Origin of the sequence: Acinetobacter psychrotolerans, from assembly GCF_048552595.1 — a bacterium.
Classification (GTDB): Bacteria; Pseudomonadota; Gammaproteobacteria; order Pseudomonadales; family Moraxellaceae; genus Acinetobacter.
The window spans coordinates 57,672-115,342 of record NZ_JBIMDK010000010.1 but is presented as its reverse complement, the minus strand read 5'-3'; the positions used below and the strand labels follow the sequence as shown (position 1 = coordinate 115,342).

General features: G+C 35.6%; 51 protein-coding genes (2 of these 51 cut by a window edge). 19 read left to right on the top strand and 32 right to left on the bottom strand.

The features are described 5' to 3' along the window. The 6 genes from ACG94X_RS10685 to ACG94X_RS10660 all read right to left on the bottom strand — a co-directional run. The coding region annotated (locus ACG94X_RS10685) for a beta strand repeat-containing protein (RefSeq protein ID WP_419383710.1) crosses the window boundary (this coding region is incomplete at its 3' end): on the bottom strand, positions 1–1,207 show 1,207 of its 4,346 nt. Its footprint begins 3,139 nt before the window's first position. A 668-nt stretch (positions 1,208–1,875) separates the two neighbouring features. After that, on the bottom strand, positions 1,876–4,158 hold the full coding sequence (gene blp2 / locus ACG94X_RS10680) for an Ig-like repeat protein Blp2 (protein ID WP_419383709.1): 2,283 nt from the start codon (positions 4,156–4,158) through the stop codon (positions 1,876–1,878). Positions 4,159–4,457: 299 nt separating this feature from the next. Further along, positions 4,458–4,856 carry a GFA family protein gene (locus ACG94X_RS10675; RefSeq protein ID WP_419383708.1) on the bottom strand — a complete coding sequence of 133 codons (399 nt, stop codon included), beginning with the start codon at positions 4,854–4,856 and terminating at the stop codon, positions 4,458–4,460. 158 nt (positions 4,857–5,014) lie between these two features. Beyond that, a complete protein-coding gene (locus tag ACG94X_RS10670) occupies positions 5,015–5,791 on the bottom strand; it encodes a 1-acyl-sn-glycerol-3-phosphate acyltransferase (protein WP_419383707.1) in 777 nt (258 codons plus the stop codon). 173 nt (positions 5,792–5,964) lie between these two features. After that, positions 5,965–7,080 (bottom strand): beta-ketoacyl-ACP synthase III, encoded by a 1,116-nt coding sequence (locus tag ACG94X_RS10665; protein WP_419383706.1) that lies wholly within the window; start codon positions 7,078–7,080, stop codon positions 5,965–5,967. Positions 7,081–7,126: 46 nt separating this feature from the next. Then, entirely contained in the window at positions 7,127–11,155 is a 4,029-nt protein-coding gene (locus ACG94X_RS10660; protein WP_419383705.1) for a DUF3418 domain-containing protein, read from the bottom strand. A gap of 642 nt (positions 11,156–11,797) precedes the next feature. Here ACG94X_RS10660 and ahpC point away from each other — a divergent pair. Beyond that, positions 11,798–12,361 (top strand): alkyl hydroperoxide reductase subunit C, encoded by a 564-nt coding sequence (ahpC, locus tag ACG94X_RS10655; protein ID WP_419383704.1) that lies wholly within the window; start codon positions 11,798–11,800, stop codon positions 12,359–12,361. Positions 12,362–12,418: 57 nt separating this feature from the next. Here ahpC and ACG94X_RS10650 read toward each other — a convergent pair whose 3' ends face one another. Beyond that, positions 12,419–12,775, bottom strand: coding sequence for a VOC family protein (locus tag ACG94X_RS10650; RefSeq protein WP_419383703.1), 357 nt, complete (start codon positions 12,773–12,775; stop codon positions 12,419–12,421). Positions 12,776–13,014: 239 nt separating this feature from the next. On the opposite strand from ACG94X_RS10650, the gene ACG94X_RS10645 reads away from it, so the two are divergent. Beyond that, a complete protein-coding gene (locus ACG94X_RS10645; RefSeq protein WP_419383702.1) occupies positions 13,015–13,221 on the top strand; it encodes a KTSC domain-containing protein in 207 nt (68 codons plus the stop codon). 82 nt (positions 13,222–13,303) lie between these two features. On the opposite strand, the gene ACG94X_RS10640 is transcribed toward ACG94X_RS10645, so the two are convergent. The 4 genes from ACG94X_RS10640 to ACG94X_RS10625 all read right to left on the bottom strand — a co-directional run bounded on the left by ACG94X_RS10640 (position 13,304) and on the right by ACG94X_RS10625 (position 15,523). Continuing rightward, the gene (locus ACG94X_RS10640; RefSeq protein ID WP_419383701.1) at positions 13,304–13,915 is read right to left on the bottom strand and encodes an O-methyltransferase; all 612 of its coding nucleotides are present in this window, start codon (positions 13,913–13,915) and stop codon (positions 13,304–13,306) included. Between the two features lie 137 nt (positions 13,916–14,052). Then, a complete protein-coding gene (locus ACG94X_RS10635) occupies positions 14,053–14,268 on the bottom strand; it encodes a DUF1653 domain-containing protein (protein ID WP_419383700.1) in 216 nt (71 codons plus the stop codon). A 96-nt stretch (positions 14,269–14,364) separates the two neighbouring features. After that, positions 14,365–14,721: a roadblock/LC7 domain-containing protein gene (locus tag ACG94X_RS10630; RefSeq protein ID WP_419383699.1), complete on the bottom strand. Its 357-nt coding sequence runs from the start codon at positions 14,719–14,721 to the stop codon at positions 14,365–14,367. A gap of 391 nt (positions 14,722–15,112) precedes the next feature. After that, complete coding sequence (locus tag ACG94X_RS10625) at positions 15,113–15,523, bottom strand: roadblock/LC7 domain-containing protein (RefSeq protein ID WP_419383698.1); 411 nt, start codon at positions 15,521–15,523, stop codon at positions 15,113–15,115. A gap of 552 nt (positions 15,524–16,075) precedes the next feature. Between ACG94X_RS10625 and ACG94X_RS10620 the strand changes: the two genes are divergently transcribed. From ACG94X_RS10620 to ACG94X_RS10610, 3 genes are all read left to right on the top strand, one after another. After that, positions 16,076–16,420, top strand: a complete 345-nt coding sequence (locus ACG94X_RS10620; RefSeq protein WP_419383697.1) for a hypothetical protein — start codon at positions 16,076–16,078, stop codon at positions 16,418–16,420. A 104-nt stretch (positions 16,421–16,524) separates the two neighbouring features. Beyond that, entirely contained in the window at positions 16,525–17,226 is a 702-nt protein-coding gene (locus tag ACG94X_RS10615; RefSeq protein WP_419383696.1) for a VIT1/CCC1 transporter family protein, read from the top strand. 129 nt (positions 17,227–17,355) lie between these two features. Then, positions 17,356–18,399, top strand: a complete 1,044-nt coding sequence (locus ACG94X_RS10610) for an NAD(P)H-dependent flavin oxidoreductase (protein ID WP_419383695.1) — start codon at positions 17,356–17,358, stop codon at positions 18,397–18,399. Positions 18,400–18,493: 94 nt separating this feature from the next. On the opposite strand, the gene ACG94X_RS10605 is transcribed toward ACG94X_RS10610, so the two are convergent. Both ACG94X_RS10605 and dusB read right to left on the bottom strand, forming a co-directional pair. Then, entirely contained in the window at positions 18,494–19,006 is a 513-nt protein-coding gene (locus ACG94X_RS10605) for a DinB family protein (protein ID WP_419383694.1), read from the bottom strand. Between the two features lie 184 nt (positions 19,007–19,190). Continuing rightward, complete coding sequence (dusB, locus tag ACG94X_RS10600; RefSeq protein WP_419383693.1) at positions 19,191–20,213, bottom strand: tRNA dihydrouridine synthase DusB; 1,023 nt, start codon at positions 20,211–20,213, stop codon at positions 19,191–19,193. Positions 20,214–20,296: 83 nt separating this feature from the next. On the opposite strand from dusB, the gene ACG94X_RS10595 reads away from it, so the two are divergent. After that, positions 20,297–21,505, top strand: coding sequence for a DUF1615 family protein (locus ACG94X_RS10595; protein ID WP_419383692.1), 1,209 nt, complete (start codon positions 20,297–20,299; stop codon positions 21,503–21,505). Further along, positions 21,472–22,119 (top strand): HAD-IB family hydrolase, encoded by a 648-nt coding sequence (locus ACG94X_RS10590; protein WP_419383691.1) that lies wholly within the window; start codon positions 21,472–21,474, stop codon positions 22,117–22,119. The genes ACG94X_RS10595 and ACG94X_RS10590 overlap by 34 nt, the downstream gene beginning before the upstream one ends. 367 nt (positions 22,120–22,486) lie before the next feature. Here the strand turns inward: ACG94X_RS10590 and proB are convergent, their stop codons facing one another. The 3 genes from proB to ACG94X_RS10575 all read right to left on the bottom strand — a co-directional run bounded on the left by proB (position 22,487) and on the right by ACG94X_RS10575 (position 26,691). Beyond that, on the bottom strand, positions 22,487–23,620 hold the full coding sequence (proB, locus tag ACG94X_RS10585) for a glutamate 5-kinase (RefSeq protein ID WP_419383690.1): 1,134 nt from the start codon (positions 23,618–23,620) through the stop codon (positions 22,487–22,489). Between the two features lie 44 nt (positions 23,621–23,664). Continuing rightward, a complete protein-coding gene (cgtA, locus tag ACG94X_RS10580; protein ID WP_419383689.1) occupies positions 23,665–24,885 on the bottom strand; it encodes an Obg family GTPase CgtA in 1,221 nt (406 codons plus the stop codon). 444 nt (positions 24,886–25,329) lie between these two features. Beyond that, entirely contained in the window at positions 25,330–26,691 is a 1,362-nt protein-coding gene (locus tag ACG94X_RS10575; RefSeq protein WP_419383688.1) for a dicarboxylate/amino acid:cation symporter, read from the bottom strand. Between the two features lie 429 nt (positions 26,692–27,120). On the opposite strand from ACG94X_RS10575, the gene ACG94X_RS10570 reads away from it, so the two are divergent. Continuing rightward, a complete protein-coding gene (locus ACG94X_RS10570) occupies positions 27,121–28,116 on the top strand; it encodes a glycosyl transferase family protein (RefSeq protein WP_419383687.1) in 996 nt (331 codons plus the stop codon). Positions 28,117–28,154: 38 nt separating this feature from the next. Here ACG94X_RS10570 and ACG94X_RS10565 read toward each other — a convergent pair whose 3' ends face one another. The 3 genes from ACG94X_RS10565 to ACG94X_RS10555 form a co-directional block, all read right to left on the bottom strand. Continuing rightward, on the bottom strand, positions 28,155–28,571 hold the full coding sequence (locus ACG94X_RS10565; RefSeq protein ID WP_419383717.1) for a hypothetical protein: 417 nt from the start codon (positions 28,569–28,571) through the stop codon (positions 28,155–28,157). 82 nt (positions 28,572–28,653) lie between these two features. Continuing rightward, positions 28,654–28,920, bottom strand: coding sequence for a YeaC family protein (locus ACG94X_RS10560; RefSeq protein ID WP_419383686.1), 267 nt, complete (start codon positions 28,918–28,920; stop codon positions 28,654–28,656). A 2-nt stretch (positions 28,921–28,922) separates the two neighbouring features. Beyond that, complete coding sequence (locus ACG94X_RS10555) at positions 28,923–29,825, bottom strand: NAD(+) kinase (RefSeq protein WP_514131871.1); 903 nt, start codon at positions 29,823–29,825, stop codon at positions 28,923–28,925. A 194-nt stretch (positions 29,826–30,019) separates the two neighbouring features. Between ACG94X_RS10555 and mrcB the strand changes: the two genes are divergently transcribed. Both mrcB and ACG94X_RS10545 read left to right on the top strand, forming a co-directional pair. Next, positions 30,020–32,422 (top strand): penicillin-binding protein 1B, encoded by a 2,403-nt coding sequence (gene mrcB / locus ACG94X_RS10550; RefSeq protein WP_419383685.1) that lies wholly within the window; start codon positions 30,020–30,022, stop codon positions 32,420–32,422. A 42-nt stretch (positions 32,423–32,464) separates the two neighbouring features. Further along, positions 32,465–33,025: a tetratricopeptide repeat protein gene (locus ACG94X_RS10545; protein WP_419383715.1), complete on the top strand. Its 561-nt coding sequence runs from the start codon at positions 32,465–32,467 to the stop codon at positions 33,023–33,025. Between the two features lie 114 nt (positions 33,026–33,139). Here ACG94X_RS10545 and ACG94X_RS10540 read toward each other — a convergent pair whose 3' ends face one another. Beyond that, the gene (locus tag ACG94X_RS10540; RefSeq protein ID WP_419383684.1) at positions 33,140–34,102 is read right to left on the bottom strand and encodes an NUDIX domain-containing protein; all 963 of its coding nucleotides are present in this window, start codon (positions 34,100–34,102) and stop codon (positions 33,140–33,142) included. Positions 34,103–34,243: 141 nt separating this feature from the next. Here ACG94X_RS10540 and hemP point away from each other — a divergent pair, with 141 nt between their 5' ends. Next, positions 34,244–34,414 (top strand): hemin uptake protein HemP, encoded by a 171-nt coding sequence (hemP, locus tag ACG94X_RS10535; protein ID WP_419383683.1) that lies wholly within the window; start codon positions 34,244–34,246, stop codon positions 34,412–34,414. Positions 34,415–34,695: 281 nt separating this feature from the next. Here hemP and tfpB read toward each other — a convergent pair whose 3' ends face one another. Continuing rightward, a complete protein-coding gene (gene tfpB / locus ACG94X_RS10530; protein WP_419383682.1) occupies positions 34,696–36,453 on the bottom strand; it encodes a type IV pilus assembly ATPase TfpB in 1,758 nt (585 codons plus the stop codon). A 703-nt stretch (positions 36,454–37,156) separates the two neighbouring features. On the opposite strand from tfpB, the gene ACG94X_RS10525 reads away from it, so the two are divergent. Both ACG94X_RS10525 and ACG94X_RS10520 read left to right on the top strand, forming a co-directional pair. Then, positions 37,157–37,402: a hypothetical protein gene (locus ACG94X_RS10525; RefSeq protein ID WP_419383681.1), complete on the top strand. Its 246-nt coding sequence runs from the start codon at positions 37,157–37,159 to the stop codon at positions 37,400–37,402. Between the two features lie 37 nt (positions 37,403–37,439). Next, entirely contained in the window at positions 37,440–37,949 is a 510-nt protein-coding gene (locus tag ACG94X_RS10520) for a hypothetical protein (protein ID WP_419383680.1), read from the top strand. Positions 37,950–38,166: 217 nt separating this feature from the next. Here ACG94X_RS10520 and ACG94X_RS10515 read toward each other — a convergent pair whose 3' ends face one another. After that, a complete protein-coding gene (locus ACG94X_RS10515; protein WP_419383714.1) occupies positions 38,167–38,799 on the bottom strand; it encodes a hypothetical protein in 633 nt (210 codons plus the stop codon). Positions 38,800–38,888: 89 nt separating this feature from the next. Between ACG94X_RS10515 and ACG94X_RS10510 the strand changes: the two genes are divergently transcribed. The 3 genes from ACG94X_RS10510 (at position 38,889) to ACG94X_RS10500 (ending at position 40,998) form a co-directional block, all read left to right on the top strand. Beyond that, positions 38,889–39,260 (top strand): DUF3144 domain-containing protein, encoded by a 372-nt coding sequence (locus ACG94X_RS10510; RefSeq protein WP_419383679.1) that lies wholly within the window; start codon positions 38,889–38,891, stop codon positions 39,258–39,260. Between the two features lie 53 nt (positions 39,261–39,313). Further along, positions 39,314–39,718 carry a DUF3144 domain-containing protein gene (locus ACG94X_RS10505; RefSeq protein WP_419383678.1) on the top strand — a complete coding sequence of 135 codons (405 nt, stop codon included), beginning with the start codon at positions 39,314–39,316 and terminating at the stop codon, positions 39,716–39,718. A 215-nt stretch (positions 39,719–39,933) separates the two neighbouring features. Next, positions 39,934–40,998: an amidohydrolase family protein gene (locus ACG94X_RS10500; protein WP_419383677.1), complete on the top strand. Its 1,065-nt coding sequence runs from the start codon at positions 39,934–39,936 to the stop codon at positions 40,996–40,998. Positions 40,999–41,094: 96 nt separating this feature from the next. On the opposite strand, the gene hemL is transcribed toward ACG94X_RS10500, so the two are convergent. The 6 genes from hemL to ACG94X_RS10470 all read right to left on the bottom strand — a co-directional run bounded on the left by hemL (position 41,095) and on the right by ACG94X_RS10470 (position 47,214). Beyond that, positions 41,095–42,393, bottom strand: a complete 1,299-nt coding sequence (hemL, locus tag ACG94X_RS10495) for a glutamate-1-semialdehyde 2,1-aminomutase (protein ID WP_419383676.1) — start codon at positions 42,391–42,393, stop codon at positions 41,095–41,097. A gap of 62 nt (positions 42,394–42,455) precedes the next feature. Next, positions 42,456–43,076 carry a thiamine phosphate synthase gene (thiE, locus tag ACG94X_RS10490; RefSeq protein WP_419383713.1) on the bottom strand — a complete coding sequence of 207 codons (621 nt, stop codon included), beginning with the start codon at positions 43,074–43,076 and terminating at the stop codon, positions 42,456–42,458. Positions 43,077–43,320: 244 nt separating this feature from the next. After that, positions 43,321–44,181: a hypothetical protein gene (locus ACG94X_RS10485; protein ID WP_419383675.1), complete on the bottom strand. Its 861-nt coding sequence runs from the start codon at positions 44,179–44,181 to the stop codon at positions 43,321–43,323. A 203-nt stretch (positions 44,182–44,384) separates the two neighbouring features. Beyond that, positions 44,385–45,263, bottom strand: coding sequence for a carboxypeptidase-like regulatory domain-containing protein (locus ACG94X_RS10480; RefSeq protein ID WP_419383674.1), 879 nt, complete (start codon positions 45,261–45,263; stop codon positions 44,385–44,387). Positions 45,264–45,342: 79 nt separating this feature from the next. Then, positions 45,343–46,512, bottom strand: a complete 1,170-nt coding sequence (locus tag ACG94X_RS10475; RefSeq protein ID WP_419383673.1) for a helix-turn-helix transcriptional regulator — start codon at positions 46,510–46,512, stop codon at positions 45,343–45,345. A gap of 321 nt (positions 46,513–46,833) precedes the next feature. Further along, positions 46,834–47,214, bottom strand: coding sequence for an Mpo1-like protein (locus ACG94X_RS10470; RefSeq protein ID WP_419383672.1), 381 nt, complete (start codon positions 47,212–47,214; stop codon positions 46,834–46,836). A gap of 255 nt (positions 47,215–47,469) precedes the next feature. Here ACG94X_RS10470 and ACG94X_RS10465 point away from each other — a divergent pair, with 255 nt between their 5' ends. Both ACG94X_RS10465 and ACG94X_RS10460 read left to right on the top strand, forming a co-directional pair. Continuing rightward, entirely contained in the window at positions 47,470–48,930 is a 1,461-nt protein-coding gene (locus tag ACG94X_RS10465; RefSeq protein WP_419383671.1) for a CYTH domain-containing protein, read from the top strand. 290 nt (positions 48,931–49,220) lie between these two features. After that, positions 49,221–50,681, top strand: a complete 1,461-nt coding sequence (locus tag ACG94X_RS10460; protein WP_419383670.1) for a CYTH and CHAD domain-containing protein — start codon at positions 49,221–49,223, stop codon at positions 50,679–50,681. An 18-nt stretch (positions 50,682–50,699) separates the two neighbouring features. On the opposite strand, the gene tsaA is transcribed toward ACG94X_RS10460, so the two are convergent. After that, positions 50,700–51,410, bottom strand: coding sequence for a tRNA (N6-threonylcarbamoyladenosine(37)-N6)-methyltransferase TrmO (gene tsaA / locus ACG94X_RS10455; RefSeq protein ID WP_419383669.1), 711 nt, complete (start codon positions 51,408–51,410; stop codon positions 50,700–50,702). Positions 51,411–51,515: 105 nt separating this feature from the next. On the opposite strand from tsaA, the gene ACG94X_RS10450 reads away from it, so the two are divergent. Beyond that, positions 51,516–52,295: a ferredoxin--NADP reductase gene (locus ACG94X_RS10450; RefSeq protein WP_419383668.1), complete on the top strand. Its 780-nt coding sequence runs from the start codon at positions 51,516–51,518 to the stop codon at positions 52,293–52,295. A gap of 135 nt (positions 52,296–52,430) precedes the next feature. On the opposite strand, the gene ACG94X_RS10445 is transcribed toward ACG94X_RS10450, so the two are convergent. The 3 genes from ACG94X_RS10445 to ACG94X_RS10435 all read right to left on the bottom strand — a co-directional run. Further along, a complete protein-coding gene (locus ACG94X_RS10445; protein ID WP_419383667.1) occupies positions 52,431–55,196 on the bottom strand; it encodes a M16 family metallopeptidase in 2,766 nt (921 codons plus the stop codon). 148 nt (positions 55,197–55,344) lie between these two features. Continuing rightward, positions 55,345–56,187 (bottom strand): PhzF family protein, encoded by an 843-nt coding sequence (locus ACG94X_RS10440; protein ID WP_419383666.1) that lies wholly within the window; start codon positions 56,185–56,187, stop codon positions 55,345–55,347. Between the two features lie 268 nt (positions 56,188–56,455). Continuing rightward, a protein-coding gene (locus ACG94X_RS10435) for an L-cystine transporter (RefSeq protein ID WP_419383665.1) crosses the window boundary here: on the bottom strand, positions 56,456–57,671 show its 3' portion. The gene runs 176 nt beyond the window's last position; the window shows 1,216 of its 1,392 coding nt (coding positions 177–1,392); the start codon falls outside the window, past its right edge; its stop codon occupies positions 56,456–56,458.

Here is a 57,671-nt window from a genome sequence, read left to right as displayed (position 1 = left end):
AAGCATTGGTTAACGTTGTTGCGTTGATGATGGTATCATCTTGATTAGCAACAAAACCTGTACCTGTATCTACCGCATTCGAAATAACCACATTATACGGATCAATCAGCCATTCACCTGTTTTACCAGTATCAGATAATGTTGAAACTTTTATATCTTGATCAATATTGACTTTGGCTGCACTGGTTTCAATAAATCCGCCATCTACACCATTTTTCCCTTCAGCTTTTAAAGTCCCGCTGACATTCGTTTCACCATATTTCACATCACCCAGTATGATGATTTCCCCTTTGGCATTTTGTGTTAAACGATTGGCTTCAATAATACCTGTATGATTCACCACTGCTTTACTTAAACTGTCTTTGGCTTTTGCTGTTAATAGCACCGCACCATTGTCAGCAATGATTGCACCACCATTGTCTACTAAGCCTTGCAATACCCCTTGATCAACTTGGTATTGCGTCAACGAACCATTTTGTAAAGCTAAAGTAACTTGGCTAGCTGAAGTTAAATGAGTTGTACCATTGGGTGTTTTAATCGTGCCTGTATTTTTTACATTTGGGGCAATGAGTGCAACTGTTCCACCTTGTAGCGTATTGATTGTGCCTTGATTTTCAATCGTTGCAGTACTGTTGGCATCACCTTTTAAAGTAAATTTCCCATTTTGAATATCAGCATCATTCAAACTCAAAGTTGAAGCAACCAAACCACCAACATTCACTTGAGCTGTTTTAGAGAAAACCACACCATTTGGATTGAGTAAAAATACTTGTCCATTGGCATTTAAACGTCCCATGATCTGTGAAGCATTACTGTCTTTGACATGGTTGATAGCAACAGAAGATTTATTTTGTTGGTTAAAATTAACCGTTGCATCTTGACCAATATTAAAAGTATTCCAGTTGGTACTTAAGTTTTGGCTATTTTGGTTAATGTTTAAGGTATTACCCGTTTGGTTAAAGGTCGCAGAACCTGAATTGATCTGTGCCCCTGTTGGAAGTTCGGTATTGGAAATGGCTGCATGTATAGATAGTGGCAACATTGCCATACCAAATAACAAGAGCGCTGAAACACGCTGAACGATGCCTGTAATGCTACTTTTTACAGTGCTTGTCGTTTGTGATGATGTATGATTTTTTGCGAGCTCTGAAACAGCTTGCCAGCATCCCAGTTGGGTATTCCATATAACTTTATAGATTTTATTCATGGTATTCTCAATGTGAAATAGATTAAATTTCATCCATTTCAACAAAAAAACATACAGATGTATATACCTGAAATTGGTGATTTTAAAGGACATTTAAAATAAAAATAAAACAATTGATTAAGAATACCTACAAAATAATCCATGATTTATATATTTAAAATTATATAAAAAATACTATTTTTAAAAGACCTGAATAAAATTATTTTGGAATATTAAGTATGAAATTTTATTATATAGCTTGATGAAATAATCATCACCGAAGTAATTGTTAAAAAGTTCCTCAATAAATTTAATTTTTTGCATTACTTTAAATACCTCCCCCCATATTCATCATATTTTCAATTGAGGATAATCACAGCTATCACGCCGATTCAGAATTTATTATTTATACTATTGACTAAATATAACTTACTTATATAAAGTGACTTACTTTAAATTAAAAATACACTAAACCAACAGAATCATATTTATTGCGATATAGAAATTTAGACTTCAACTCGTATCCACCAAGATTTGGAATAGACTTCATCTACATCTACGAAATCTAGCATGAATTCTTTTTCTTAATCTTGTAGTGTTGATGGACATTGGGATCTTAATCTACTTTATAGTCAATTCATTTTAATAAAAAAAGCACCCGTAGATGCTTAATTCTATTTACATTTCAATTAGAACATTACTGATTGCACATTCAATAAGTCTGAAATTACATCAGATTGCAGCACTGAAATATCTTGAGCTGCTATTATTTTGTTAACTGAGGATGTTGTTAAACTTAAAGCATCTACCGTTCTATCAGATGTATGTTTAGAAATTGCATCTGAAATAATAGAGTCAACGACATTATTCTGTGAACTTTCAGCAGTTTGAGTAGTCAATACATCATTCAGAATTAAAGCGTGATCACTTTGTGTATTAAGGCTCGTTGCATTGACCGTATCTGTATCAACTACTTGGTCACCCAATACTGTAAAGATATTGACAGGTTCATTCAAAGAATCCCCCAAAGCAGTCACACTCGAATCTGTATCTGTCGCGGTATTATTCAACGAAGTATCATCAATCGAGCTTGTTGCTACAGATTCAACGACTGTAAATGTACGTGCATCACTCACTAAACTGGTGTTTCCAGCTTTGTCCGTTTGAACAGTGGTAATACTGTGGCTCCCCACACTTAAATCATAATCAAAACTGAAAGACCATTTACCATCTGTTCCTACTTTTACATTGCCTATCGCTTGATTATTATCATAAACGATTAATGTTGCCCCAACTTCACCAGTACCAGAAATCACAGGTCGCTTATCATCAGTTGTACCATTTGCAACAACTGATCCAGTACTAGTTCCGACATCGTCAGTCACATCACCAATCTTAGGGCTACTTGGTGCTGTAATATCTTTCGTTCCACTAACAGTCGTGATCGTAGACTGATTACCTGCCGCATCCGTCGCAGATACAGAACCTGTTTTAGATTCAGTCAAAGCCGTCGAAAGTGTTACCGTGTACAGGCCATTAGCATCTGCTGTTGCAGAACCTAATAGTTTATTTGCACTGTCGTACACCGAAATTTTAGCATTTGCTTCTGCAGTTCCAGTAATGACGCTACCTTCCGCATTTAAATTTGCCACAGGTTGCTCAGGTGCTAAAGCATCTTGTTCAGCCTTAATTTCTATAGCTTTAGACTGATTTCCTGCTGCATCCTCAATGATAATTTTACCTGTTTTAGATGAATCCAAAGCAGGCGAAATCGCCACAGTGAATTTACCATTAGCATCTACTGTCGCAGTACCAATCACAGTTCCTGTTGAATCTTGAATAATGACTTTGGCATTGGCTTCCGCTGTGCCTTTAATCGAAGCACCATCTTTTGCAACTTCAAATTTTGGTTGATCTGGTGCAAGGGTATCTTTACCAAATTCTATTTTATGCGACTCAGATTTGTTTCCCGCCGAATCAATCGCTTCCACAGTACCTGTCTGCGATCCAGTTATTGCAGGAGAAATAGCAATAGAGAATTGCCCCTGAGCATTGGCTTTTGCCGTCCCAATTAATTGTCCTGAAGCATCATATACATTGATTGTTGCATTCGCTTCAGAATGACCTGTCACGATTGAACCATTTTCATTCAACTGTGCTTGTGGCGCATCTGGTGCAATCGTATCTTTCGTTCCTGTCACTTGAGTATAATTAGACGCATTTCCCGCTTTATCTTTAGCATTGATATATAAGCTATTATTATTTAACAGTGCATCAGGTAAAGTTACTGAATAATTGCCATCTTTATCTACTTGTACCGTTGCAATGACTTTTTCAGTTTTATCAACAACATAGATCGTACTATTGGCTTCTGCCGTCCCTTTAATAGTTTTACCATCCTCACTTAAAGTTGCTGTTGGTGTTTTAGGTGCAATCATATCGGGTAAAGTATTGCTACTCGAAGAACCACTGTCGCTATCTAGCAAAGCCAAACCAAGACCAATTGCTCCAGCAAGTCCTAAACCTGCCTTTACAGTCTTTGAGCTAAACAAATTTGACAATGAAAAGTCTGATTTAACCGATTCCGCCGCACTTGCCTCATATGCATTTAAAGGTGTGCTATTAGCAGTTTCTGCCCCTTCGTACAATAATGTATCCAGTTTTTGCAAGCCTGAATAATTTGTAAACTTACCACTTTCATTAAAATTGGCGAGTGTAAAACTTCCATCTGGCTGTGGGAATACTAAAGAATGTGTAGTTATACCATCGGCTTGAAAAAAGTGCTCAAGCACAATCTGTTCACCATTTGTTAAAGTAATAATTAAATTATCGCCTGATTTTACAAGCGTTTTGACTTCTTGTTGAGTGACACCGATTTGAATAATAGATGGCTGATCTAAAATTAATGCTTTTGACTGAGAATCCTGCAATAGTATTTTATCTTGTTTTGCAGCTACAACTATTCTTATCATTTATACTCTCTATTTAACAATTAAGTTTGGTCTTAATTATACAGAAGGTGCACATTTAAACAAATTGCTATTCACAATTTTAGACAAAGATACAAATGACTAAAATTTATAAAATAACAATTAAATCAACAATTAAAATTTAAATTATGAACAAAATTTTAGCATTTTATTCATATTTCATACTTAAAAATAACCATTAAGCTTTTCAAAATATAAAATGAACCTTTTGAAAATTAATCGTCCATTCAATATTATAAAAACTCATTTAACGACTTGTTGCATTGTTCATTCATTCATCCTTAACAAACTGCCTCAGAGAATTCTGGATGACCATCTAAAATTTCAAACCATGCGGCTTTATAATCTGTAAATGCATGCGATGCTATGTCCGCATTTAAAGCCTCGTTAATGATGCCAACACGTAAGCGAATTACTTCGGGTAAATCCAGTCTTGCACTGAATATCGGTGATGCACATTTTTTACAAAACACGCGCTTTTTATTGGGTGTAGATGAATATTCACCAAAAAGCTCCTGACCTTGCAAAACTTCCAAATCTTTGTTTTGAATTGGGGCAATGGCGACAAAAGCAGAACCTTGTGCTTTTTGGCATTGCTGGCAATGACAAACAAATATCTTGGGAATTTCACAATTTAATTTCAGTTGAATACCACCGCAAAAACAGGATGCTGTGTACATTTTTATTCCTCATTTTATCAATATGCATTGAATAGAATTATTAATGGTACATATTTTTATTCATTTTTTGATTTATGCATGCTTTCTTATATATGTCTATATGTCGTGGAGTAAAAACTCCATGATAAACCGATAAAAAAGTCATCATTTTATTTTGATTATTTTGCTAAATCTTGCCCACGGTACTGCTTCAAAAATTCAATTTCAGTATAAAGCAATTGCTGTAACTCATCCCGAAAAATAACCATATCATCCATCGTTTTAATATTTTCAACGGATCTTCTTGGTAAAAAATTAAAATAAAACGGAATTCTTTTGGGAATAATATGCGATGGAATAGACGGAATAACATCACCCTGACGTAGAAATGAGCCAATTTTCGGATTGGATAATAATTTCTTAAACCATTTCTGTTTCAGTAAAACATTGACATCAAAACCAAGATCAAAGACTTCGTCACCACCTAATGCGACAAAAGGCGCAATATCATAATTAAACTCCTGCGCCAATTTTAAAAAACCATAACGCTGCTTCCACATTAACTGATAAGCCTCGCCTTTACGTTTAATCACTTCACGACCACCACCAGGAAATACCAGAATCGAATAGCCTTGTTGCATAGCTTCACGCGCATATTCCTGTACACCATCGACACCACCGACTCGCTTCACCACTTCCTTCCACACAGGAACATGGAAGTGCATATGGTCTGCCATACTCACCACGGCAATATTATGCTGATTGTACAAATAGTCAATAATGATCGGAGAATCAAGAACACCGTAAATAGTGTGATTGGCAACATACATGGCAGGTTTATTCGCCACAATATTTTCTGTGCCTAAAAAAGTCGGTTTAAAATAATAACGCTGCAACATACTAATCAAACGAATCAATTTTGAATTGTGCTGTATGTGCAAGGTCTTTTGAGTCATGTTATATCTCTATAAGTATTTATTTTAGATTTAAACTGAGACTACAGATTGAATAATCCCCCCCTAACCCCTCTTTAAAAAGAGGAGTTATTTTATGTATTCACGCATCATTAGATTCGTAATACGCTTCCTTTTTTAAAGGGAGACTGGGAGAGATTAGCTTTTAAGAATAATTAAACTACATGCTTTTGAACAAGAATCGAACCGACCGAATAACCTGCACCGAATGAGCATAGTACACCATACTCACCATCATTCACCTGATCTGCAGTACGATGCAATGCAATAATTACACCTGCTGAAGACGTATTGGCAAACTCATTCAAAATAATAGGTACTAAATCTGGATCAGCTTCGGCAATTTCTTTACCCACGATGAGTTTCAAAATCAGCTCATTCATATTGGCATTGGCTTGATGCAACCAAAAACGCTTCACATTTTCAGGGCGAATGTTATTCTTTTCCAATTGCGTCGAAATAATTTTCGCAACCAAAGGACACACTTCTTTAAATACTTTACGACCATCCTGACGGAATTGCTTGTCATCACGAGAAGTCAGTTCAGAACCATTCAGGAAACCAAAATTATTACGAATATTGTTTGAGAATTGCGTGAACAAATGTGTGTCTACAATCTCAAAACCTGATTTAACATCCGTATCTTCAATAATTGAAGCAGTCGCAACATCACCAAAAATAAAGTGACAATCACGTGAACGATAATCCGTATGACCTGAAGTAATTTCCACATTGACCAATAGCACACGACGTGCGCCAGTTTTTACAGCATCATAAGCCTGTTTTAAACCAAAAGTTGCCGCAGAACACGCTACATTCATATCATAAGCATAGCCTTGAATGCCGAGTGCAGTCTGAATTTCAATGGCAACCGCAGGATATGCTCTCTGTAAATTTGAACATGCCAAAATCACAACATCGATGTCTTCTGCAGTCACGCCTGCATTCTCCATCGCCTGTTTAGCGGCAATCACTCCCCACTCTGCTTGAATAGAAAGCTCTTCATCTGAGCGTTCTTCAAGACGTGGACGTAAACGATTGATGTCCAATACACCTGATTTTTCAGCGACATAACGGCGCTGAACACCGGATGCTTTTTCAATAAATTCCGCACTAGAGCCACGACGTGCAGTGACTTCGCCTGCTTCAATTTTTGCAGCATTTACGCTGTTAAATTGTTCCACATAAGCATTTAAACAATCGACCAACTCTTCATTGGTAATCACTTCTTCAGGATGATATAAACCTGTACCTGTAATACGGATGCCCATGTAAAACTCCTTTTTCAATTCACAAATATTTCAAATTATTTCTATTCTAACTGATTCCAAGCTTTTCCCAAACCTTTTGCAAGCGTGTCGTGGAAATAGGAAACTTGGTTTTCATCGGCTGAGAAAACAATGAAATGCGTAACTCTTCTACCATGAAATATAATTCTTTCAATCGGACATCATTTTTAAACTTAAATAGTTTATCCATCCACGGATCAATCTGTTGGATAGCATCATTATCACGATTCAGGTTATTCGCCAAACGGTCTAAACGCAAGATCAAGGCTTTTAAATATCGTGGATATTCCTGCCACACATCGGAAGATTTAGTATAGACAAAATTGGATAAGTCCATCAAATCCAATTGATCTTCCATATCATCAATATTTTTGGTAAATACATTCTGATCCACCATTAACAATTTTTGACGGATTTCCTGCCATTGAATATAAATTTCACTGATGATTTTTAAGGCTTCTTGACCATGTGACAGGAAACTTTTCTTCACATCAATAGATAGTTTTTCAAACTCTTCAGCATTGATCGGTAAATCTGTTATCGACATCTGCAACGTAGCATAGACTAACATCTGTTCAAGTTTTGCCTTATCACCCAATGGGGAATAGGCTAAAGCAAGTGGCTTGGAAATCTGCTTTTTCAATTGACGGATTAAATCGCCCAATTGCATATGAATTAGACGGATCACACCTTCACGATGTTGTTTAATTGCTTCATTTTGATCATTAAAGGTCTGAATGACGACTCCTGATTCATCCTTTGCATCTATTTGAGCAAACGCTTTGGTTGATACCAGTGCTTGATATTGCTTAACCACAACACCAGTCACTTTTTGCGATGCTTCAAAAACAAAGGTGTCGGGGAATGTTTTAAATTCACCTTTAAGCTGCTTCACAGGGCTATGCGTTTCGGTACGACAACGTGCTTTCAGTTCATCTAAATGACGACCTTTTTCAATTAATTTACCCTTTTCATCCACCACTTTAATGAATGGAATAAGGTATTGATCAATCCGTTCAAAGGAGAAATCCTTTGCCGTGATTTGATCGCCACGTAATTGAAAAGCTAAAAAATCAAAAATATGTGTATTTAAATGTTGTGCATCAACCTTCTGCATGAGTTTTTTAGCAGTATCAGGAATGGGTACCAAATTGCGACGTTTATCTTTGGGTAAGGATTTCAGCAATGCTTCTATCAAATTCAAACGCCAGCCCGGAACACCCCATGACCAAATATTTTCATCGACCTGCGGCAAAGCCTGAACTGGAATTTGAACCGTTGCACCATCTTCATCGTGGCTTGGATCAAAACGATAACTAGCCGCCAGACGTAACTGCCCATTATGTAAATAATCGGGAAACTGTTGTGTAGTCGGACGATCATTCATCCACAACGCATCATCATCGATAAATAAATAACGTGGGTTTTGTAATTCTACAGTTGCACGCCAGTCTTCAAAACTGCGCCGACTCGCAATATCTTCGGGTACTTTGGACGCATAGAACTGATAGATAGTTTCTTCATCCACCACTAAATCACGACGACGTAATTTATCTTCAACCCTTTCAACTTCATCAAGTTTTAATAGATTATGCTTTAAGAATGGCGGTGTCGTTCCCAAATTTCCAGTAGTTAAAGCATCTCGTAAGAAAATTTCATGTGCCGCAGGCTGATCGACTTTTTCATAATTAGTCGGACGTTTTGGCTCAATAATCAGTCCAAACAAGGAAATCTGATCATAAGCATTCACAACACCTGGTTTTTTCGCCCAATGTGGCTCGAAGTAGTGATGTTTCAATAAGTTCGGGGCAGCCAGAAGAATCCATTCAGGTTCAATTTTTGCCAAAGTACGCAAATAAACCTGTGATGTCTCCACCATTTCAAATGCCATTACCCACGGTGTATTGCTCTTATGCAAAGTAGATGCAGGGAAAATACGAGCTTTTTGCTGACGCACTGCCATGAAAATGTTGCGTTCATCTGTTTTATTGGCAATAAAAGACAATAAACCTGTGAGCAAAGCCCGATGCAAATTTTCATAATTGGCTTGCTTTTCATTAAATGAAAGCTTTAAACCTTGTGCTAAATCAAGTAATTGCTCATGGGTTTTCTGCCATTCACGTAGACGCAACCAACTCAGAAAATGCTGTTTAGCGAAAGCACGACGCTTATTTTCATTTAAATTTTCACGGTTTTCTACAAGCGTATTCCACAATTTGATATAGAACAAAAAGTCAGAATCTGCTTCTTTAAAAAGTGCATGTTTCTGATCTGCCTGAGCTTGCTTATCGGCAGGACGTTCACGAGGATCTTGCACTGCCAAGGCAGCGACAATAATTAAAACTTCATTTAAAACACCAAAATGTGCTCCCCCCAAAATCATACGGGCAAGCCTTGGATCGATTGGCATTTTCGCCATTTGCTGACCGATTTTGGTTAAAGGATTACTTTGATGTCCGACTTTTTTAATCGTTGAGACATTGCTTTGAAGTCCCTCTTTCGAAAAAGGGGAATGATGAGGATTTTCTATTTGCGGATTCGTTAAATCATGCCCACTTTTATCCACCGATTTAGGTGGATTCTGCTCATCATGAATCGCTCCCAATTCTATCAGCAATTTACGACCATCATTGACCAAACGATGATCAGGAGGCTCAATAAAATCAAATTCTTCTACAGTGCCTAAGCCAAGACTTTGCATCTGTAAAATGACTGATGCTAAATTAGTACGCTTAATTTCTGGTTCAGTAAATTCAGGACGACCTTGGAAATCATCTTCACTATATAGTCGAATACAAACACCGGGGGCAGTACGACCACAACGTCCTTTACGCTGATTGGCTGCAGCTTGTGACACTGCTTCAATCGGTAGACGCTGAACACGTGAACGATAGTTATAACGCGAAATACGGGCAAAACCACTATCAATGACATAACGAATATTCGGTACTGTTAATGCTGTTTCTGCTACGTTAGTCGCAATAATAATACGTCGTCCGCCACCACTTGTATTAAAGATTTTTTGTTGTTCTGCAAGAGCCAAACGTGCGTATAAAGTCAAAATCTGTGTATGTTTTGGGCCAAACTTTTGTAGTGTTTCCTGTAATTCACGAATTTCCTGCTCGGTACTCGAGAAAATTAGAATATCCGCATGTTCAGGATGTCCCTTACTTTCAGCATCCCTAAAGCATTCTTCAACAGCTTGTACTACTGCACGGGGTAAATTTTCTTCAAAATCATCGAAGTCATCATCATCACTGCCACCAATACTCATTTCTGAAATTGGACGATAAACCACTTCTACAGGAAAGCTACGCCCTTCTACTTCAAAAATTGGTGCGCCATTAAAATACTGACTAAAACGGTTCACATCTAAAGTTGCAGACGTAATAATAATTTTTAAATCGGGGCGTTTCTTAACAATTTGTTTTAAATAACCCATGATGAAATCGATATTTAGCGATCGTTCATGCGCTTCATCAATAATAATCGTGTCATATTTATTTAAATAACGGTCGTTGGTCAGTTCAGCCAATAAAATACCATCGGTCATCAGACGGACGATGGAATCATTAGAGCCTTGTTCATTAAAACGAACTTTAAAACCAATCGATTGACCCAGTTTCTCACCTACTTCTTCGGCAATACGTTGCGATACGCTACGTGCAGCAAGACGACGTGGTTGTGTATGACCGATCATACCTGTCAAACCACGCCCTGCAAGCATGGCAATTTGCGGTAACTGCGTGGTTTTACCTGAACCTGTTTCACCTGCGACAATAATGATTTGATTTTTTTGAATCGCTTCAATTAACTTATCTGCATATTGCGTAACAGGTAAATCCTGATTCAGTTTAATCGTTGGCAAACTGCCAAAACGCTTTTTGACTTGTTGATTAGACTTTTCAAAAAGTTCTGCATATTTTTCAGGATTCGCCTCTTTGCCTTTTTTCAGCCGACTTAAACGATGGCGATCTCGAACCATGACCAACTGATCGACATTTGACTGATTTGGCACAGATGCTTTTTCCTGAATTTTCAAATTTGAACCGAACATTTTACGCTGTAAACTTCATGAGAGATAGTCTATTCAATATGATTTCATTGACGGATAATGAAAATACTACTGAAAATTAAAAACATAATTTGAGTAACGAACCAACTTATTAACCAATAGTCTTAACAATAAAAATACGGTCATACATCATATTTGTGAATGGATCAGTGTCTATTAAAGATAAAACACATAATTGAGATAAAGCGTAAATCAAGATAAGAAATACCTAGCAGAAATTTTTTGAATGACATCAATAATGGAACAAGCAAGATAAAGTAATAATGCGCAGTGTTTAAAAGTATCTCGATCTTATATGAACAGATTCTAAGCTTGAAAATAATTTTTATAGCTTTTTTGCAATCGGCCCTTGAAAATGCTTCTAACTGGCGGCATGTTGTAAAACAGATTTAGAACAGATGTTGTAGTCATTCAATAATCACATGTATTTGGTATTTATTCATTGTGAAAATCATGTTGAATTGATGTTTAAGACAGCAGTATTTTTATTGATGAAATACCATTCAAAAATCGGCAACATTTGCTTTTCCGATTTTAATGATGAAAAAATACTATTTCACCAATAACACAGAATGACCTATACTTAATTTCATTAAAAAACACACCTCAATCATGGAGATAATGATGAGCTTGATTAATACAGAAGTTAAACCATTTAAAGCTGATGCTTTCCAAAACGGCAAATTCATTGAAGTTACAGAAGCGGATCTTAAAGGCAAATGGTCTGTTGTCTTCTTCTATCCTGCTGACTTCACTTTTGTTTGCCCAACTGAGCTTGGTGATCTTGCAGACAACTATGCAGAATTCCAAAAGTTAGGTGTTGAAATCTACTCAGTTTCTACTGACACGCATTTCACTCATAAAGCTTGGCACGATTCTTCTGAAGAAATCAAAAAAATCCAATACGTAATGGTTGGCGATCCAACTTGGACGCTTTCTAAAAACTTCGAAGTTTTAATTGAATCTGCTGGTCTTGCTGACCGTGGTACTTTCGTTATCGATCCAGAAGGTAAGGTACAAATCGTTGAAATCAATGCTGGTGGTATTGGTCGTGACGCATCTGAACTTCTTCGTAAAGTTAAAGCTGCTCAGTATGTACACGCTCACCCAGGTGAAGTATGTCCTGCTAAATGGAAAGAAGGCGATGCAACTCTTGCTCCTTCAATCGACTTAGTTGGTAAAATCTAATCTCTTTTAGATTGTACTGATCAAAAAACCACGCTTTTTAGCGTGGTTTTTTTATATTTATTCAGACCAAATTGCCAACTCATAACCATCTAAATCTTTAAAATGAAAACGGCGCCCACCTGGAAAATTAAAAATATCTTGGCTAATGAATGCTCCGGCATCTTTGACACGCTGTAGACTCCCTTCTAAATGATTACTATATAAAATCACCAAAGTGCCACCTGAACTATGTACATCATTTGACTGAGCAAATCCCCCTTTAATGCTACCAGAATCAAATTCACAATATTCAGCGCCGAAATCAGTAAAAGTCCATCCCAAACTTTGATAAAAATCTTTAGAACGACCAATATCGTTCACCTGAAACTCGATATAGTTAATCGAAACTTGTTTTTTATTTGATAATTCAGTCATGTGCATTTCCTTTATTTATTGTCTAAATAGTTACGTTTAAAAATGTCTAATAATCTGCTTACTTAGACATTTAGTAATTAAATTAGCGAAGTATGTATTGTCTAATTATAAATATCATTATCTGAAATTAATCAATTTATTTACAAAACCACTCTACTTTTCCATGATCGAATAGACTAATTTCAAAATATACAGAAAATATTTTTCTGTAAAACAATCAAAAGTTTAAGGGGTTGCTTATGGGATCAATGATTACCGTGACTTCTTGGAAGTACAACGCTTCTTCACGGTATTTGAAAATTTTTTACAATAATGGTTATGGTGAGCTTTACCACCCCGTGCCAGAATTTATTTATAATAATTTGCTGCGATGTAGTGATAAAACAGCTTTTGTGCATAAGTATTTAGAATATGACTTACACTTTAACAAAATTTCTATTCTATGATTTTTAAAATGCTAGATAAATAACTGAAATTAAAAAATATTCATTTATATCAATAAGGGAGTTTTAACTCCCTGATTTAAAATTAATCATTTTTAAATGTAATTATAAATAATCCAGCACCTATAGATAAAGTGGTGGTCATAAATCTTGGATCATTTTTTACTTCTGAAATAAACGTCTTCACTTCTGCGGCGTGAGAAATAACATTATCAACAATCAAAACGCCACCTTTTTGTTGAATCATATTTTGTAAATAAACCCAATAATCTAAATAAGCATCTCGTTCAGCATCCAATAATATAAAATCATACTTTTCTTGATAATTTTTATGATGGTTTTGCTCTAAAAAAACTTTTGCATCTCCCACCCAAAAATCAATGACATCATCAACTTGCAATTCTTTTGCATAATGCTTAGCTTGCACAGTGCGTTGTTCATCAATTTCTAAGGTAGTAACTTTCGCACCAGTCACTTTTGCTGCATCTGCAAGCCATAAAGTTGAATAACCGGTTGATGTACCGATTTCCAAAATTTTTTTCGACTGCTGGATACGCACTTGCATCGCCAAAAATAGAGCAGACTCAGGTTCAATATTTCGATATCTTTTAATACGGTCACATTGGGTCGCATCAAATTTTATAAAGGATTGATATAGCTCATTTAACCGTTGTAAAAAAGGATTACTCAGACTCATTCTTGGATTATCCTCATCTCGCTTAATATTATTATTTCAATCATTTACGTCATCACGATGACAATGAGTACATAGATTTTCAATGATATATTTATTGTGGATGACGCTAGAGTATTTAACCCTCATCCACATTTAATTTAAACCGAATGTAAAAACTCAAATCTTGATATTAATGAACCATCCTCTAACTGAACCTGTTCAATAAACATTTCATACGGTCTAACCCATATTGAATAATCTTCATATAAACATTGATATACCACTAACTTTTCTCGTGTTTCACTATGGGTAGCAACATGCAATACTTGATATAACTGCCCCTTATAATGTTTATAAATTCCTGTTTGTAACATATTCGTTCAACACTTAAATACTCATTATTTGAGTTATACATGATCCGCCAATAAAAAACTCGTCCGTAGACGAGTTTTTTATTGCTTTTCTTTGAATTAAGAAAAATCTAATTCTTTTTCAAACGATTTTAACTCATGACGAGCCATCGCTAAGTTAGATTTAGAACGATCTAATACGAGATATAGGAACAAGTTTTCATTTGAATCTAATGGGCGAATTAGGTGATATTGTTTACCTAATGTAATTAAAATATCTTCAATTACGTCATCTAATTTTAAAGCTTTTGCGACTTTACGTTTAGCGCGAACAACTTCAGTATTACCTGCAGCTGCTAATTCTAAATCTAAGCCTGCTCCTGCTGTTGCTAAAGATAGACCGCTTTCGCTATCTACCAATGCTGCACAAACAAAACCATCGATATCAGTTAATTGATCTAGTGTAATACGAGCCATTGAGCATCCCCGTTTATTAAAAAAACATTGTTGTTTTCAGCTTTAGTCATTCAAATAATTTGATCAACCAAAGCTTGTTCCATTTTAGTTAGAAATAGAATTTCTAACTAAAATTTATAAAATGAGTATTCTTTTAAATTGAATACATATTTTAATTCTGATAAATAATCAATTTTAATTAATTATGTTCTATGTATATTTTAATAACATAAAAAATAATACTTATTCAAGGGTAAAGTGAAAATAAATTACTCTTTTGATTATTTAGAAATTTCATCATCTTTTAAACTAATGAGATGTATGCCACACAAATAAAATAACTTCAACATACATCGCATTAATTTCAAAAAACACTTACATGCTTACTTTATATCAGTTTTAAAATAAAGCATTATATATTCTTAATAAGTAATTCCGATGCCACTCTTATTTCGTACAATATTTGCCCCAATAAAATTTCTTTATTGGTCATCGCAACCAACACGAGAGGATATTGCGGATGAGGAATTGCCGTTAAAAAAGCTTTACCATTTTCTGCATCCAAGGTAATTGTTTGGCAACCAATTAAGTTAATTTCAGAAATAAAAGCGGTGATCATCGCTAAAATAGAACTACTGACTGCCGCAATTTTTCCCGAATTAGTTATATTTTTCTTATTTGCGAGCGCAATTTCAAATCCATCAGACGTACATAACATAACAAATTCAACACCTGTTACAGAGTTGAGTAAATTCCTAATCTGTTTTTCACCGTACGCAACAAATTCATCAGGAACTTTTCTGGATAAATTTAAATCCAACATATAAACCGCCCCTTAAAACAATTAACAAGTTCACAAATTTTTTAAATCTACAAGTTCAAACCTTATAAATTCATCAATATGAAATATTTCTTGATATATTTCACATTTTGGAAGCAATTTAATCGTGTTTTTATACGCTTGTAAATGATTATTTTTGAATTATATCAAATACCTATTATCCTAAATAAACTATAAAGCAATGTTAAACAATAAGTTAAATAATAGGCTTGGTATTAGTTCTATTTTGTCATTGCCTCAATATTCATCCATTACGAATTTAGTCATCAAAATCACTTTCTTCATTGTATTTTGTACTCATTTCAGCCTCGAATGTAAAACAATTAAAATAATTAATACGATCAATATTCATAACTTATCCTCATCATATTTCCAAGTCTTATTATGTAATGACCATGCAAAAATCTATCCTCACATACATTGTCCTTATAAAAACTTTACATATAACTTTTTGATTTGAAGATTTTTTATGTTTATATTTAATTCATCCAGCTGCTGGATGCCAAAAAATTAATCAATAAAAGGTAAATGATAATGAATAAATTTCTTGTTGCTTTAGGTCTTGTTGCTACCGTTACATTTGTTGGTTGTAGCAAAGAGAAAGCGCCTGAAACAGGTGCAACTACTGGTGAGCATTTAGAAAATGCTGCACAACAAGCTGGTAAGGATATTGAAAATGCAACTCAAAATGCAGCCAATGCAACTGCTCAAGCTGCTGATAATGCAGCAAATGCGACTGCAACTGCCGTAGATACTGCTGCTAGCGCTACAGTCAGTGCTGCTGATGCAACGATTGGTGCTGCGAAAAATGCAACTGCTGCTACAGCAGGCGCAATTGAACATGGTGCTGAACATGTTAAAGAAAAAGTTCAACATTAATTTTTCAGAATGAAAAAGCTCCTCATGTAGGAGTTTTTTTATAATACACATTACTGCAATCAATTAGTTTAATCATAGATACACATTGAAATTCGAGATATCTCATGCTTCATTCTCACCATTCAGAACAACATTTTATGCAACGCACAGGTTGGTTAAGGGCTGCTGTTTTAGGTGCAAATGATGGCATTATTTCTGTGACCAGTTTAGTTATGGGAATGGCGGCAAGTGGCGCTTCGAGTCATACATTATTAATTACTTGTATAGCTGGGCTAATCTCTGGTGCAACATCTATGGCAGCCGGTGAATATATTTCTGTTAAATCACAGTTAGATATTGAAAAATCTGACTTAAAATTTGAAGCCCGTGAATTAGAAAAAAATCCACATTTAGAACTGAAAGAATTAACTCAAATTTATATCTATCGTGGTTTAGACCCCGATCTTGCCCATCAAGTTGCAGTACAACTGACTGAAAAAGATGCTTTAGAAGCACATGCGCGTGATGAAATTGGTATTAATGAAATGACTGCTGCGAAACCATTACAAGCTGCTGGCTCATCTGCACTTTCATTCTCAATTGGTGCATTATTACCAATGCTCGCAATCTTATTTAGTCCAGATGCCTATTTAGATAAAGTCGTACTCGTAGTCGGTATTTTATCTTTAATCATTTTAGGTGCTATCTCTAGTTATTTCGCAGGAACATCCATGCTGAAAGGAAGTATGCGTGTTGCTATTTGGGGTGTTTTAGCTATGGCTTTCTCAAGTTGGATTGGCTCACTTTTTCATGTTTCACCTATTTAATTCTGATTGGTTCTTTTATTAACATCAATAAGATGTATTTTAGTTATATTTTTATAATAAATATTCAACATAATTTGCTAATTCATTTCAGCTTCGGCAAAGTAAATAGAAACTTAGGGAATAAAAAGTATGTCTATATTAAATCTATTGGGAATTAAACACCCGATACTCCTTGCACCCATGGCAGGTGTCTCGACTCCACAACTGGCTGCGGAAGTGTCGAATCAAGGTGGACTTGGTTCATTGGGTTTGGGAGCAAATTCAATTGAATCCGCAAGAAAACAAATTTTAGAAACTCTGGCTTTAACTGAAAAGCCTTTTCAATTAAACTTTTTTTGTCATGAACCTGCAAATTTAAACATAAGTTTAAATCATGCTTGGACTGAAAATATTAAGCACCATTTCGAGAAGTTTGCTGCAACTGCGCCCACTGAATTGAAATGTATTTATCCAAGTTTTTTAGATAATGACGACTTTTTAAACCTTTGCTTAGAAACACTACCTAAAGCTGTCAGCTTCCACTTTGGTATTCCACATGAGTATCAAATTCAGCAATTAAAAGCTGTAGGTATTGTAACCATGGTTTCCGCTACCAATTTAGCTGAAGCTTTAATCATTCAAGAAGCTGGGATAGATATTATTATTGCTCAGGGGATTGAAGCAGGTGGACACCGTGGTATTTTCAACCAGAATATTGATGCGGCAATTAAAACCGCGGATTTAGTACAACTGATTAAACAGCATTGTACGTTGCCAGTTATTGCTGCTGGTGGCATTATGAATGGTAAGCAAGCCAAAGCCATGTTAAAAATTGGAGCAGATGCTGTTCAGCTGGGTACTGCCTTTGTACAGTGTAAATCTTCAAATGCAAATGCTGCTTATCGCAAAGCATTATTTAATCAACCATTAACACAGATTACTTCAAGCATATCTGGCCGCCCTGCCCGTGGTTTAATTAACCTTTGGCATACAATAGTTGATCACCCAGATCGTCCTTCAGTTGCACCCTATCCCTATGCTTATGACTTAGCCAAACAATTAAATACTTTAGCAGTTAAAAATGGTGAAGTTGACTATGGCGCATTTTGGGCAGGTTCTAATGTTTCCCAAATTCGTGAATTAGAAGCGCAAGATTTGATGAACCAATTGGTCGTAGAAATGAGTTCTGAGTAATTTATATCTACTTAGGGTTTGGCATTTTCTACCCTTTGGTGTAGATCAATTTACGGAATAAATGAATTGCTACCAAAATTCTATTTCAAATAGTTCAAGATTGTGTCCTTGCCTGTTCTGCCAGCATATACACAAGATCAAGTTCTGGGCATGGATAGCCCATCATGGTGAGTGCTGCGGTAATTTGACCTCTGTGATGTGTACCATGATTAAAAACATGCATCAATGTTGCAGCAAAAGGTAAAGTCAGCTGTTCACCATTCACACGTCGATAAGTCAGTTGCCCCTTCAGACGCTCATCATCCAATTGTTGAATAAAATCAATCCAGTTCTGAGATTTTAGATTAAGTTCATTTAACAATGTGTTTTTATCTGAATGCAGAATAGTATCCAAAGCAATTGTAGGTGAAGTACCTTCTTTAAAACGTGAAAACCATAAATAATGCTCACCTAGAAGTAAATGGTTCAGTGTTCCTGCAATGCTATTAAAAAACAGACCAATATCTCTATGGAAGTCTTCGCTTGTGATGAGCTGTAACGACTGAGTTAGGCGAGCTGTCGCCCAAATATTGTATTGCGCCATGATTAATAAATTTTGATTACTCATGATAAACCCATTTTCGATTAATCGTATTTTTAATACTTCACAACATTATAATGATCACTAACATAGCAACAGCATACTTTGTGAAGCACCACTATTCATTTTCAAGTACACAACTTAAATAGCATTTAGCCATCGGCAAATTTATAAACTGCACACTAAAAATGAGAGCTGATAGTGCCTATCTTTAAACATCCAACAAATTTACATGCTCAACCTGAACATCGCTCATCAAACTCCCCTGATCCAATAAAAGGTTGAAGTATTCTTCAACTACCTTAGCCTGTTGGATGGTGTTTTCAACCTTATACATATTCTGACGAAAATCATTACTCGAATGTAAACCTTTGGTATACCAAGCGATATGTTTACGTGCAATTCTACAACCTGAATATTCACCATAAAACTGATAAAGTTCAGACAGGTGTCCTAATAATACTTCTTTAACTTCTTGAATATTTGGCGCTGCTAAATGTTGACCTGTTTCTAAATAGTGGGCAATTTCCCGAAAAATCCATGGTCGACCCTGTGCTGCACGACCAATCATCACAGCATCTGCACCTGTATAATCCAGTACATATTTAGCTTTTTCTGGGCTATCGATGTCACCATTGGCAATCACAGGGATGTTCAACATCCCTTTTACTTCTTTAATTAAACTATAACGCGCTGTATTTAAATACATATCTTCACGAGTACGACCATGCAATGCCAATGCAGCAATACCCGATTCTTCAGCACGTTTTGCCACACGTATAATATTTTCATGACCATTTAAAAAGCCCAAACGAGTTTTTAAAGTCACGGGGACATCCACTGCGGCAACCACAGCATCCAAAATTCGAGCAACCAAATCTTCATCTTTTAATAGTGCAGAACCTGCAAGTTTATTACACACTTTTTTAGCAGGACAGCCCATATTAATATCTACAATCTGGGCACCATTTGACACTTGATAACGTGCTGCTTCAGCCAATTGTTCAGGATCTGAACCTGCAATTTGTGCAGAAATTGGAGCTAATTCTCCATCAAAATTAGCACGATACAAACTCTTTTTAGACATTCGCAAAGTTTGATCAGAAGTCATCATTTCACTGACCGCATGCCCTGCACCAAAATATTTACACAGCGTTCTGAATGGACGATCTGTGACACCCGCCATAGGGGCGACAATTAAATTATTTGACAGTTGGTACGGACCAATATACATATATATTCATACATTTTAAGTTAGACATAGTATACTTCATCATCTCAATGAGCTCATCAATTTCTAGACGTGTTTTCACCAGTATGAAAAAAATTGGTCCACAAAAAAACTTGCTTCGTTCTGTTTTCTTGATTTCTATCGCCTACGGACTTACAGCCTGTGGTAATGGTTCTTGGTGGTCTCATGATGATGAACCAACATTAGAAAGCGATCAAATTCGTAGTCTTATTCCAAATCGTGTCAATGACCGTAAGTCTTGGGCAAAAGATATTTTCAATATTACAGAAGAACTCAAAATCCCTCGTAGCAAAGAAAATGTATGCACTATTATTGCGGTAGTTGATCAAGAATCTAATTTTATTGCCAATCCAAATGTTCCAGGACTCGGTGAAAAAGCAGTTAAAGAAGTCAGCTCACGTTTACAAGAAAAATTTGAAGCAAAATTAGGCACGACAATTGGTCCTCCAATTGCAGAATATTTTCAGGATGTTTTAAAAAATCAACCCACACCTGAAGATAACTATTTAAAACAAATGAGTCGCGTTAAAAACGAAAAAGAACTTGATGTGCTTTATCGTGAAATTTTTGACTATATGACCAAGCATTATCATATCAGTGCCTTAACAGGTGCTGCAAAATTTGTTGGTCAAGATTTTGCCGAAAAATTGAATCCGATTACCACTTTAGGCTCTATGCAAGTTCATATTAACTATGCCAAAGACAATAAGCGCAGCAGTATGAATATTAATCAATTACGGGATGATTTATATACTCAATATGGCGGCTTGTACTACGGTATTCACCGTTTAATGATGTACCCTGCCGACTATGAAAAGCCTATCTATCGTTTTGCAGATTACAACTCTGGCATGTATTCAAGTCGCAATGCTGCTTTCCAAAAAATGATTGAGAAAATTACAGATATCGACTTGGATTTAGATGGAGATTTGCTCTCTTATGATAAAAATGGCGATCCACGTCCTGTCTTAACAACCACTGAAAAAGCATTAATCACTTTATTTTCAAAAAATAATGTTTTGGTGACTTCACGCCAATTACGTAATGATTTGAAAAAAGAGAAAGAAAAAGGCTTCGAAAAAACACAGACGTATATAGTAGTGACTAAACTTTATAAAGAAAAAATTGGCAAAGCCCCAATTTATGCCATCATGCCTGAAGTGGTCATTTCGGGTCCTAAATTGAGTCGTGATTATAATACCAACTGGTATGCAAGCCGCGTAAACGGACGATATGAAACATGCATGCAACGAGCAAAACGTATAAGAACCTAGCCTTATTTGATTTTGATGGAACCTTGTGCAAAAAAGACAGTTTCACAGGGTTTATCTTCTATGCATTGTCCAAACGACACATTGTGCGACAAGGTATTAAAATTTTACCTTGGATTCAAGCCTATTATTTAAAAATTTATCCTGCGAATTCAATGCGTATTCGCTTATTTAATGCCATGTTTAAAAATGCGAATTCAAATGAAATTTTAGACTTAGCTGCCGATTATTCACATCGGTTAATGGCTCAACTGGATCCCGAACTATTTCAACAATTATTAAAACATCAAAATAATGGTGACGATGTTGTATTGGTTTCTGCATCTGTTGATATTTACCTCGAGATGATTTGCCAAATTTTAAAAATCGATTTAATTTGTACCGAAACTGAAATTTTAGATGGTAAATTTACGGGATCTTATTCAACACCAGATTGTAGTTCTGACCAAAAACGACTTAGAATTTTAAGCAAATACGATCTAAATCAATACAGTAAAATCTATGCTTATGGCAATAGTGAAGAAGATTTAGCAATGCTGAGTTTGGCAGATTTTAAATATATGGTCGGTGAAAATCAGTTATTACCTTATTTAGAAGATGAGAAAAAATTAGCCTAATGTCATAGTAAAAGTCACGATACCCTATATTTATGTTGTTACTGAATTAACTTAGTTTTATCGTTGATTCTGGTGACAGAAAGACTAAAGATTGTTTTTAATTCACAAATTTTAGAGACTTATCCAAAATATCTGATAAAAAGATTAAAGGCTTTTGATACCTTAAATGTAAATTAAATAGTGCTGACGATTTTACTAAAGGTGTGTAAGGATACTCTAGACTTCATAATCAATATTTTTATTCAAAATAGATACTTGGATAGAAAATAGTTAAGTCTAATTTATATAATGATAAAGCCTCTATAATCATTTCCAAATAAAAACCCCGCCATAGCGAGGTTATATTTCACGATAATCTTTCAATGAATCAATAGATTGACATATGGTTACGATGAATCATTTCCAAAGAGCGCGCTTCACCTAGAACTTGATAAACCTTATCCGAAGCCAAACCTTTGACGATTTCTGCCGAACGTGAACTAAAATTCACACGACCAACAGCAACACGGTGACCGTGTATGTCTACACATTCCACAACATCACCACGTTCAAAATGCCCTTCTACAGCTTTCACGCCAACAGGTAATAAACTGCGATGATTTTCTTTAATCGCTTTAACTGCACCATCATCCAAAACTAAACGTCCTGCAGTTTGTAAATGTGCTGCTAACCATTGTTGGTGTGCTGTCAAACGATCATCATCGGTGATAAATAAAGTACCCAATAGTTCACCCGCCATTAAACGAGCTAAGACTTGGTCACTTTCACCACTGGCAATTAAAGTTGGACAACCTGATTTAGCAGCAAGGCGAGCCGCACGAACTTTGGTCAACATACCACCACGCCCAAACTTACCACCACCACCTGCCATATCGAACAAAGTTTCATCCATTGCACGAACGGTATGGAACAGTTTTGCATTTGGATTTGAACGCGGATCAGAATCGAACATGCCTTGTTGATCGGTCAGGATAATCAGTAAGTCCGCATGGACTTGACCTGCCACCATTGCCGCTAAAGTATCGTTATCGCCAAAACGAATTTCATCGGTTGATACTGTATCATTTTCATTAATAACGGGTATCACACGCCAATCAATTAGATTCTGCAAAGCATCACAAGAGTTTAGGTAACGACGACGGTCTGCAAGATCATCATGAGTTAATAGTACTTGTGCAGTTTGAATGGAATGTTTTTCCAATACGCTTGACCAAGTATAAATGAGCCCCATTTGACCAATTGCGGCACAAGCTTGCAGACTGGGTAGATCGGTGGGTCGGCTGTCTAGCTTCATACGAACCATACCTTCAGCCACAGCGCCTGATGACACAAGAATAATCTCATGCCCTACATTGTGTAGATCTGCAATTTGTTTCGCCCAATGTGAAATTGCCTGCAAATCTAAACCTTGCCCATTTGCTGTGAGTAAAGATGATCCGATTTTAACAACGATACGTTTTAAAGCCTTGAGCTGACGTTGCCCATCTACCACTTCTATCATCTTGTCCTCAGTTACATTTTTTCAGGTGAATGTAATCCTGAAAATTAACGTACGTAATGCACTTCCATTTCGCCATCATCACCGTCTTCATCTTCATCGTCTTCATCATCAAGCAACGTTCCAGCAAGACGTTGTTGACGACGCATTTCACGATAAGCTTCTTTCGCTGCGATGGTTTGTTCACGTGTTTCAGCTTCAAGCTGATCACGGAACGCTTTCATTTTCGCTGCGTATTCAGGATCTTCTGCTTCCAACTCACGTTGTTGTTCAATCTGATCCATTAGATAATATACAACTGGTTTTGTCCCTTCTTCAAGCAAGCCTGAAGTTTTAAATACTGGACCATCCCATTGTAATTCTTGAAGAATATGATTACACCATTCTTCTTGAGTATCATCATTTAATTGATCAAGTTTATTTAAAACAAGAACAATCGGTAATTGCGCTAAAGTTGGAGAGAATTTTTTCAATTCTTCCATAATCGCTTTTGCGTTATATGCAGGATCTGAACCATCAATCGGCTGCACATCGACAATATGTAACAGAATACGTGTACGTGCCAAATGTTTAAGGAAACGAATCCCTAAGCCTGCACCTTCCGACGCACCTTCAATAAGCCCTGGAATATCTGCCATAACAAATGAGCGATGACGATCGGCATCTACAACACCAAGGTTTGGAACCATCGTGGTAAATGGATAATCTGCAACTTTTGGTTTTGCTGCTGATACTGCACGAATAAAGGTAGATTTACCTGCATTTGGCATACCCAATAAACCCACATCCGCAAGAACTTTAAGTTCTAAACGAATTTCACGGAATTCACCTTTCTGCCCATGTGTACATTTACGCGGTGCACGGTTTGTAGATGATTTGAAATGCGTATTGCCTAAACCACCATCGCCACCAAGTGCAACTAAAACTTTTTGACCATCTGCAACTAGATCGCCAATAATATCGCCAGATTCAGTATCTACAATCGTTGTCCCCACTGGAACAAATAATACGACATCTTCACCGCCACGACCTGCACAGTTTGCACCACGGCCATTTTTAGCACGTTCAGCACGGAATCTACGTGTATAACGATAATCTACTAAAGTACTGGTGTCGTCAGTGGCTTGAACATAAACCATCCCGCCACGACCACCATCACCACCATCTGGACCACCAAATGGGACAAATTTTTCACGGCGAAAACTAGCTACGCCATTGCCACCGTCGCCAGCCTCTACGGTAATGACTGCTTCATCAACAAAGCGCATGCTGCCAATCCTCTAAAATCTTTAAAACCGCATATTCTGCCATATTTTGAAAAATTTCTCGAATAGTATTATTCAGCTTGTTGTGAATTTTGCTGAGCTTTCATCACTAAATAGTAAATAATTTATGTATCGATCATTTTATGATTGTTTTTTATACCTATTTTTTTATAATAAACCCATCCAGCATCTTTGATCAGTCTTATTATTTCTACATATCGGAAAAAATAAAGAGATAATATATAACGATAGGAAAAATTTTGTCGGAAAATAATCGAATCTCAAATTATTCTTTTTAATTTTTGGATCAAGAAATCGTCAATGCTTAAGAATACATATGTTAGGAAAAAAATTTGACCCAATAATAGTCGACGAAATCAATTATCGTGAAAAATAAAAAAGAAGGCCGTAGCCTCCTTCATTTACAACATAAGACGATACAAAAAATTACGATTTCTGAAGATTTACCTCAATTTGAGTTGAATCTTCAAGCATTTTACGATCAACTTCTGCAGGATTATTTAAAGCATCATGGAATTTTTCAGTATCTAGCTTACCCACCCATTTTGCCACAACAATCGTTGCCAATGAATTACCGACCAAGTTTGTCAAAGCACGTGCTTCAGACATAAAACGATCAATACCTAAAATCAATGCTAAGCCTGCAACAGGAATATGACCTACTGCGGATAGAGTTGCTGCCATCACGATAAAGCCAGAACCCGTTACGCCAGCCGCACCTTTTGAAGAAATCAAAAGTACTGCAAGTAAAGTTAATTCATGCCAAATATCAAGATGCGTATTGGTCGCTTGTGCAATGAAAATTGCTGCCATGGTCAGATAAATAGACGTACCATCAAGGTTGAATGAATAACCTGTTGGAATCACTAAACCGACGACTGATTTTTCACAACCTGCAATTTCAAGCTTTTTCAACATACGTGGCAGTACAGATTCTGAAGATGAAGTACCCAAAACGATCAATAACTCTTCACGAATCATACGAATCATTTTTAAAATACTAAACCCACAGAAACGACTGATCGAACCAAGAATGATAAAAATAAATAATAAACACGTGATATAGAAACATAAAATCAACTGGAACAATTGCGCCAAGCTACCAATACCATATTTACCAATGGTAAATGCCATCGCACCGAATGCCCCGATGGGTGCAAGTTTCATGATCATATTTACAATGTTAAAAAACACATGTGAAACTTGATCAATAAAGTTCAATACAGGTTTACCCGCATCACCCAATCTATGCAGAGCAAAACCAAACAACAGTGCAAACAACAGCACTTGAAGAATTTCACCTTGTGCAAATGCACCGACAACCGTATCTGGAATAATGTGCAAGAAGAAATCAACTGTCGATTGCTCAGCACCTTTTTCTACATACTTGCTAATACTAGAAGCATCTAAAGTTGCAGGATCAATATTCATGCCCACACCAGGCTTAGCAATATTGATCACGACCAAACCAATGATCAAAGCAATAGTTGATACCACTTCAAAATATAGAAGCGCAATACCACCTGTTTTCCCAACAGATTTCATGCTTTCCATACCCGCGATACCACTCACGACCGTACAGAAAATCACGGGCGCGATAATCATTTTTATCAGTTTAATAAACCCGTCACCCAAAGGTTTGAGTTGTTCCCCTAAACCAGGAACACTTTTCGATACGCCATCAACAAGTTCTTTACCGCTTGGGAAATAATGTCCAACGAGCACACCTAAAATAATTGCAACAATCACCTGAAAATATAGTGATTTATAAAGCGGTTTCTTAGTCATAGAGACTTTTATCCTTAAATATGCGAACAAGAATATCCTTTTCTAGCGAATAATCCGTACACGTCCCAAAACTCCTCAAATAAAACAGAGAATTAGAATAATTTTGATAATAGTGATCCCTTCAGAGAACATTTGTTCTTGAAGAGCATTGCCTAAAGACAGAATCTGAGGATAGGTACACATATTTAAAACCAATTGCGCTAAGTTTTAAATAATTCTAAATAAATGACTCTCTTTTTTTAATAAATACTAAAAATGTATTATGTGATCCAATAACTCATTTATAGTTCTTAAAAGCTCAAATCATTTCAATAGTTCAATTCTATATATTGGGATGGAGCCTTCATACAATAAAGCTAATTGCTATAACATCTTAGCCTTTTATGGCATAGTGTATGACAATGTTGATTCGCCATTTCCCACATCCGTATGAACACTAAACGTAATATTTATAAAGATGTTGAGCATCCTTTTGCACAATACATTCGCATCATTGGAAAAGGAAAAAATGGTGCACGTTCGTTGACTTATGATGAAGCCTACCACGCATTTTCAATGATCTTAAAAGATGAGGTTTTGGACGTGCAGTTAGGGGCTTTTTTGATGTTACTTCGTGTCAAAGAAGAATCTGTAGATGAACTCACAGGTTTTGTACAAGCCACCAAAGATCAATTAAATTTTCAGTCACTTGATGTCGATTTAGATTGGTCATCCTATGCGGGAAAAAGAAAACATTTCCCATGGTTTTTGCTTTCCGCATTAACACTGGCAAAGCATGGTTATACAATCGTCATGCACGGCGCATCAGGACATACGATCAATCGAGTTTATACTGAACAAGTTTTAGAATATTTGGGCTTTCCAATTTGCCAAAATGAAGCTGAAGTCAAACAACAACTTGAACAGCGAAATTTTGCCTTCCTACCTTTAGAAGTGATTTCACCCATATTGTCAGATTTAATCGGACTACGAAATGTGATGGGGTTACGTTCTCCAATTCATACCCTTGCACGTTTGATTAATCCATTTGATGCCAAAGCAACTATGCAAGCCATTTTCCACCCTGCTTATAGAAGTTCACACCAACAGTCAGCTTTTCAATTGGGCTATCAAAATAGCGCGGTGATCAAAGGTGAAGGTGGTGAGTTTGAACGTAATCCTGATGCAAAAACATTAGTCTGCGGAATTAAAAATGGTGAATTGTACGAGCATGAATTGCCTAAACTCACAGACAATCGTTCGCCTGCGGAAGAAGAACTTGATTTAGCCGTATTTAAAGAGGTTTGGGAAGGTACGCAAACCCATGAATATGGTGAAATTGCAGTTCCTGAAACCATGGGTATCGCACTGTATACGATGGGTGTTGTAGACAGCTATGAAGAAGCGATGGTCAAAGCAAGAGAGCTTTGGAAAAATCGGTTTTAGTACTTTGATCTATAGAAAAGTGATTAGAAAACTATATGTTATTCACTTTTCTCTAGATAGTAAAATTCAGTCCAAAATGGATAACTTTTACCTGAAGAATGAATATTTCTTAGTTTGAGTTGATCATCAATTCGAATTTGAAGGTTTCGCTCATCATAACGACCTGACAAATATGCGTCCTTATGTTGTCCAATCAAACTTGCACAATATTTTTGATGGCTTTTCATTTTCGTTGAACTAAATGCTGCTCTAGCATCTTGAATATCAATTCCAATTAAAAGCATAGGCGAGCCATCATTTTTAATAGATGTATGCTTGGTCATAGGCTGTGCATACTTTTGACTAGATATAACAACAACGTCCAATAAACATTCAATAGGTTTTTCAGCAAAAATTGAAGTTGAAAACAAAATGCTTAGGAGGAATAAAAAGTAAGTTGAATTAAAGTTTTTCATTTTTAAAATTTGGGACATTTTTATTATAGAAAATAAAAGAATCACACAGCTCATTCACCATGTAATCCTTTTTTCAAATCAATTACACAAAACGAATCGGTTTAAATTCTGGCTCAGGTACGTGAGAATCACACTCCTCGCCTTCTTCCTTATGCCCTTTGTCAATATAACCCGTACGTTGCTTAGCATCGACATTTTGATGTTCCCAAGCAATCACTGCTTGCATACAGGTTTGACGTTGTTCAGCAGTCAACGCCACACCATTTGGCCATTTACCAATTTCAATCGCTGTTTTTAAACGCTCAACAATATCAGCATCCAAAATAGAAAGCATTTGTTCAATATTCATGGTTAATCCTGCTGAAAAGAGTCAAAATCTTGATTCCACCCTAATTTTGTACGACATGCCATATAGAAGTCATAACCAGGTGGATGTAACAGTATAAGTTTGAATGGATGTTTGCGAATATGCAAACTATCCCCCACATTTAATGAAACACTATTTTGCCCATCAGCACTGACCATAGGCAAAACACGATTTTCACGAATCACTATTTTAATTTCACTTTGCCCACCCACCACAATCGGGCGTGATGACAAAGTATGTGGATGCATCGGCACTAAAGCAATTGCATCCATACTCGGATGAACGATGGGCCCACCACCAGATAACGCATAAGCAGTTGAACCTGTAGGCGTAGAAACAATAAGCCCATCGCTGTGTTGACGGTATACATATTGCCCATCAATATTCAATTCAAAATCAATCATATGTACTGATTTACCCGAATGAAGTACCACATCATTCAAAGCAATCGCATCATAAATAATTTCATTTTTACTGCGAATTTCTATTTCCAATAAAAAGCGGCGATCCAGTTGAAAATCACCTTTAAGTACTTGATCTAGTTTAAAAATAACTTCCGTTGGTGTAATGTCTGTTAAAAAACCTAAACGACCTCGGTTCACCCCCAATACAGGGGTATTATATTTCACTAAAGCGCGTGCAGCATGCAGTAAAGAGCCATCTCCACCCACAACAATGACCAAATCTACAACCTCACCCAGTAAATTTTTACTGACAGTTTGCGTATTCTTATAAGGTACCAGTTCTGCAGTCGCAGTATCAAAAACTGGATGCAAACCAAGACTTAATAAATGATCATGAATCAGGCATAACGTATCGACCACTGAAGATTTATCCGGTCTTCCAATTAAACCAATGTTACGAAATGTCTTTGGTGAAATTTGCACAGATGCTGTAGCTCCACTGAAATTCTGAGATATAATAACACTATCAAAATATATTTAGAAAAACATTCATAAATGAAAAACCATGAGAATGTTTAAAATAACTTTAAATTTGTGTATTACACAGTTTTATTATTGCAAATTTAAGAAAATCTTCGCATCATTAACTAAAATAAACAGGGCACTATCATCTATATATGAAGACCGAACGTGGTATTGGCTTATTTGCACTGATCTTTTGTGTATTGGTAATTGCAGCATTTCTCGCATTTAGTATCTATGTGATTCGACTTGATAATGTCATTCGGGACAAATTTGAAGGCAATCGCTGGGAAATTCCTGCGAAAGTATTCGCTCGCCCATTAGAAATTTATGCAACTGCGCCAATTGCCCAAAGTGATTTTGAACAAGAACTCAAATTACTCGGTTATAAAAGTAGTGATAACTATACCAAATCAGGTAGTTACCTCACTCAAGCAAATTCAACCTATGTGCATACACGTGGTTTTGACTTTGGCGATAGTGTAGATCCTGAACAAGTTTTACAAGTAACATTTACAGGTGATACGGTTGCAGATGTTAAAGCAACCAAACCCACCAATACTGGAATCGCACGTTTAGAGCCGATGCTGATTGGTGGTATTTATCCGCAGCACAATGAAGACCGTGTGCTCATCAAATTAGATAAAGTTCCTAAGCCTTTAATTGAAGCTTTAATTGCGACAGAAGATCGAAATTTTTATCATCATCATGGTATTTCCTTCCGTGGTACAGCACGTGCACTCGTGAGTAATGTCACAGGTGGTAAACGTCAAGGTGGCTCTACACTGACGCAACAGTTGGTCAAAAATTTCTTTTTAACGCCAGAAAAGACCATCAAACGTAAAATCAATGAAGCATTGATGTCTCTTTTATTAGAATTACATTACAGCAAAGATGAACTTTTAGAAGCGTATTTAAATGAAGTCAATTTAGGTCAAAGCGGCAATTATTCAGTAAATGGTTATGGCTTGGCATCGCAGTTTTATTTTGGTATGCCTTTGCGTGAATTGAATATTTCCCAACAAGCTTTCTTGGTGGGCTTAGTACAAGGTCCGACTTTATATAATCCGTGGAAAAACCCAGAAGGTGCAAAAAAACGTCGAGATATTGTACTGAATAATATGTTGGTCATGGGTTATTTAGATCAATCACAATATGAAAAAGAAATTGCACGTCCTTTAAATGTAGTGAGTAAACCTACAATTGGAACTGCGGCATTCCCTGACTTTTTAGATATTGTTCGTCGCCAATTAAAAACAGAATATCAAGAATCAGATTTAACCAATCAGGGTTTAAGAATTTTTACCACGCTTGATCCTATTGCACAGACTAGAGTACAAAATAGCTTCAGAGAAACAGTCAGCCGTTTAGCCAATGCTAATCCTTCACGTTTGAAAGATTTACAAGGTGCTGTTTTAGTTGCTCGTCCTGAAAATGGTGAACTGATTGCTGCTGTTGGTTCAACGCAAGACTTTACTGGCTTTAACCGTACATTAGATGCAAAACGCCAAGTGGGTTCATTACTCAAACCTGTGATTTATTTAAGTGCGTTAGAATCTGGTCGCTATAACTGGGCAACTCAAATTGAAGATGCACCTATTAGTTTACCTATAGACGGTAATAAAACGTGGACACCCAAAAACTACAGTGGTAGTAGTTATGGTTATGTCCCACTGGTTCAAGCACTAGCAAACTCATATAACCTTTCTGCAGTCCGTTTAGGCAATGAATTTGGTATTTCAACCTTTAGTAATAATTTGACTAAATTTGGTGTGACATCAAAAATTCCAAACTACCCTTCTATTTTCCTTGGCGCAGTGGATATGTCACCAATGGAAATGCTGAGTATTTATGGAAACTTCGCAACTGGTGGCTTCAAATATCCAAATAAAGCCATTCGTACTGTTGTAGATTCAAATGGACGTTTATTAGAACGGTTCGGTTTAAATGTTCAACAAACGATTGATCCAGCAGCTGCATTCTTACTCAATTATGGTTTGCAACAAGTCATGTCAGCAGGTACAGGAAAAGCAGCCTACAACACACTCCCTACCGATTTAAAATTAGCAGGAAAATCAGGAACGACAAACGACACTCGTGACTCATGGTTTGCAGGTTATTCGGGTAATCACTTGGCTGTGGTTTGGTTAGGTTTAGACAACAACAAAGTGACTGGATTAACAGGTTCATCGGGTGCACTACCTGTTTGGATTAATGTCATGAAGCAGTTAAGACAAAAACCAGTCAATCTGCGCCAACCTGATGACGTTTCTTGGCAATGGATTGACTCTGCAACAGGTGAACTTTCTGCTCAAGGTTGTGACGGTGCTTTCTACATCCCACTATTGCGCCATACAGTACCCAATAGAGCGACTGCATGTGGAATGCCACATTATCAAGTTGATCCTCAATACACCCCTGATACTGAACATAATGCTTCTCAGCCAAAATCTGGTGATTCGATCGAAAATTATATCCGTGAGAGTGAAAGCAATATGGATCAAGACTTATCCAATTCAAAAGGTCAGGTCATTTCGAGCGGAAGTTATAACAACTAGATGCTGAACATCTTTTACATGATGGATAGATGAGCGCTTATGATGAACCGTGCGACAAAATATACTGCTAGCTTCATGGTGATATTGGCTTTGGTTGGGTGTCAAACGACACCTGAGCAAAAGCCACATATTGCGAAAGTAACTGAATTATCAAAGCCTCCTACGATTCCTACACCTGATGGTGTAAAAATTACGCCTTATCATCATCCCGATATACAGCGTGAAAAAATTCCGGTCTTAATTCCACAGCAAAAAGTACAAACAGCTACTTTTGATGATGGACAAAATATACCTGCATTTAAACTATTGATACAGCAAACTCAATTGGCTTTCCAAAAAGGACAATGGGATGATGCTGAACGCGCTGCAATTAATGCACAGCGTATCGCACCACAATCGGCAGAAACCTTTTTGTATTTAGCGCGTATTGCCAACCAAAAGAAACAATACGCCAATGCTGAGTCACTGGCTCGCCGTGGTTTAAGTTTTACACAAAGTACGACACAGAAAAAAATGTTTTGGAATGTGATTTTACAATCCGCACAACACAGCCAGAAAACACAAACTATTGCAGAAGCATTAAGACAACTGCAACGTTTATGATTATAGGAATTGTTCTTAGGGATAGTAATAATCGATAAAGTGTATGAACATTTATTCAGTATGTTGATAAATTAATTGTTGCGTGGATCTAAAGAATTTAATCTATAGTTTGAATTAAAACTGACGTATTCCTGCAACACCATATGCCCCATATTGTTGGGCAATTTTTAAATCATGTAGAGATAACCCACCTAATGCAAAAATTGGAATATCTACCGTTTTTGCATATTCAGCAAACTTTTCCCAACCCAGTTCAATACTATTAGGATGCGTCTGCGTTTTTAATACAGGGCTTAACGTAACAGCATCAAAACCTAAACGCTGCGCATGCTGTAATGACACAAGATCGTGACAGGCTGCTATACAGCGTATTCCAATAGGTAATTGCCCAACGACCAAATCCATCAATTGATTATGCTTAAAATGTACCGCAGAAACGTGCTTTTGCATGACTACTGGTAGCATTTTCCATACATCGACACTCAGGATAATTTGAGATAAATCATCTATATTTGTTCGCTTAAGTTGCTCAATATCTTGTTCCATTTCAGAACAATGAGCATTTATTCGCTTAAGTTGCTCAATATCTTGTTCCATTTCAGAACAATGAGCATTTATTCGCCAATAAAAAAGCTGATCTTTATTTTCAGGTTGATAATGAGCAAGTTGGTCTGAAATTTTAATCTGATGCGACCAATATAAGCGCTGAATCATTGCTTGATTGGCTTTAGGGAAATTTAATTCTAGTAATTGTTCACGGCGATACCATGTCCAAGGCTTTTGAATATCAGCCAAATATTCTTCTGTAATGTGTGTATGAAAAATATGTAAAAAGACTTCTATATCTTCATAATCATGGTGAATAACATCAAACTGATGCCAGTGATCTATTCCCACACCGACTTCTTCAAAAACTTCACGACAGCAAGCCTGCTCAGGTGTTTCCCCTGATTCTACTTTCCCACCTGGGAATTCATATTTATTGCCCTGATGCTGATCTGCATTACGCCATCCAACTAAAACTTTGCCATGATGAAACAGTAATGCGATTGCGACGTGAATAGAAGGTTTAGACATAAATTTACTCATGCAAAGTTTTACAAATTGTAAGTAATTATAGATATTTTATAAATGATAAAAATTATCGTTGACAGACCCATTCGATAATGATTATCATTTAAAACAATTAGACAGCACCCCACTCGGAGTAACACAATAATGAACGCACCTTTTAGCTTATTTACACGTAATACTGAATCACATCAATCACTTCCAATGTTACATTCAAATAACTTATTTTCTTTAGGACGTGAAATTCGCATCCTGCATGCAGGAGAAGAATATCGTTTACGTTTAACACGTAATAACCGCCTCATTCTAACCAAATAACAAAAATTACGATAAACAAAACAAAAAATGTGGGAACAAGCAGTATGAATCAGCGCATACTGCTTTTTTAAGTTATAGCAAAAAATTTACTTTTTTAATGAAAATTTGTTTGGAAAATACTGGATTGTCATAAAAATCCGATATCTTCTAGAAAATAACCACTTTAATATTTTTCAATATTTCACGACAAAAGAAAAACATTTTTTACAAATTGGATATGCAAAAAGTGTGGGTGAAAACTAATCCATCCACATTTAAAAACCTGTATTTAAAATCAATAATCAATTCAACGGTACGACTCTGAGTACTTCTTCAAGGGTTGTTGTACCTTCCAACACCTTACGCGCACCTGAAATTCTTAAAGGTTCAACACCTTCTTTTTTTGCCTGTGCTCTTAACTCATCTAATGTGCCATTGGCGCTAATTTTTTGTTTAGCCTCTAGACTCACTGGCATGAACTCATAAATTCCGACGCGTCCTTTATAACCCGTTTGACGACACTCTTCACATCCAACTGCTTTAAAAACAAAATCAGGCATTTTAGTCTGATAACCAAAAGTTAGATGCTTCCACTCTTGTTCATTAATAAAGGTTTCTTGCTTACAATGTGGGCATAATTTTCGTACTAAACGTTGTGCAAGCACACCCAAAATCGTTGCAGCAGTTAAAAAAGGTTGTATCCCTAAATCATGCAAACGCGTCAAGCTTGAAGGCGCATCATTGGTATGCAAAGTTGATAGAACTAAGTGACCAGTGAGTGCAGCTTGAATAGCCATATTTGCCGTATCTTGGTCACGAATCTCTCCGACCATAATAATGTCTGGATCTTGACGCATTAAGGCACGAATACCATCAGCAAAACCGAGATCAATCCCTTGATTGACTTGCATTTGGTTGAAACTCGGTTCAAGCATTTCAATCGGGTCTTCGATGGTACAAACATTGACTTGTTCAGTTGCCAACTGTTTAAGCGATGAATAAAGCGTCGTGGTTTTACCGGAACCTGTAGGCCCTGTCACGAGAATAATGCCATGACTATGTTCAGTTAAACTATTCCATTGATGTAATAAATGCTCATCAAAACCAAGTTGTTGGAAACTACGTACCAATACTTCTGGATCGAAAATACGCATCACCAACTTTTCACCAAAGGCTGTAGGTAATGTTGAAAGACGCAATTCAGTTTCTTGTCCTTTCGGAGTTCGTGTTTTCAATCGACCATCTTGTGGTTTACGTTTTTCTGCAACATTCATTCGACCTAAAATTTTAATCCGTGAAATCACAGCCGTTAAAGTATTGGCGGGCATATTATAAATCGTATGCAATACCCCATCGATACGGAAACGGATTTTACCTTTTTCTTTACGTGGTTCTAAATGAATGTCGCTCGCACCTTGCTCAAAAGCAAACTGTAAAACCCAATCGACCAATTTGACAATATGCTGATCATTTGCATCTGGGTTTTGTGCATCACCTAACTGTAAAAGTGCTTCTACACCTTTGTTTTCTTTATCATAAGCACTGGATTTTTGTGACGAACTGACCGCCTTACTTACTTGATAATATTCCACCAAGTAGCGATGTAATTGTTCAGGATTTAAAACAACACGTTCAATTTTTTTAGGGCTCAAACTACGTTCTAAATTTTGAACCCAATCAATCATATAAGGCTGTGCAGTACCAATCAAAATTTTGTCCGCAGTCACTTCGACAGCCAAGATTTTATTACGTAAAGCGAATTCCTGTGACATGACTCCAGTTAAAGAAGTCACATCGGCTTTTAACGGGTCAATGGTAAATAAGTTCAGTTCCGATTTGACAGCCAACCACTCTGTCAAATGGGTTAATGTTAATCGTTTAACTGGATTTTGTGCATCAACTAATTTAAAGCTGGCAATCCACTGTAACGGATGCCATTTCAATTGCTCACGTTGGCGGTGCGTCGTTTGAACCAGGAGTTTTTCGCGCTCTGTAATTCGACCATCTTTTAATAATTGTTCTAAACACCACGTTGCATCGATTTCAAAATTAAATTGCATTGTTATATCCCCAAATCTAACACCACTATAGCAAAATTAGTTTTTGAGTTTCTTGAATTTTTATCAATAATAGAAGATTTATCCAGCTCATCTTGAAAATTAACATGAGCTTATTTTTCCCCTTTACAATGCTTGATATCCCCAAAAAGTGATCATAAAGCCCAAAGTTAAAAGACCAATACACCCCAACAGACTGATGATTGCTTTTATAAAAAAATGATAAAAAAAACTAAGCTAAACGTTGTAAGTTATATTAATAATTAAATCTATAAATAGTAATTTTACTTAGAATAATACAGTAGTATTAAAATAATGAGTTATTGTACTTATCAAATCGTATTTATAATATCCCTCTAATAAATACAATGAAAAATCATATAAGTTTTATTGTAAAATTAATTTTTTCTAAAAAAAATATTGCAAAAATAAATTGTTTAAATATGATGATCGTATGGGAATTTCATACTCATAATATTATAACTTTTATAATTCTGGATAATTCATGAAAATTAAAGTACTTTCTTTCGCAATTATTTCTACATTACTTTTAACTGCTTGTGGTGGTGGAGATGATTCTACCTCTGCGTCTAATGATTGAGGAGAAAAACCAGATACTTCTGCAAATCAAACATGGCATAATATTTATATAGATGAAAGTTATAGCGGGCCGAATGAAGGAAAACTCGGTTATAATGAAGATGTTATGACTCTCCTAGATGGTAAATCATATTCTAAGAATACCAATACACTATATCAAGATGATAGTACTGATCGTAGTTTTATAGTTACACAAGATGGCGTCTATGAAGATGGTGATGTAAATGCAACTTATGGTGTACGTACTGGCAATATAACTATAAGTGACAATACATGGACTATGATACCTTACTCAAAAATAGGCTCTACTGGTTTAAAATTTACCAATACGTATAAGAGGCATCAACCTTGATAGTAAATTATTAAGCCAAACCATTAATCCATATGATATGTGGTCAATTAAAAATGGTTTAACTGAAGATTATCCAGTAAGTACATTAATGCAAAGTTTTTATGCTAAAAATATAGAAACGAAATTTACAAAAGGATCAACTTGTCTACAACTGGTAAAAGAAGCAAGTAATCAAGAATATATCGAACTCCAAAATGCAACTGAAAATAATTCAGGTGTAGAAAATATTTGGAATAAACTTGCAGCAAATCCAGAGTCAGAGAAAAAGTTATATAAGGACACCACAGCATATATATCTTATGCTTACAGTGAAGCAGATACTTTTGCAAAATATAAGGATAAGTTCTTCTCTGGACATTACTACTCTAAAGGTACTTCGTTCCTTTTTGAAGATATGATTAAAGAATTAACAGATGATTCAAGTCATTTAACAGGACAAGATAAATTGATCGCAAATGAATATATAGATGCTGCTAAAAATGAATGTATGCTTTATAACGAGACCGCTTCTAAAACGATTCACAGCTCAATCCAAAATTTTAAATAAAACACCTTAAAAAATAAGCACCTACTCAGTCATGAGTAGGTGCTTTAATCATTAAAATATAAATAATAAAATCTAAAAAATCACCATATTTTATATAGCTTGCAAAAACCCCACTAGAAATATTTATAAATAAAATAGCTTAAAGAAGATTTGATAAATCAATCTGCTTTTTTCAGTGCTCAAACCGACTGAAAAATTGAAATGATAAATATTTAATTTATCGATACTTACCAAAGACTTTCCATACTTCATTATCTGCTAAAGGATCACTATAACTATCATTTCTTTGTTTACGAGGTTTCTCTCTCGCATCAATAAGTTCGAAATCTTTTTCCGTACTCAAAACTAAACCATTCACATAAAAACGGGTTCTTGTATATTCACTTTGGCCTTGTTGGAAAATATATGTTCTTAGATCAATAAACTCACGATGCGCAACTAAAGCTGCTGTGTCATCACTATTTAACCATTGTGCCATTTTAGCGATCTGCTCAGGCTCAAATTGACCACATTTTTCAATCAATGAGGCAATCCCACGAAAGGTTTTCGATTCTTTAGCACGCGTTTTATTAATTCGAATGCGATCCACATTAAAATAGAATAATGGAAGATTCAAATGACTGGGAAGTTGGATCACATCTAAAACATCATCTTGCATGAAAGGTTGATAAAGCACTTGTGCTCGCTCAATCAAGCTCTGCCATTGTTGATAATATTCAGCGACTTGTTGCTTAGAACCATAATATATGGGTAAACCTTCCACATTGGCTAATTCTGTTGGATGCCAAATATTTTGTCGTAATAGCGCAATATCACTTTTTAAACTTTGTACGGCAATCGCATCTTGCATATTCATTTCTCAATCAATTGATCATACTTAGGCTATTTTGAGTATGCTATAGTCGATATTACGAAACAAGATCACAACTAGGATAAACCATGTCTGAAAACAATGATTTATATGAAAATGATGAACCTACAGTAGCCGATGAACAATTTTACGAACGTGCAGATGAGTTTATCAATTTAGCCAACCAGTTATCCGACTCTACCCATCAAGTATCACATTTAACCACTGAACCGGGTAAAGTCAGTGCTTCATTCATGTATGCCAATGCACGTTATAGTGTGTGGAATGCTGCCTGCTCTTATCAGCAAAGCACTGATTTTAATGCCGACAGACAAGTCATTTTAGAATATTACATGGAGCAATTTAAAATCATGCTCGAAGATAATTTAGACGAATATCATGAAAATTTTGAAAGCTATTTTCCAAAATCTGAAACAGAAGAAGTAAAGCGTTTCGTTTAACGGCTGGATTGCCTATAATACGCAACCAATGAAATACGCTATGTGGAAAAGCCATGTCTCAAAAAATCGATGCGACTGATGTCACCGAAGAAGAAGCCTTGAATGCTGTTTTTTTTGAGCGAGCTGACGAATTTATTAAACTAGCTAATGATTTCTGTCGCCCTGAAAAAGGTCAGAAACCACAGCCTGATGAACGTCGTGGTCAAGTCAGTGCTGCAATGTTATTTGCAACTGCACGTTTCAACACTTGGGTTGCAGCCAATACTTTTAAAGATGGCGATGAAATGCGTGATGCCAAAGAACAAGTGATGTCTTACGTGCTGCAACAGTTCCAAATGATGCTTGAAGATCACTATGATGAATATTGTGAACAGTTTGATAATTATCTTCGTTTCCGTAAAGATGAAAGTTTTCATACACATAAACATGATAAAGATGGGCATAATCATCAACACTGATTCACCTCAATGGTTCATCTAAAATCAGTATGTATCAAAAGCCCTTCTGGGCTTTTTTACATTTTGGCAATTGCACTTGCTTAAATTCACTTTGAAGGTAAATAAATCGCTCATCCATTCATGACTCAAAAATCAGGTTACCAATCAATAATATTCAAAAATCATAAAACTCATGTATTGTATTTCTTGATGATAAATAATAAGTTGGAGGTTCTATGCAACATTTAAATTTTCCAATCATAGATCCACACATTCACCAATGGGATCCGTACAATACACCACATGCGGCAGCACTTGCAGTTAAGCTCTTGGGCAATCGTCCCTTTTTACTCGATAAAATGGTTCGGCTCATCAAACCAAAAGATTTACTGGATACCATTGGTTTAACCACACATATCACTCAACCCTATTTACCTGAAGATTATAAAAATGATCTTGGACAATATCAGGTCGAACAAGTGGTGCATGTCGAAGCGAGTTGGGCAAAACACAGTGGTAAAGGTGTAGTCGGTGAAACAGAATTTATAGAATCCCTGCCATTTAATGATCAAACAATTCGGCTTGGTGGAATCGTTGCAACAGCAGATCCTTGTGATAGCAATTTTAAAAAAATTCTTAAAATGCACCAAAAAGCCTCCAAGCGTTTACGAGGAATTCGTAGAATGGCTGCTTTTCATGAAGATAAAGGCATACATAATTGGACAGATGATCCACATTTATATACCAATAAAAAATTTTTGAATGGTTTTGAACAACTGGCAAGGCACAATCTAAGTTTTGATGCTTGGGTTTATTCAACTCAAATTTCAGATGTGATTGAATTGGCAAAGCAATTCCCAGAAACCTCGATTGTTCTAGATCATTTCGGCACACCTGCAGGATTATTTGGTGAAGTCGGTCAAAATACAGGTTTAACCCAAACTGCCCGTGAAAATATATTTTACCAATGGCAAGATGATATTGCTGAATTAAGTACCCTACCCAATGTTTACACCAAAATGTCGGGGCTCTTTATGCCAGTTTTAGGGCATCAATTTTATAAGAAAAAACAATTGGCTTCTAAACAACAAATCATCGATCTTGTTGCACCCATCATTACACATGCTTTGGATAGCTTTGGTACTTATCGTGTGATGTTCGCATCAAACTTTCCAATGGATCGTGTCAATACCAGTCTAGTGAATATTATTGATGCTTTTAGTGATATTGTTCAGCAATATGATGATCATGCACTGGAAAAAGTCTTTTACCACAATGCAAAACAGTTTTATCGACTTTAATTCTCGTCAATATTGAATATGAAATTGATTATTTTAAATCATAAAAAAAAGCTCACAGATAAACTGCGAGCTTCGGTATAAAATATTAAATGAAACTTATTTCATTTCTGCAAACACTTCTTTTGCCATATCAATGGTGAACTGAATATCTTCATCACTATGTGCAGCTGAAATAAAGCCTGCTTCAAACGCTGATGGCGCAAGGTTTACACCTCTTTCAAGCATACCGTGGAAGAATTTACGGAAAGCATCTACATCACATTTCAACATAGAATCAAAACTAGTAATGTCTTCTTGATCTGTAAAGTACAAACCAAACATACCACCGACTTGTTGTGTTTTAAATGCAATACCCGATTCATCTGCAGCAGTTTGTAAACCTTCAAGAAGTTTAGCCAATTGCGCAGTTAATTTTTCATAAAAACCTTCAGTACGTAAATGCTTAAACATTTCAATACCCGCACGCATTGCCAAAGGATTACCAGACAATGTACCTGCTTGGTAGACTTTACCAAGTGGCGCGATACATTCCATTACTTCACGTTTACCACCAAAAGCACCGACCGGAAGCCCTGCACCAATGATTTTACCTAAAGTGGTTAAATCTGGTGTCACGCCATAATGCGCCTGCGCACCACCTAAACCGACACGGAAACCTGTCATTACTTCATCAATGATAAATACAGAACCGTATTCATCACATACATCACGAATCGCCTGTAGGAAACCATCAATTGGTTTCACCAAGTTCATGTTGCCTGCAACAGGTTCTACAATCACACCTGCAATTTCGGAACCGAAGTTCGCAAAACACTGTTTCAATGTCGCAATATCATTGTACGGAAGCGTTAAAGTATGTTTTGCAAAATCAGCAGGAACACCCGCAGAAGTCGCTTCACCTTCACCACTTGTTAAAAGACCTGAACCTGCTTTGACCAATAACGAATCTGAATGACCGTGATAACAACCTTCAAATTTTACGATCTTGTCACGACCTGTATAACCACGCGCTAAACGAATCGCAGTCATGGTCGCTTCAGTTCCTGAGTTGGTCATACGTACCAATTCAATAGAAGGCATAATTTCACAGATTGTGTCCGCCAATGTCGTTTCGTGAACGGTTGGCGCACCGAAGCTCAATCCATCTACTGCAGCGTCTTGAACAGCTTTAATGATTTCAGGATGAGCATGACCCAAAATCATCGGGCCCCATGAACCGACATAATCCACATAACGCTTACCATCGACATCATACAAATATGCACCTTTGGCTTTTTCAATAAATACTGGCGTACCACCCACACCGTTAAATGCACGTACAGGCGAATTCACACCACCTGGAATATGTTTGCTGGCTTGTTTAAACAATTGTTCTTGCTTTGGAGAAAGACTCATGTGAAGGTACTCAACTCAGATTTTTAAATAAAAAGACTCAAATGTAAAACCAAAATGCAAAACTAGACTTCAGCTGAAAATAACTCAGACCAATCATATACACGTTGACCAACTGTAGACATTGAGCGACCCAATACATCACTAATGACAGCACAAAGGTCTGCACCAGCTTCAATCACAGGTGCTGAATTTTCAACAGTTAAACCACCAATCGCGCAGATTGGCACGTTAAATTTTGCCTTAGCCAGTTTCAAGGCCTCTAAACCAATATTACCCGCTTCAGGCTTTGTTTCCGTCGCAAAAATTGCACCGAAAGCAACATAGTTTGCCCCATCGGCAATGGCTTGTTCAGCAAGCTCAAGCGAGTTATTGCAACTACGTCCAATCAAAACATCTTTTGGTAAACGCGCGACAGCATCGACAATTGAACCGTCATCTTGTCCTAAATGCACACCTACACCATATTTCACAGCTGCTTCTAAGTCATCATTGATTACAAATGGTACTTTATACTGTGCACATAAATGTTTCATATAACCAATTTCATAATCCTGATTTTCTTGTGCAACTTGCTTACGACGATATTGCAAAACAGCAACTTCATAAGTCGCCATTGCCCCTTCAAGTTTTGCTAAAAGTAGTTCAATTGGATCGTCATTAGTAATGAGGTAAAGACCGCGCATAGGAGATAAATTCATTTTTAATCAAGATTAAGTCAATTATAGACCATCTATCGTAGTTTGGCTTTCAAAAGATAAACCTGCATTTTAAAATATAATTGATATTGGTTTTTTCTAAACTTCTAATTCTATTATTTTTATTTTTATTTTTATTTTTATTTTTATTTTTATTTTCAATGATCATTTAAAGAAAAAGACCATGTCCTAAAACATGATCTTTTGATTCATTCATTTATCAAACGATGACTTAGTATCCGAACATATCATCCCATTTTACAACTTCATCGAAGAAGCCTTTTCCATCGACTGTGGCTTTAAATTGTGCAGTTTGGTCATTGATTGCAGAAACAACAATTGATGTGGCTGTATTATTTAAATCTGAAATCATTACAGTTCCTGCATAAGGATAACTTGTGACATTTTCATCCGCATCAATTTTCAAATAAAGTGGCTTAGTGGTAGTATCAAAAGCGATTTTATAGTCACCCCATTCTCCACCTGTAGCCGCAAGTTTCCCACTCACTTGAATATTAACATTGCTCGCATCTTGTCTTGTCCACGTTAACTGGTAACCTGTTAACGTATAATTGACTGCCAGCGGTTGATTAGTTGAAGATAAAGTTTGCGAAACAACGGTGAGCTCAGGGGACGTCACTTTTACTGATGTTGCTGATTCTTCGATAGTTAATTTACCATTCAGTGTATCAGATTCATTGTTGCCGTATTTAATGACCAAATTTTTTGCTTCTATGCCTTTATTGGTATCAATCACACCATTGGCAATCCCACTTTCATCTATAATGCCGACACAATCTTTGAAAGTGATCACGTTGTTACTTACGGTATAAGAACCAGATGAACATTTTTCACCATCTGCGACCATATCTGAACCATAAATCAATGAATCCATTAGCCCATCCACGGCTGCCTCTCTTAAGACAATACCTGTGATCTCCTCAATAAGTTTACGATTTTCCTTAATACCTACTGACGTGCCTGTGTCTGTGCCTGTGCCTGTGCCTGTGCCTGAAGCATCATCATCGCTACCACCACATGCTGTCAGTAAAAAAATACTCAAAACCATCATGGCTAAAATTTTATTTTTCACATCATTCTCCTACTCATCCTTTTCGTTAGATCAGCTTAGGAAATTATCGTTTTAAATACTATTCCCTATTTGGGGTATATTTATAATTTCAAATAATAATTAATTAATCAAAAACAACATATTATTTATATTTTTAAAAATTATATATGATAGAAACCGTATTAAAGTATATTAATACGGTATAAATATTTAAAAATCATCGATTACATAAATCCACATCTTTTTGAAAATTCATCAGTTGACGTTATTGGAGTAGTTGGTATATTAGCACTCTCGCTCCCACTCAGCTCACCGAATACATTAATCATTTCAAAATCATCATAATCATTAGAAACTGGCAATGAATTTATTTGAAGTTGAACTTTATCCCCTGCTTTAAAGCTAGATAATGAAAAGCATTCTTTATATTGGCTAAAACTGCCATCCTCAGCACTATCTGGTAAAATTTTAACAATGTAAGTTCCAGCTTGACCACTATTTGAAAGTGAAATTGGGTCTTTACTTCCTTCTTTAATACTATTAAAACCGCGCCCTAAAAATGAAATACAAATATTATCATATTTCGATTTAAGACTATCCGAATAAGTAAAATAATCAACCCAAACCTTTCCCTGAGCTTTAATTTGTAATTGTGAATTCACAGCACCTTGAAACTGATCATCTCCTAAATGAATAATATCCAATCCATTGAAAAATATAATATCTGATTCTTTTAATAGTTGTAAATTTGGATTTGAAGTTTTAGTATCAACTGCCAAATTATTATTAGGAAAACTAAATAAAATAGTTGTAGGTCTATAATTTTCAGCATTAATTAATCCAGCAAAATATTGTGGATATGCATAATTTTGTGGTGTTTTTAAATGGTAATTTCCACTATTATCAGTTTTTACTGAATATTTAATATCATTCAATTTTACCGAAACTTCTGCACCAGCAATAGGTTCCCCTTTTTCATCTAAAACTTTACCGCTTGTTGTCCATACAGCTCCATCAATATCTTGGTTACCCTCTCCTCCCCCACAACCACTCAATATCGAACATACGGCAATTAACAATAATATTTTTTGATAATTATTCATGACGAATTCCTTTTATTTGGATAAATAAAATTATTCATCTCTGATCAAAAAACGTCTATTCCATAAATAAGGAATAAAACTAACTTTCTCCCATAAATTTAGGCATATTTATTAAAAGTTTTACCAGATCAGACTGTCTATTTGTGCCAGTCTTTTTATAAATAGATTGTAATTGCTTTCTCACAGTATCAACATTTACATTATTCTTTTGCGATATTTCTTTTAACAAGAATCCATCTACAAGCATCAAAGCTAGTTTGGATTCAGCTGGTGTCAAATGAAAAGTCGCACACAAAAAGTTTAGATCCAAAGTTTCTGTATGCGATGGATCATACAAGGTCAACATTACAAGCGGTCTAATTCCGAACATTTTCATTTCATTTTCAGAAACTAAAAAAGTTGAAAAAATATATATCGTTTCGCCATCTATTGAAGTTATTTTAATACATGAATCTTCAAATTTTTGATTTCCCAAAACACGATTCTTTTTAAAAAAACTTTCAAAATAATTTAAATTTTCTGCCAATTGCAAATCATATGGTTTAGGTAATACCAATTTGTCATTTTCAATCTTAATAATTGAATTATTTTCACAAACCTTCTTTACCGCATCATTATAATGAACAACTTGCCCTGATAAGTTCAACAATAATACAGGTTTTGATAATTTATTAATTAAATTATACCCAACAATTGAATTTGCTGAAAATTCATATAATTTACGTTGTAGTAATACCACTCGTTTTAAATGCATCAATAGACGGTCTAGAAATTTTAATTCCTCCTCTGACAAATAACCTCTTTCTCTAGAAGTATTTATTCCTATCATCACGCAAATTTTTTCATCACGATATATATCATGCATTGAGGTATAACGCATATCTATAGGTAAAAGTATGTTTTGATACAGTGCAGTATTGCCCACTACTTCTTCAGTAATTTTATGATGACATTGATACCAATCTAGCCTTTCATCGGTACTAAAAAAGTCCACCATTCTAGGATCATCACCTATCGGATAACGCAAATATTGCAATTCTGCAACGGTTAATAAATCATCTGAAAGTGAGCCTGAACAATTACTAAATGAAAAGACATCTTTTTCTAAATCAATTGCTAAAACGTGAATTGAAGAAGCATTCAGTAATGTATTAACTCTTTTAACAAAAGGTTGCCACCCATCAGCACTCAATGGGACTTTATAAATGATATCAACCAACTCATCGTAATAATAATCAAGTGGATGCATGCTTTCATATTCTTATTAAAATAACGTATTATACAAAAAGTACACATAAAAATTTTAATATTAAAAAATCAAATACTCGTGATTCTCAAATTATAACGATTGATAAATTATTTTAAAAAACCCAACAATCACGTTATATATTTATATATTATAAAACATGTGTTTATTGATATTATTTAACCAATTTATAAAATAGGTAGTTTTTTAAAATATAGCTACCTATATAAAAGGCTGAAAATTTCTGACAAAAGGCATAAATCATTTGTATAGATTTAGATATCTCTAGCTTTAAAAATCATCAATAATAAAGATGAGATGAACTCAACTATCAATTTTATCAAACTTGCGATCTCTTAAACTCAAATTGCCACGCAAAATATCCGACAACATGCGCCAATCTGAAATAAAACTATATAAAGGTTGTTTAAAACTTGCTGGTTTATTTTTTTCAAACACGAAGTGTCCAATCCAGGCACATGCATAGCCAGAAACCAATCCATAAACAATATATTGTGGCTTTCTTTGGCGAATTGCTTTACTGAAAAAATAAATTCCGGCACTGCTACCTGCCGCATGTAAACGTCGGCTCATAATGCTACGATGTTCCGTCAGATAAAAACGATAAAACTCTGAATAGTTTTTTATAGGTAATTGAAATGATGTTGGCGTAAATTCTGATTTTGGTTCAACAAGCGCATTCATGGACAATCTTCCTGATTTATTTTTAATCAGCTTATTCTAGTTTATGTCGGATTAAAAGCCAAATAGACTTGTAGTGTTTCAAAAGTATCTAGATTGGAGCAAATCAACTCTGTACGCTCAATTTAATCTGCATATTTTGCGCTACAATGCCTAACTAAAATGTGGTGAGATTTAAGTCTAGTCATTTCCAAACAAAATTCGACCTCACTTTCACTCTATACATTTAGATTTTAACAATATTTCTAGGATTTCATCATGATTGAAGTTGAATTAAAATTTCAGATTCCTGAAGCACGTCGTAATGCCATACTCAAAGCTTTAGATCCGAAGAAATCTGAGATCCTTCAATTGCAAGCGAAATACTACGACACTGAAGATAAAAAACTATCACAGAATAGTGCGGCACTCAGACAACGTCTAGAAGGTACACGTTGGGTTCAAACATTAAAAGCCGCAACAAAAAATCATGTACAACGATTTGAAAATAATTTTGATTTGGGCGAATTAACAGAAGCACCTGCGCTTCATTTAGACATTTACCAAGATCAACCAGAAGCACTAGATATTTTAAAAAATGCTTTAGGTGATCGTTTCGATCAACTTCAATTGCAATTTGAAACGGATATTCAACGCACAACCCGTGTAATTACCTTTGAAGATGCAGAAATTGAAATTAGTTTAGATATCGGTGAGGTACGAACTGAAACTGCTACGCAGGAAATTCATGAAATTGAATTTGAACTCAAAAGTGGTTCAATCCAATCGTTGTTGGCTTTTAGTTTTGAATGGGTAAAAAAATACCAACTTTGGTTAGATGTACGCAGTAAAGCTGAATTTGGTAATTTACTCACGTTGAATAAAAAAGTGAGTACTGCTCAGGCAAATAAAGAAATTATTCTCAATAAAAAAGATAATGCAGATAAAAGTTTAAGAACACTCATTGCAAGTCATTTACAGCACTTATTACCCAATATTGCGGCTATTTCTGCACAAGTTGCAGAACAAGAGCATATTCATCAAGCTCAAACGGCTTTACATAATTTACATCTCAGTCTTTCTCTATTCAAAGAATGGACAGATATTAAAACGGATAAATGGGCGCATCAACTGGCGACTTTCGAAAGCCATTTCAAAAACTTGCAGCATTTTGAGCATATGCAAAATACTTTAGGAGCTTTATTACAAAACCCTAAAACAGCACAAAATTTAGACAAAGATATTTTATATGCAAAAGAAAAATTAAATAATCTGGTGAAATCAACTCAAAATGTTCAGCATTATTTAGAATTGATGATGTTCAGTTTAGGTCAATCTGAAAAAGTACAAGTACATGATTTAAAATGGTTTGCTCAAAATACTTTGCAAAGTCAATATAAACAACTCCAAGAAGCCTTGAGCCAAGCGGATTTAACAAATTTGGAAAGTTTAGAATTATTGGCACAACGACTGAATGAATTGAAATTTAGCTTTCCAATTTTGACCAATATTTATGATGTCAAAAATTTACAAAAATATGGTAAAGCCTTACAGGATGCTCAACAAGCTTCCGAACAATATCAAATTCTTGCTGCTTCTTCATCGTACTTACAACAAACGGAATTGGAAGCAAGTGACTGGTTTGCATTGGGTTGGTTAACGGCGAAACAAGAAGTTTATGCAGAAAAACTACTTGAAGCGACTGAACAATTTTTAGTAAGCCGTAAATTTCTGAAATAATTTAATTTTAGTCATTTTTTTCACAATGACGTATTAGAAATATCAGGATGGAATTGATTTTTCAAACCATCCTGATATTTTTACATTTAAGATGCTTAATAAATTTCTAACTTTCGAGTAAGCTAATCATTGTCTTATCAATTCAATCTTTTATTTCATATGAATATTCACATTAAATAATTAAAATTGAATAACTTAGTTTTGAAACAATTTACATCATAAAAAGCACATTTTATCTTTTTATTCGGCTTAAAATAAAACTGAGCATGAGTATAAATGGATTTTTAAGTATGTTAGAAATCGAATTAAAATTTCAAATTCCTCAAGAAAAACGTGAATTAATTTTCAAAAATTTGCAGCGTAAAAATGTTCAACATCAAAACTTAAAAGCTAAATATTTTGATAATGATACTTTTCAATTGTCTCAGAATTTAGTCTCCCTCAGACAACGCTTTGAAAATGAAATATGGATTCAAACACTTAAAATAGCAACACCGTATCATTTTCATCGTATTGAAATTGAAGAAAAAATTGCAACCAATAATCTAATACGTTTAGATCAATATCAAAAAAATAAACAGATTCCGAAAGATATTCGCCAATTATTGTTAGAGGTAAAAGATCAATTAAACATTCAATTTGAAACAGAAATTGAACGATCAACTGCCCTATTTAATTTTCAAAATAGCCAAATTGAAATTGCACTCGATCGCGGCAGTATTTTTACAACTAAAAATAACTCAAATTTAAATATTCACGAAATTGAATTTGAATTAAAACAAGGCTCTATTCAAGATTTAGTCTCTTTTATTTTACCACGCATTAAACGCTATGGACTTTGGTTAGATATTCACAATAAAGCGCAACAAGGGTTTAAACTGGCACAAAATATTCAAGATAATCCCGTACAATTTCAAAGTGATGTAACTATCGACCCAAAAAATTCAACTGAAATTGCATTAAGAAAAATTGTGAATAATTGCCTACAACATTTACTTCCCAATAGTACAGCAATTGCTTCTGAAAATTTTAATAGCAACCATATTCACCAAGCACGTGTTGCGATAAGACGTTTACGTAGTGCCTTAAAAACATTCTCGCATTGGTCAAAACATATTGATTTATCTTGGGAAACTGAACTCAGACAATTATTTAGAACATTAGGTACTTCTCAAGATTTAAATGTCATTCAAGAAGAACTTATTCCGCAACTGGAGCAAGTTGGCGCACCTTCTTTTAAAATCGAAGCACATTCAAATAATGAGAATAGTAAGACTTCTGCAATATTTAGATCACTAAATTTTAATCATTTAATTCTTTCTTTACTGCAATTCATTCATCAACAATTACATGATGATTCTAGGTCTGCTCAGAAAGCGGCTAAAAAACAACTGAGTCAACTACATCAGCAAATTCAAATAGATACTGAACATTTTTTAGATTTAGACAGTGAGTCGCAACACCGTACAAGAAAACGCTTAAAACGGCTGCGCTATAGCATTGAATTCGTTGTAACTTTGTACAATAAGCAGGAGAGCCGAGCTTTTATAAAAGCACTTAAACCAGCTCAACAAAGTTTAGGTAAATTTAATGATTTATGTGTAGCAGAACAAACTCTCAAGCAATATGTAATGGCTCAACCTGAAATATGGTTTGCTTTAGGTTGGATTGCATCACAAAAACAAATCTGGCTATTACAATCTCAACGTGATCTGAGTCAATTCATTCAAGCCAAACCTTTTTGGGAATGAGTATTAAAAATAAATAAACTATTCAATCATTTGAATGAAGACTGAATCCTCATTACAGGTAAATTTAATATTAAACTCACCAAAACTTAAGCCATAAATACGTTCATCATCATGCTGATAAGCAGGACGAGGATCTAATGATAAAACTTGTTCTAATTCATTAATAAATTGGGCATTCATTTTTTGCATTTTCAAGAATTGGTTTTTTACAAACTCTGCTGATTCAGTCCAAATTATTTTTTTACGTTCAGGTTCACATTGTGCATAACCACTTTGTGCATCTATAACTGAGTCTGAATATTGGATATAGGGCTTTATATCGACAATAGGTGTGCCATCAAGCAAGTCACTACCTGTCACGTAAACTCGAACCGATTGACCCACTTTTTTGACATTTTTCAGCTGTACAACTGATAATCCAATAGAAGCAGGACGATACATACTACGTGTCGCAAAAACCCCTATTTTCTGATTACCACCTAATCGTGGTGGACGAACTTGTGGACGAAATTTAGCTTTATCTTGTTGATTTTTATTGTCATGAAATTGCCAAAGCAACCATAAATGACTGAATGCTTCAATTCCTTCAAAAGCTGATAATTCATTATACGGCGCAATCATCTCTATAAACGATTCAACCTGAACCAGATTGGGTTGGCGTGGAATACCAAACTTTTCTTTGTATGGAGATCGCATATAACCAATAATGGGCAGTGTCAACTCAGTCATAATCACTTTTTCTGATAAGTTCAATTGAATATATTCAGTTTATCGAGAATGATTTTAGATTAGAATAGTAAACTGTTCTAATCTGAAAATTTATTGAGACCTTTAATGGCTGCTTTCAACGTCGAAAAGATTACTCACGTACACCACTGGAATGACACTTTATTCAGTTTTAAAACGACTCGTGATACTGCGTTACGTTTTAAGAATGGTCAATTTGTGATGATTGGACTTGAAGTCAATGGTAAGCCTTTAATGCGCGCTTATTCTATTGCTAGTGCTAACTATGAAGAAGAATTAGAGTTTTTCTCTATTAAAGTGCCAGATGGCCCTTTAACTTCTATTTTACAAAAAGTAAAAGTTGGTGATGAAATTTTAGTGTCTAGAAAACCAACAGGAACTTTAGTTCATGATGATCTAAATCCTGGTAAGAATTTATACCTTCTTTCTTCCGGCACAGGTCTTGCACCATTCTTGTCTACAATTCGTGACCCTGAAACCTATGAACGCTATGAAAAAGTGATTGTAGTTCATGGTACTCGTTTTATTTCTGAGTTAGCTTATCAAGATTTGATTTTAAATGAACTTCCAAACAATGAGTTCTTTGAAGAATTAGGCATTAAAGATAAATTAATTTACTACCCAACTGTGACACGTGAAGAATTTCATACGCAAGGTCGTGTGACTACTGCGATTGAAACTGGTCAACTTTTTGAAAAAATTGGCTTACCTCGTTTCAACCCTGAAACTGACCGTGCAATGCTTTGTGGTAGCCCATCGTTCCTAAATGATGTTGTAGCACTACTTGACCAACATGGTCTTAAAGAATCACCTAAAATGGGTGTTTTAGGCGACTACGTGATTGAACGTGCTTTCGTTGAAAAATAAGGTCTTTTGAATTTCAAAACCGAGGTCAATACCTCGGTTTTTTATTTCATTTACAAATAAAAAAAGCCATACGATTGTATGGCTTTTTAATGATATTCGGTCAATTCAAGTGAACTGATTCAATGTGCTCAAAAGTTATTTTTGCACTTGCCCATATTGGTCAGCCATAACTTCAACCAATTGATCTGGTTTAATATATTTTTTAATCACAGCATCAACATCTGCTTTGGTCAGTTTAGCGTACTCTTGATCACGCACAGCACGACTATCCATGTTCTTATTGCGTTCAAGCTGACTATTCAACATTCTATGAATAACACGTTCATCTTCTAATGATGTTACACGTTGCTTCATAATATTGGCTTTTGCAGCTTCAAGTTCTTGCTCAGTCACACCTTTAGTCAAAAGTTCATTTAAAACTTGATGGATGATTTGTGATACTTGTGCGGATTTTCCAGCGGTATAATTGGCTTCAATACTTAATGCACCTGCCTCATTGAAAGAATCTAAATCTAAATTGCTTCCAAAACCATAGACTAAAGCATTTTTTTCACGTAGTTCTTGCCCTAAGCGTGATGACAATTGTGAGTCACCTAAAATATAACTAAACACAATCAAAGCTGCCGCATCTTTATTATCTACGCCTACAGGTAAAGTCTGCAAGGCTTGATAGCTACCGAACTCACGTTGTTCAGACAATGCATGAACTTTTTGTGCTTTATACATGTGATATTCGGTTGAAAGGCGTTGGTAAGGCTGCTTACCCGTCCATTGTGAAAAAGTCTGATTCAATAATTTTTGAATTTTTTTAGCTTCATATTGTCCAGTGACTGAGATTTGAGCATGTTCCATTGCAAAATATTTTGCATATAAATCTTTAACTTGCGCATTGGTCGCTGCATTGATCTGCTGTTTTGAAAGTTCAGGTTCAAAGTGATAACGCAAATCCCCTAGTTGATAAGTTTCAAGTAATCTTGCAATGGTTAAAGCAGATACGGTTTCAGGCTCGGTATAAGGACGATCTAAGCTAGATAAACTTTGTAATTTAACTAAGTCAAACTGCGACTGTTCAAATTTAGGGTTTTTCATTACCGAAATAATGTATTTAAAGAAGTCTTCAAACTTTTCTTTCTTTGCAGAAATTTGAATCGTAATTCCATTATCTGAAGCAGTTGCCGACGCTGCACCACCCGCCTCAATAGTCTTATCTGCAATATTTTGCAAACTATATTGCTCAGATGCACGAAGTAATAAATATGCAGTGAAATCAATAATTTCAGCCTTATTCATTAATGATTCTGCTGTACCAAAATTTACTGCAATCGTTGCATAAGTTTTATCATCACGCGTAGACGTTGGGAATAGCGCATATTGCATACCATTTTTTAATTGACCACGCTGAATTTTCTTCTCAGTCGCATCTAAATATTGTTTAGATTTTTCCAAATATTGTGCAACTTCAGCTTTATAAACACTAACATCTTTTAGTGGCTCAGCTTTTTCCACTTGCTGATCTAAAGTCTTCGGCTTTTCAGTCGCTTGTTTTTGCTCTAAGGCTTTTTTCTGATCTTCTGGAGTGGGTTGAATATCACCTTTAAAGCGATGTTGGGCTGTTAAAAATGCTTTTAAAGTTGCATTGGTTTCATTGACTGTTAAATTTTGAATCGCTTGTTGATCTTTAAAATACTGTGCCCAATCACCATGTGAGGACACCACATACGAACTCAACATACCACCGACGGCTGTGGCGCTCGTTAATAAATTATCATTGGCATTATTGACTAAGTTTTTAACACGTTTTAACTCAACATCATCAAAATTTTTGTTCTGTTCTACACTCGATATAAGTGTATTTTCAATTTTTTGTGGATCATTCGATGGTGCATAAATTGCGCCCATAAAGACCAAATTGAAATCATCGTCTAACCATGTTGTAGATTGTACATTGGTCGCAATTCCCGTTTCGACCATATCAGAATACAAATGACCACTCGGTTGTAAAGTGAATAGATAGGGTGCAAGACTTAATACAGATTGAATCTTTTCATTTTTTCCATTCATATAAATATGAAATTTTGCTAGGTCACTGCCCTTTTTCACCAAAAAATTTCGATTTTGAATGGTCGATGAGTCGATAATAGGAACTTGAGCTTGATTTGGTATTTTACGAGCAGGAATAGAACTGAAATTTTTATCGATTTGTTTAATCACTTCAGCTTTATCAAATTTTCCTGAAATAACCATCACCGCATTGTTTGGTGCATACCAATCTTTATAGAATTGATTCAGCTCATTCATTTTAATCGATTGTAATTCTGGTAAATCCCCAATCGGTAAACGCCCTAACGATTTATTACCATACGCCGCTTTCCACATTTGATCCATCAACACGGCAAAAGGTTGATCCATGCGCACTTCACGCTCACGCATGACAATATTAATCTCGGATGGCACATATTTTTCTTGCAGTACCAATTTATCCATACGTTGTGATTCTAAATAAATCACTTCATTTAAAGTTTTTTGATCAGGTCGCACAATATTGGTGTATTTAGTCGAATAATAATCGGTACTGGCATTGGTCATTAACGTATATTGATCTAAACGTCGTTGAAATTCTTCACCTTTTACATCTTGCGTTCCTTTAAAAGCCAAATGTTCCAATAAGTGCGCTAACCCGCCTTTACCTTGTGGATCATTCAAAGAACCCGTGAGATAGACCGTATTCATAAATACTTTATTTTCTTTATCATTGGGTGCGAGCAGCACTCGTAAACCATTATCTAACTTATATTCTTCAATATTATGTTCAGATTTAATCAATGTCGTTTGTGCAAAAGTTGATGCACTAAAACCAATAATACAGAGAGATAGAGTGAGTTTTTTTAACCGCATGAGCATAGAGCGAATCCAGAATTTTTTAAATTTTAAAACTTATAAGTGAATCATCTTAAAAAGTCCTGAAAGGAATAAGTAGTATAGTTTTGAAAAAATAGCCGTTTATTTCAACGACTTTTGTAATTTTTTTATCTTTTTAATGGCAAATGAACTAAATAAAGATCTCAGCTTGCATAAATAATTGAGCATAACCTGAAATGACTATGCGATCCTGTGCTTGAATCTCACAAAATAAGAGACCACCACGTGCCGAAGCTTGATAAGCAATAAGTTGATCCTTATTTAGTTTTTCTGCCCAAAATGGCGCTAAACCGGTATGCATAGAGCCTGTCACAGGGTCTTCATCGATACCTTTATGTGGTGCAAAGTAACGTGCAACATAATCGTATTGATCTGACACTTGCGCTGATTGTGCGGTTATTGTGACATCTAAATCATGCACTTCTGCTGTAATTGTTGTGCTGCGTTGATGTTCTTGTGCAATTTTTTTGATTATCGTTAAATTTGGTGTTGCATCTACAACATCTTGCTCAGTCTCACAAACCAAGATAAAAGCCTGTGCATTGACATACACTTCTTTAAACGGTTTATCAATCGCTTGATTCAGTAATTCAGGGTAATGCTCTAGTTTTTGAGGCTTACGAATTGGAAAATCCATCTGAATCTTGCCATCTTCAGCTTGATTAATAATAAAAATGCCTAAATCTTTCACATGAAAATGGATTGTTTTGGCTTGGGTATAATCTTTAAAAAGTACAAATGCAGAAGCTAAAGTAGCATGCCCACAAAAATCTACTTCAACTTTTGGGGTGAACCAACGAATCTGATAATTTTCTGCATCGATACGTTTTACAAATGCTGTTTCTGCCAAATTATTTTCTAAAGCAATGCTTTGCATCAAACTAACATCAAGCCAATCGTCTAAAACTAATACAGCAGCAGGATTTCCTTTAAATAGTTGCTGCGTAAAAGCATCGACTTGGTACATTTTCATTATTAAAACTCCTCATTTTAATTGATTCTAAGCCATGCTAAAAAATGAATACAGATACAATTACTGTTTAAAAATAAGCACAGAACAATCATTAAACGATGCTGTTCCTTAATTAATCATATCGTAATTTTTAAAGTTAATTTTCAAACTAGAAAATAACCATAAATATCCTTCATAAATGAATCACTTCATTTTAAATAACCATAAAATAAAAAAGGCAACCGAATCTGTTTGGCTGCCTTTTTGATTGAACTGATTATAAAATCAATTAGCTATGTTTTAAATCAGTATCATCATCTGCCAATAAAATGGCCTGATCTGTTTGCCCCATTAATTGACTGGTTACCATACCTGCGGTCATCGAGCCATCAACATTTAAAGCAGTACGTCCCATATCAATTAATGGTTCAATTGAGATGAGTAATGCCACCAAAGTTACTGGTAAACCCATAATTGGTAGGACAATCAGCGCAGCAAAAGTTGCACCACCACCAACACCCGCAACACCAATCGAACTTAATGTCACCACACAAAGTAGGGTTAAAATCCAAACTGGATCAAGTGGATTGATCCCAACCGTTGGCGCAACCATCACGGCGAGCATCGCAGGATATAATCCAGCGCAACCATTTTGACCAATGGTCGTACCAAATGAAGCAGAAAAACTAGCAATAGATTCTGGAACACCCAAACGACGCGTTTGTGCTTCGATATTTAAAGGAATACTTGCGGCACTAGAGCGGCTGGTAAATGCAAAAGTTAAAACAGGTAAAACTTTCTTAAAGAATCGGATTGGGTTAACCCCGGTCAATAATAAAACAATGGCATGTACAGCAAACATAATAGCTAAGCCTAAATACGATGCGACAAGGAAACCACCTAAATTAATCATATCTGCGGCTTTAGAACTGGCAACAACTTTTGTGATCAATGCAAATACGCCATAAGGTGTAAATGCCATGACCAAACGAACCAGTTTCATCACCCAAGCTTGTAACGTTTCAATTGCAGTGACGATACGCTGCCCTTTTTTTGCATCATCTTTAATTAAATTAATGCCTGCCATTCCCAGTAAAGTTGCAAAAATAACAACACTGATAATGGATGTTGGATGTGCGCCAGTTAATTCGGCAAAAGGATTGGTTGGAAGAAAAGACAATACTAAATCAGGAACACTTAAATCCGTCACTTTACCCAAATAATCACTTTGGATCGCTTCAAGACGTGCAGTTTCTTGCATCCCTTGTACTAAACCCTTAGCACTTAAACCGAATAAATTGGTGACAAAAACACCAACTAAAGCAGCGATAAACGTCGTAATGAGTAATGTTGCAATGCTCAAAAAACTAATTTTACCCAATGATGAAGCATCATGTAATTTAATTACTGCTCCAAGAATAGATACCAAGACCAATGGCATAACCACCATTTGTAGAAGTTTGACATAGCCATTCCCAACAATATTAAACCACTGAATAGATTCA

Excerpts from the sequence above, each read along its gene's own strand:
- blp2 (WP_419383709.1), bottom strand. The coding sequence starts at position 4,158 with ATGATAAGAATAGTTGTAGCTGCAAAACAAGATAAAATACTATTGCAG.
- ACG94X_RS10675 (WP_419383708.1), bottom strand. The coding sequence starts at position 4,856 with ATGTACACAGCATCCTGTTTTTGCGGTGGTATTCAACTGAAATTAAAT.
- ACG94X_RS10670 (WP_419383707.1), bottom strand. The coding sequence starts at position 5,791 with ATGACTCAAAAGACCTTGCACATACAGCACAATTCAAAATTGATTCGT.
- ACG94X_RS10665 (WP_419383706.1), bottom strand. The coding sequence starts at position 7,080 with ATGGGCATCCGTATTACAGGTACAGGTTTATATCATCCTGAAGAAGTG.
- ACG94X_RS10660 (WP_419383705.1), bottom strand. The coding sequence starts at position 11,155 with ATGTTCGGTTCAAATTTGAAAATTCAGGAAAAAGCATCTGTGCCAAAT.
- ahpC (WP_419383704.1), top strand. The coding sequence starts at position 11,798 with ATGAGCTTGATTAATACAGAAGTTAAACCATTTAAAGCTGATGCTTTC.
- ACG94X_RS10650 (WP_419383703.1), bottom strand. The coding sequence starts at position 12,775 with ATGACTGAATTATCAAATAAAAAACAAGTTTCGATTAACTATATCGAG.
- ACG94X_RS10645 (WP_419383702.1), top strand. The coding sequence starts at position 13,015 with ATGGGATCAATGATTACCGTGACTTCTTGGAAGTACAACGCTTCTTCA.
- ACG94X_RS10640 (WP_419383701.1), bottom strand. The coding sequence starts at position 13,915 with ATGAGTCTGAGTAATCCTTTTTTACAACGGTTAAATGAGCTATATCAA.
- ACG94X_RS10635 (WP_419383700.1), bottom strand. The coding sequence starts at position 14,268 with ATGTTACAAACAGGAATTTATAAACATTATAAGGGGCAGTTATATCAA.
- ACG94X_RS10630 (WP_419383699.1), bottom strand. The coding sequence starts at position 14,721 with ATGGCTCGTATTACACTAGATCAATTAACTGATATCGATGGTTTTGTT.
- ACG94X_RS10625 (WP_419383698.1), bottom strand. The coding sequence starts at position 15,523 with ATGTTGGATTTAAATTTATCCAGAAAAGTTCCTGATGAATTTGTTGCG.
- ACG94X_RS10620 (WP_419383697.1), top strand. The coding sequence starts at position 16,076 with ATGAATAAATTTCTTGTTGCTTTAGGTCTTGTTGCTACCGTTACATTT.
- ACG94X_RS10615 (WP_419383696.1), top strand. The coding sequence starts at position 16,525 with ATGCTTCATTCTCACCATTCAGAACAACATTTTATGCAACGCACAGGT.
- ACG94X_RS10610 (WP_419383695.1), top strand. The coding sequence starts at position 17,356 with ATGTCTATATTAAATCTATTGGGAATTAAACACCCGATACTCCTTGCA.
- ACG94X_RS10605 (WP_419383694.1), bottom strand. The coding sequence starts at position 19,006 with ATGAGTAATCAAAATTTATTAATCATGGCGCAATACAATATTTGGGCG.
- dusB (WP_419383693.1), bottom strand. The coding sequence starts at position 20,213 with ATGTATATTGGTCCGTACCAACTGTCAAATAATTTAATTGTCGCCCCT.
- ACG94X_RS10595 (WP_419383692.1), top strand. The coding sequence starts at position 20,297 with ATGAAAAAAATTGGTCCACAAAAAAACTTGCTTCGTTCTGTTTTCTTG.
- ACG94X_RS10590 (WP_419383691.1), top strand. The coding sequence starts at position 21,472 with ATGCATGCAACGAGCAAAACGTATAAGAACCTAGCCTTATTTGATTTT.
- proB (WP_419383690.1), bottom strand. The coding sequence starts at position 23,620 with ATGATAGAAGTGGTAGATGGGCAACGTCAGCTCAAGGCTTTAAAACGT.
- cgtA (WP_419383689.1), bottom strand. The coding sequence starts at position 24,885 with ATGCGCTTTGTTGATGAAGCAGTCATTACCGTAGAGGCTGGCGACGGT.
- ACG94X_RS10575 (WP_419383688.1), bottom strand. The coding sequence starts at position 26,691 with ATGACTAAGAAACCGCTTTATAAATCACTATATTTTCAGGTGATTGTT.
- ACG94X_RS10570 (WP_419383687.1), top strand. The coding sequence starts at position 27,121 with ATGAACACTAAACGTAATATTTATAAAGATGTTGAGCATCCTTTTGCA.
- ACG94X_RS10565 (WP_419383717.1), bottom strand. The coding sequence starts at position 28,571 with ATGAAAAACTTTAATTCAACTTACTTTTTATTCCTCCTAAGCATTTTG.
- ACG94X_RS10560 (WP_419383686.1), bottom strand. The coding sequence starts at position 28,920 with ATGAATATTGAACAAATGCTTTCTATTTTGGATGCTGATATTGTTGAG.
- mrcB (WP_419383685.1), top strand. The coding sequence starts at position 30,020 with ATGAAGACCGAACGTGGTATTGGCTTATTTGCACTGATCTTTTGTGTA.
- ACG94X_RS10545 (WP_419383715.1), top strand. The coding sequence starts at position 32,465 with ATGAACCGTGCGACAAAATATACTGCTAGCTTCATGGTGATATTGGCT.
- ACG94X_RS10540 (WP_419383684.1), bottom strand. The coding sequence starts at position 34,102 with ATGTCTAAACCTTCTATTCACGTCGCAATCGCATTACTGTTTCATCAT.
- hemP (WP_419383683.1), top strand. The coding sequence starts at position 34,244 with ATGAACGCACCTTTTAGCTTATTTACACGTAATACTGAATCACATCAA.
- tfpB (WP_419383682.1), bottom strand. The coding sequence starts at position 36,453 with ATGCAATTTAATTTTGAAATCGATGCAACGTGGTGTTTAGAACAATTA.
- ACG94X_RS10525 (WP_419383681.1), top strand. The coding sequence starts at position 37,157 with ATGACTCTCCTAGATGGTAAATCATATTCTAAGAATACCAATACACTA.
- ACG94X_RS10520 (WP_419383680.1), top strand. The coding sequence starts at position 37,440 with ATGTGGTCAATTAAAAATGGTTTAACTGAAGATTATCCAGTAAGTACA.
- ACG94X_RS10515 (WP_419383714.1), bottom strand. The coding sequence starts at position 38,799 with ATGCAAGATGCGATTGCCGTACAAAGTTTAAAAAGTGATATTGCGCTA.
- ACG94X_RS10510 (WP_419383679.1), top strand. The coding sequence starts at position 38,889 with ATGTCTGAAAACAATGATTTATATGAAAATGATGAACCTACAGTAGCC.
- ACG94X_RS10505 (WP_419383678.1), top strand. The coding sequence starts at position 39,314 with ATGTCTCAAAAAATCGATGCGACTGATGTCACCGAAGAAGAAGCCTTG.
- ACG94X_RS10500 (WP_419383677.1), top strand. The coding sequence starts at position 39,934 with ATGCAACATTTAAATTTTCCAATCATAGATCCACACATTCACCAATGG.
- hemL (WP_419383676.1), bottom strand. The coding sequence starts at position 42,393 with ATGAGTCTTTCTCCAAAGCAAGAACAATTGTTTAAACAAGCCAGCAAA.
- thiE (WP_419383713.1), bottom strand. The coding sequence starts at position 43,076 with ATGCGCGGTCTTTACCTCATTACTAATGACGATCCAATTGAACTACTT.
- ACG94X_RS10480 (WP_419383674.1), bottom strand. The coding sequence starts at position 45,263 with ATGAATAATTATCAAAAAATATTATTGTTAATTGCCGTATGTTCGATA.
- ACG94X_RS10475 (WP_419383673.1), bottom strand. The coding sequence starts at position 46,512 with ATGCATCCACTTGATTATTATTACGATGAGTTGGTTGATATCATTTAT.
- ACG94X_RS10470 (WP_419383672.1), bottom strand. The coding sequence starts at position 47,214 with ATGAATGCGCTTGTTGAACCAAAATCAGAATTTACGCCAACATCATTT.
- ACG94X_RS10465 (WP_419383671.1), top strand. The coding sequence starts at position 47,470 with ATGATTGAAGTTGAATTAAAATTTCAGATTCCTGAAGCACGTCGTAAT.
- ACG94X_RS10460 (WP_419383670.1), top strand. The coding sequence starts at position 49,221 with ATGTTAGAAATCGAATTAAAATTTCAAATTCCTCAAGAAAAACGTGAA.
- tsaA (WP_419383669.1), bottom strand. The coding sequence starts at position 51,410 with ATGACTGAGTTGACACTGCCCATTATTGGTTATATGCGATCTCCATAC.
- ACG94X_RS10450 (WP_419383668.1), top strand. The coding sequence starts at position 51,516 with ATGGCTGCTTTCAACGTCGAAAAGATTACTCACGTACACCACTGGAAT.
- ACG94X_RS10445 (WP_419383667.1), bottom strand. The coding sequence starts at position 55,196 with ATGCTCATGCGGTTAAAAAAACTCACTCTATCTCTCTGTATTATTGGT.
- ACG94X_RS10440 (WP_419383666.1), bottom strand. The coding sequence starts at position 56,187 with ATGAAAATGTACCAAGTCGATGCTTTTACGCAGCAACTATTTAAAGGA.